At 54.1% G+C, this 57425-nt stretch carries 54 protein-coding genes, 1 tRNA gene and 3 pseudogenes (2 of these 58 cut by a window edge); 32 read left to right on the forward strand and 26 right to left on the reverse strand.

The genetic code is table 11. The features are described from left to right. The 7 genes from KO536_RS09795 to KO536_RS24440 form a co-directional block, all read right to left on the reverse strand. A protein-coding gene (locus tag KO536_RS09795) for a DUF1254 domain-containing protein (protein ID WP_219261774.1) crosses the window boundary here: on the reverse strand, positions 1-114 show its 5' portion. It extends 921 nt beyond the left edge of the window; the window shows 114 of its 1035 coding nt (coding positions 1-114); its start codon is at positions 112-114; the stop codon falls past the left edge of the window. Between the two features lie 147 nt (positions 115-261). Further along, positions 262-1245: an AraC family transcriptional regulator gene (locus KO536_RS09800; protein WP_219261775.1), complete on the reverse strand. Its 984-nt coding sequence runs from the start codon at positions 1243-1245 to the stop codon at positions 262-264. Positions 1246-1501: 256 nt separating this feature from the next. After that, positions 1502-2200 (reverse strand): arsenical resistance protein ArsH, encoded by a 699-nt coding sequence (gene arsH / locus KO536_RS09805; protein ID WP_133078648.1) that lies wholly within the window; start codon positions 2198-2200, stop codon positions 1502-1504. 9 nt (positions 2201-2209) lie between these two features. After that, a complete protein-coding gene (locus KO536_RS09810) occupies positions 2210-2680 on the reverse strand; it encodes an arsenate reductase ArsC (RefSeq protein ID WP_219261776.1) in 471 nt (156 codons plus the stop codon). Between the two features lie 28 nt (positions 2681-2708). Continuing rightward, positions 2709-3992 carry an arsenic transporter gene (locus KO536_RS09815; RefSeq protein ID WP_219261777.1) on the reverse strand — a complete coding sequence of 428 codons (1284 nt, stop codon included), beginning with the start codon at positions 3990-3992 and terminating at the stop codon, positions 2709-2711. Between the two features lie 22 nt (positions 3993-4014). Beyond that, on the reverse strand, positions 4015-4362 hold the full coding sequence (locus KO536_RS09820; protein WP_219261778.1) for a metalloregulator ArsR/SmtB family transcription factor: 348 nt from the start codon (positions 4360-4362) through the stop codon (positions 4015-4017). A gap of 310 nt (positions 4363-4672) precedes the next feature. Continuing rightward, a complete protein-coding gene (locus KO536_RS24440) occupies positions 4673-5572 on the reverse strand; it encodes a helix-turn-helix domain-containing protein (RefSeq protein WP_219261779.1) in 900 nt (299 codons plus the stop codon). A 380-nt stretch (positions 5573-5952) separates the two neighbouring features. On the opposite strand from KO536_RS24440, the gene tynA reads away from it, so the two are divergent. The 4 genes from tynA to KO536_RS09845 all read left to right on the forward strand — a co-directional run bounded on the left by tynA (position 5953) and on the right by KO536_RS09845 (position 12358). Further along, positions 5953-8223 (forward strand): primary-amine oxidase, encoded by a 2271-nt coding sequence (tynA, locus tag KO536_RS09830; protein ID WP_219261780.1) that lies wholly within the window; start codon positions 5953-5955, stop codon positions 8221-8223. Between the two features lie 479 nt (positions 8224-8702). Next, positions 8703-9980 carry an oxalate/formate MFS antiporter gene (gene oxlT / locus KO536_RS09835; protein ID WP_219261781.1) on the forward strand — a complete coding sequence of 426 codons (1278 nt, stop codon included), beginning with the start codon at positions 8703-8705 and terminating at the stop codon, positions 9978-9980. Between the two features lie 16 nt (positions 9981-9996). Further along, positions 9997-11586 carry a gamma-glutamyltransferase family protein gene (locus KO536_RS09840; protein ID WP_219261782.1) on the forward strand — a complete coding sequence of 530 codons (1590 nt, stop codon included), beginning with the start codon at positions 9997-9999 and terminating at the stop codon, positions 11584-11586. A gap of 139 nt (positions 11587-11725) precedes the next feature. Beyond that, positions 11726-12358, forward strand: coding sequence for a hypothetical protein (locus tag KO536_RS09845; RefSeq protein ID WP_219261783.1), 633 nt, complete (start codon positions 11726-11728; stop codon positions 12356-12358). Positions 12359-12741: 383 nt separating this feature from the next. Here KO536_RS09845 and KO536_RS09850 read toward each other — a convergent pair whose 3' ends face one another. Next, positions 12742-13131, reverse strand: a complete 390-nt coding sequence (locus tag KO536_RS09850; protein WP_219261784.1) for a MerR family transcriptional regulator — start codon at positions 13129-13131, stop codon at positions 12742-12744. A 74-nt stretch (positions 13132-13205) separates the two neighbouring features. Between KO536_RS09850 and KO536_RS09855 the strand changes: the two genes are divergently transcribed. From KO536_RS09855 to KO536_RS09865, 3 genes are all read left to right on the forward strand, one after another. Continuing rightward, the gene (locus KO536_RS09855; RefSeq protein ID WP_219261785.1) at positions 13206-14276 is read left to right on the forward strand and encodes an SDR family oxidoreductase; all 1071 of its coding nucleotides are present in this window, start codon (positions 13206-13208) and stop codon (positions 14274-14276) included. A 450-nt stretch (positions 14277-14726) separates the two neighbouring features. Continuing rightward, a complete protein-coding gene (locus KO536_RS09860) occupies positions 14727-15773 on the forward strand; it encodes a S9 family peptidase (protein ID WP_219261786.1) in 1047 nt (348 codons plus the stop codon). A 193-nt stretch (positions 15774-15966) separates the two neighbouring features. Beyond that, positions 15967-16455, forward strand: a complete 489-nt coding sequence (locus KO536_RS09865; RefSeq protein ID WP_219261787.1) for a GNAT family N-acetyltransferase — start codon at positions 15967-15969, stop codon at positions 16453-16455. Between the two features lie 220 nt (positions 16456-16675). Here KO536_RS09865 and KO536_RS24265 read toward each other — a convergent pair. Continuing rightward, a pseudogene (locus tag KO536_RS24265) lies at positions 16676-16997 on the reverse strand (zinc-binding dehydrogenase); the annotation flags it as partial. 2 nt (positions 16998-16999) lie between these two features. Between KO536_RS24265 and KO536_RS09880 the strand changes: the two are divergent. Beyond that, a pseudogene (locus KO536_RS09880) lies at positions 17000-17527 on the forward strand (LysR substrate-binding domain-containing protein); the annotation flags it as partial. Between the two features lie 368 nt (positions 17528-17895). After that, positions 17896-18420 (forward strand): hypothetical protein, encoded by a 525-nt coding sequence (locus KO536_RS09885; protein ID WP_219261789.1) that lies wholly within the window; start codon positions 17896-17898, stop codon positions 18418-18420. A 784-nt stretch (positions 18421-19204) separates the two neighbouring features. Here KO536_RS09885 and KO536_RS09890 read toward each other — a convergent pair. The 3 genes from KO536_RS09890 to KO536_RS09900 form a co-directional block, all read right to left on the reverse strand. Continuing rightward, positions 19205-20656 carry an APC family permease gene (locus tag KO536_RS09890; protein WP_219261790.1) on the reverse strand — a complete coding sequence of 484 codons (1452 nt, stop codon included), beginning with the start codon at positions 20654-20656 and terminating at the stop codon, positions 19205-19207. 188 nt (positions 20657-20844) lie between these two features. Next, the gene (locus KO536_RS24520; protein WP_219261791.1) at positions 20845-21135 is read right to left on the reverse strand and encodes a helix-turn-helix transcriptional regulator; all 291 of its coding nucleotides are present in this window, start codon (positions 21133-21135) and stop codon (positions 20845-20847) included. Then, on the reverse strand, positions 21132-21536 hold the full coding sequence (locus KO536_RS09900; RefSeq protein WP_219261792.1) for a hypothetical protein: 405 nt from the start codon (positions 21534-21536) through the stop codon (positions 21132-21134). Before KO536_RS09900 ends, KO536_RS24520 begins: the two co-directional genes overlap by 4 nt. A 250-nt stretch (positions 21537-21786) precedes the next feature. Here KO536_RS09900 and KO536_RS09905 point away from each other — a divergent pair, with 250 nt between their 5' ends. Then, positions 21787-22689, forward strand: coding sequence for a phytanoyl-CoA dioxygenase family protein (locus KO536_RS09905; protein WP_219261793.1), 903 nt, complete (start codon positions 21787-21789; stop codon positions 22687-22689). A 317-nt stretch (positions 22690-23006) separates the two neighbouring features. Next, positions 23007-23885: a serine hydrolase gene (locus tag KO536_RS09910; RefSeq protein WP_219261794.1), complete on the forward strand. Its 879-nt coding sequence runs from the start codon at positions 23007-23009 to the stop codon at positions 23883-23885. A 10-nt stretch (positions 23886-23895) separates the two neighbouring features. Here the strand turns inward: KO536_RS09910 and KO536_RS09915 are convergent, their stop codons facing one another. Continuing rightward, positions 23896-25002: a tRNA-dihydrouridine synthase gene (locus tag KO536_RS09915; protein WP_219261795.1), complete on the reverse strand. Its 1107-nt coding sequence runs from the start codon at positions 25000-25002 to the stop codon at positions 23896-23898. 122 nt (positions 25003-25124) lie between these two features. Here KO536_RS09915 and KO536_RS09920 point away from each other — a divergent pair, with 122 nt between their 5' ends. Further along, positions 25125-26006, forward strand: coding sequence for a LysR family transcriptional regulator (locus KO536_RS09920; RefSeq protein ID WP_219261796.1), 882 nt, complete (start codon positions 25125-25127; stop codon positions 26004-26006). Between the two features lie 225 nt (positions 26007-26231). Continuing rightward, positions 26232-26684, forward strand: coding sequence for a hypothetical protein (locus KO536_RS09925; RefSeq protein WP_219261940.1), 453 nt, complete (start codon positions 26232-26234; stop codon positions 26682-26684). Between the two features lie 220 nt (positions 26685-26904). Here the strand turns inward: KO536_RS09925 and KO536_RS09930 are convergent, their stop codons facing one another. Further along, on the reverse strand, positions 26905-27798 hold the full coding sequence (locus KO536_RS09930; protein WP_219261797.1) for a LysR family transcriptional regulator: 894 nt from the start codon (positions 27796-27798) through the stop codon (positions 26905-26907). A 128-nt stretch (positions 27799-27926) separates the two neighbouring features. Here KO536_RS09930 and KO536_RS09935 point away from each other — a divergent pair, with 128 nt between their 5' ends. Both KO536_RS09935 and KO536_RS09940 read left to right on the forward strand, forming a co-directional pair. Next, on the forward strand, positions 27927-29135 hold the full coding sequence (locus KO536_RS09935) for an MFS transporter (RefSeq protein WP_219261941.1): 1209 nt from the start codon (positions 27927-27929) through the stop codon (positions 29133-29135). Positions 29136-29189: 54 nt separating this feature from the next. Continuing rightward, positions 29190-30215, forward strand: coding sequence for an alpha/beta hydrolase (locus KO536_RS09940; protein ID WP_219261798.1), 1026 nt, complete (start codon positions 29190-29192; stop codon positions 30213-30215). A gap of 266 nt (positions 30216-30481) precedes the next feature. On the opposite strand, the gene KO536_RS09945 is transcribed toward KO536_RS09940, so the two are convergent. Then, on the reverse strand, positions 30482-31012 hold the full coding sequence (locus KO536_RS09945; protein ID WP_219261799.1) for a glyoxalase superfamily protein: 531 nt from the start codon (positions 31010-31012) through the stop codon (positions 30482-30484). Here KO536_RS09945 and KO536_RS24525 point away from each other — a divergent pair. Then, a complete protein-coding gene (locus tag KO536_RS24525) occupies positions 31002-31178 on the forward strand; it encodes a hypothetical protein (protein WP_219261800.1) in 177 nt (58 codons plus the stop codon). The genes KO536_RS09945 and KO536_RS24525 overlap by 11 nt on opposite strands. Before the next feature lie 5 nt (positions 31179-31183). Here the strand turns inward: KO536_RS24525 and KO536_RS09955 are convergent, their stop codons facing one another. Continuing rightward, complete coding sequence (locus tag KO536_RS09955) at positions 31184-32245, reverse strand: SDR family oxidoreductase (protein WP_219261801.1); 1062 nt, start codon at positions 32243-32245, stop codon at positions 31184-31186. A 116-nt stretch (positions 32246-32361) separates the two neighbouring features. Between KO536_RS09955 and KO536_RS09960 the strand changes: the two genes are divergently transcribed. The 5 genes from KO536_RS09960 (at position 32362) to KO536_RS09980 (ending at position 37105) form a co-directional block, all read left to right on the forward strand. After that, entirely contained in the window at positions 32362-33285 is a 924-nt protein-coding gene (locus KO536_RS09960) for a LysR family transcriptional regulator (RefSeq protein WP_219261802.1), read from the forward strand. 173 nt (positions 33286-33458) lie between these two features. Next, positions 33459-34961 (forward strand): diguanylate cyclase, encoded by a 1503-nt coding sequence (locus tag KO536_RS09965; protein WP_219261942.1) that lies wholly within the window; start codon positions 33459-33461, stop codon positions 34959-34961. A 113-nt stretch (positions 34962-35074) separates the two neighbouring features. Then, positions 35075-35503: a LexA family transcriptional regulator gene (locus tag KO536_RS09970; protein ID WP_219261803.1), complete on the forward strand. Its 429-nt coding sequence runs from the start codon at positions 35075-35077 to the stop codon at positions 35501-35503. Between the two features lie 126 nt (positions 35504-35629). After that, positions 35630-36163, forward strand: coding sequence for an AAA family ATPase (locus tag KO536_RS09975; RefSeq protein WP_219261804.1), 534 nt, complete (start codon positions 35630-35632; stop codon positions 36161-36163). A gap of 120 nt (positions 36164-36283) precedes the next feature. After that, positions 36284-37105 (forward strand): MinD/ParA family protein, encoded by an 822-nt coding sequence (locus tag KO536_RS09980; RefSeq protein ID WP_219261805.1) that lies wholly within the window; start codon positions 36284-36286, stop codon positions 37103-37105. Between the two features lie 218 nt (positions 37106-37323). Here KO536_RS09980 and KO536_RS09985 read toward each other — a convergent pair whose 3' ends face one another. Both KO536_RS09985 and KO536_RS09990 read right to left on the reverse strand, forming a co-directional pair. Then, a complete protein-coding gene (locus tag KO536_RS09985) occupies positions 37324-37680 on the reverse strand; it encodes a hypothetical protein (protein WP_219261806.1) in 357 nt (118 codons plus the stop codon). 18 nt (positions 37681-37698) lie between these two features. Next, a complete protein-coding gene (locus KO536_RS09990) occupies positions 37699-38463 on the reverse strand; it encodes a hypothetical protein (protein WP_219261807.1) in 765 nt (254 codons plus the stop codon). 1103 nt (positions 38464-39566) lie between these two features. On the opposite strand from KO536_RS09990, the gene KO536_RS09995 reads away from it, so the two are divergent. Next, the gene (locus KO536_RS09995; protein ID WP_219261808.1) at positions 39567-40367 is read left to right on the forward strand and encodes an NYN domain-containing protein; all 801 of its coding nucleotides are present in this window, start codon (positions 39567-39569) and stop codon (positions 40365-40367) included. Positions 40368-40615: 248 nt separating this feature from the next. Here the strand turns inward: KO536_RS09995 and KO536_RS10000 are convergent, their stop codons facing one another. Then, positions 40616-41062, reverse strand: coding sequence for a hypothetical protein (locus KO536_RS10000; RefSeq protein ID WP_219261809.1), 447 nt, complete (start codon positions 41060-41062; stop codon positions 40616-40618). Here KO536_RS10000 and KO536_RS10005 point away from each other — a divergent pair. Both KO536_RS10005 and KO536_RS10010 read left to right on the forward strand, forming a co-directional pair. Continuing rightward, positions 40997-41506: pseudogene (locus KO536_RS10005) on the forward strand (glycoside hydrolase family 19 protein); the annotation flags it as partial. The gene KO536_RS10000 and the pseudogene KO536_RS10005 overlap by 66 nt on opposite strands. Next, on the forward strand, positions 41503-41997 hold the full coding sequence (locus tag KO536_RS10010; protein ID WP_219261810.1) for a lysis protein: 495 nt from the start codon (positions 41503-41505) through the stop codon (positions 41995-41997). The pseudogene KO536_RS10005 and the gene KO536_RS10010, both read left to right, overlap by 4 nt. A gap of 1374 nt (positions 41998-43371) precedes the next feature. Here KO536_RS10010 and KO536_RS10015 read toward each other — a convergent pair. Then, entirely contained in the window at positions 43372-44139 is a 768-nt protein-coding gene (locus KO536_RS10015; RefSeq protein WP_219261811.1) for an SDR family oxidoreductase, read from the reverse strand. A gap of 248 nt (positions 44140-44387) precedes the next feature. Here KO536_RS10015 and KO536_RS10020 point away from each other — a divergent pair, with 248 nt between their 5' ends. From KO536_RS10020 to KO536_RS10030, 3 genes are read left to right on the forward strand one after another with little or no spacing between them, the layout of a single operon-like run. Further along, complete coding sequence (locus tag KO536_RS10020; RefSeq protein ID WP_219261812.1) at positions 44388-44930, forward strand: TetR/AcrR family transcriptional regulator; 543 nt, start codon at positions 44388-44390, stop codon at positions 44928-44930. A 23-nt stretch (positions 44931-44953) separates the two neighbouring features. After that, positions 44954-45418 (forward strand): hypothetical protein, encoded by a 465-nt coding sequence (locus KO536_RS10025; RefSeq protein ID WP_219261813.1) that lies wholly within the window; start codon positions 44954-44956, stop codon positions 45416-45418. Between the two features lie 18 nt (positions 45419-45436). Further along, a complete protein-coding gene (locus tag KO536_RS10030; protein ID WP_219261814.1) occupies positions 45437-45967 on the forward strand; it encodes a carboxymuconolactone decarboxylase family protein in 531 nt (176 codons plus the stop codon). A gap of 298 nt (positions 45968-46265) precedes the next feature. On the opposite strand, the gene KO536_RS10035 is transcribed toward KO536_RS10030, so the two are convergent. Continuing rightward, positions 46266-46811 (reverse strand): cysteine hydrolase family protein, encoded by a 546-nt coding sequence (locus KO536_RS10035; RefSeq protein ID WP_219261815.1) that lies wholly within the window; start codon positions 46809-46811, stop codon positions 46266-46268. A gap of 98 nt (positions 46812-46909) precedes the next feature. Beyond that, positions 46910-47800, reverse strand: a complete 891-nt coding sequence (locus KO536_RS10040) for an MBL fold metallo-hydrolase (RefSeq protein WP_219261816.1) — start codon at positions 47798-47800, stop codon at positions 46910-46912. A 231-nt stretch (positions 47801-48031) separates the two neighbouring features. On the opposite strand from KO536_RS10040, the gene KO536_RS10045 reads away from it, so the two are divergent. Next, the gene (locus KO536_RS10045; RefSeq protein WP_219261817.1) at positions 48032-49021 is read left to right on the forward strand and encodes a GlxA family transcriptional regulator; all 990 of its coding nucleotides are present in this window, start codon (positions 48032-48034) and stop codon (positions 49019-49021) included. A gap of 305 nt (positions 49022-49326) precedes the next feature. Here the strand turns inward: KO536_RS10045 and KO536_RS10050 are convergent, their stop codons facing one another. Next, positions 49327-50337 (reverse strand): NAD(P)-dependent alcohol dehydrogenase, encoded by a 1011-nt coding sequence (locus tag KO536_RS10050; protein WP_219261818.1) that lies wholly within the window; start codon positions 50335-50337, stop codon positions 49327-49329. Between the two features lie 160 nt (positions 50338-50497). Between KO536_RS10050 and KO536_RS10055 the strand changes: the two genes are divergently transcribed. Then, positions 50498-51412: a LysR family transcriptional regulator gene (locus KO536_RS10055; RefSeq protein ID WP_219261819.1), complete on the forward strand. Its 915-nt coding sequence runs from the start codon at positions 50498-50500 to the stop codon at positions 51410-51412. Between the two features lie 422 nt (positions 51413-51834). Further along, entirely contained in the window at positions 51835-55218 is a 3384-nt protein-coding gene (locus tag KO536_RS24270) for an autotransporter outer membrane beta-barrel domain-containing protein (protein ID WP_257622875.1), read from the forward strand. 176 nt (positions 55219-55394) lie between these two features. Here the strand turns inward: KO536_RS24270 and KO536_RS10065 are convergent, their stop codons facing one another. Further along, entirely contained in the window at positions 55395-55751 is a 357-nt protein-coding gene (locus tag KO536_RS10065) for an MmcQ/YjbR family DNA-binding protein (RefSeq protein ID WP_219261820.1), read from the reverse strand. Between the two features lie 204 nt (positions 55752-55955). Here KO536_RS10065 and KO536_RS10070 point away from each other — a divergent pair, with 204 nt between their 5' ends. Next, on the forward strand, positions 55956-56165 hold the full coding sequence (locus KO536_RS10070; RefSeq protein ID WP_219261821.1) for a hypothetical protein: 210 nt from the start codon (positions 55956-55958) through the stop codon (positions 56163-56165). A gap of 57 nt (positions 56166-56222) precedes the next feature. On the opposite strand, the gene KO536_RS10075 is transcribed toward KO536_RS10070, so the two are convergent. Then, positions 56223-56432: a hypothetical protein gene (locus KO536_RS10075; protein WP_219261822.1), complete on the reverse strand. Its 210-nt coding sequence runs from the start codon at positions 56430-56432 to the stop codon at positions 56223-56225. Between the two features lie 174 nt (positions 56433-56606). Continuing rightward, a tRNA-Leu gene (locus KO536_RS10080) sits at positions 56607-56693 on the reverse strand. Positions 56694-56962: 269 nt separating this feature from the next. Here KO536_RS10080 and KO536_RS10085 point away from each other — a divergent pair. Further along, positions 56963-57425 carry the 5' portion of a DMT family transporter gene (locus KO536_RS10085; RefSeq protein ID WP_219261823.1) on the forward strand. 584 nt of this gene lie beyond the right edge of the window, so only the first 463 of its 1047 coding nucleotides appear in the window; it begins with the start codon at positions 56963-56965; its stop codon lies off the right edge, out of view.

The raw sequence follows: 57425 nt of genomic DNA on the forward strand, positions 1-57425 counted from the left end.
GGTAAAATTATCTACACCCACCGGTATCGACGCATCCGAGTGCGACTGTGCGTTGGCACTTCCGAACGCTGCCAGCGCTATTGCGAAGATGCAGGCCGTGGACGAATGGGACATTTAAACCTCTTGCTTTTATAAGTGGGCGTTAATTTTTCGACTGTATAAGAACGCCTTGACCCAAACTTGCCATTTGGTGCCAAAAACAAAGTGAGCAGGCACGCGAACGCGCCTTTGGAAAGGGGAGGAATATTTAGGGGAGGGGGGTTAGAGGTCTTGTTTCAACAGGGCGCGATAACGCGACGGCGGGCTCCCGGTCCAGCGCTTGAAGGCCCGCGTAAAGTGCGCTGGATCGCTGTAGCCGACCATATAGGCAACTTCAGTCGCGCTGTATCTGCCGGTGGCAATCAACTTAAGGGCTTCACTGCGACGTGTCTCGTCACGCAGAGCATCGAAGTCGATGCCGCAATGTTCAAGTCGACGCTGCAAGGTTCGAACAGACAACCCGATCTTTCTTGAAATAGTCGTCAGCTTGGAGAGTTCCTGATCCGCTATCTGCCGGGCGAGCACGTCAGCTGCGTCAGCGGTCGACTTCAAGGCCTGGGTGATTTTCCAGGCGACATCTTTTACAGGTTGCAGGGGGATTTCGAGCAACTCACGATCGAATTCGATCATGTTGTACTCGGCGTTCATGACGAGGTTCGGGCCCAGGTATTCTTCCAGCGCCTCGTCGCCGCGCTCTCTCGGGTTTTTCAGATGCACGCGTATGGCACCAGCCGCACCGGACATGAGCGGCACTTTTCGAAGTACCGCCAGTGTGCCGAAAATGACCTGCTTGGGATCAGCCCCGTGGTGCCCGGTAAAGTGCTGGATCAGTTTCGTCGTGCGGCCTTCGGTGATAATTCTGACTTCGCTTCCCTGATGTAACAAATCCGTATGGACTGCCGCTGCTGCACAAGCCTGAGCGAGGTTGGTCGAGCCCAATATCAACTCGCCCCACATGCCGGTTGAGCGCACATCTGTGAGGTGCCCGATCATCCCCCCGCCGAAGGGATCCTGCGCGATAGCGGCCATTTTGTTGGCAATATGAAAACAGTCCGCTCGCGGTACCCAGGCTTCAGGGTTTTGAAAAACATGGGGGGAAATACCAAAACGCCGAAAGAACTCCAGCGGCGAAACCCCGCGCATGCTCAGGTAGGGGGCTATTTGCCTAAGTGTGCTGAGTCTGATGGCCGGCCTGGCATTCGTCATTGGTATCCGCACCTGTTTTTAAAGGCAATGCACTTGAGAACCGTTTTGGGACGCATGTAAAAGCGGGCAAACATTTTGCCAAAGTCGCGCTGTTGACAGTACAGGAGCCACGACTTTCGATCATCGATTTTCGACATTCACACCGCACCGTAGCGCGTGCAGACGGGTTTCAAGCAGCAAGCATCGCCAAAGAGAAAAAGGCGGCTGTGCGAACTGAATCGCTCCGTTTTTTTAACTCAAAAGACATGCCACCTTCTCAAATTGAACGCTGGTTAACACGCGCCATCAGTTGCTCAGCCGATTCTTTGCGTTCCGAGTAGCGATCTACTAAAAAATCTTGCCGATCGCGCAGCAGAACAGTGAACTTCACAAGCTCTTCCATCACATCGACGACGCGGTCGTAGTACGCAGAGGCTTTCATCCGTCCGGCCTCATCGAATTCCATATACGCCTTCGGAACTGAAGACTGATTGGGGAGGGTGAACATGCGCATCCAGCGACCCAGCACGCGCAGTTGATTGACCACGTTGAACGACTGCGAGCCGCCGCACACCTGCATCACCGCCAGTGTCTTGCCCTGGGTGGGTCTTACGGCGCCAAGCTCCAGCGGGATCCAGTCGATCTGCGCCTTGAACACCGCCGACATCGCGCCGTGACGTTCCGGCGAACACCAGACCTGGCCTTCGGACCATAACACCAGATCGCGCAGCTCCTGCACTTTGGGATGGTCGACTGGCACATCGTCAGGCAGGGGCAGACCGGACGGGTTGAAGATGCGCGTTTCGGCACCGAAGTGTTCGAGCAGGCGTTCGGCCTCTTCGACCAATAGGCGACTGAAAGAGCGCTCTCGGGTCGAGCCGTAGAGAAGCAGGATGCGCGGTTTGTGCCCCTCGATCAGCAATGGCCCGGAATGATCGAACAGGGTGGAGTCGAGGTTGGGCAGATGTTCGGACATATATCCTCCTTAAAGCACGCCGATGCGGTCGAGCTCGGTTTTCAGTTCGTCGCGGCTGAGACGGGTAAACGGTAGATCAAGAAAGGCCCGGCATCGTCGTTCGATGTGCGCCAGGGTGGCGCGAAAGGCAGCGTCAATTGCCGCTTCGTCAGCCGTCACTTCGGAGGGATCCTCTAACCCCCAGTGGGACTTTAGCGCCGGGCCGAAATACACCGGACAGGTTTCACCAGCGGCTTTGTCGCAAACGGTAATGACGATGTCCGGCGGATTGCCTTCGAAGGCGTCATTGCCTTTGCTGTACAGGCCGTCAATCGAGATACCGGCCTGTTGCAAGGTAGTCAGGCTGCGCGGTAGTACCTGGCCTTTGGGGAAGCTGCCAGCACTCACCGCTTCGAATCCCGGCGGTGCCAGGTGATTGAACATGCCTTCTGAAAGGATGCTGCGGCAGCTGTTGGCGGTACACATAAACAGGACTCGCATGGGGTTTTCCTTGCGCATTGGGCGGACATCAAAGACTGAGGCGCAGGACTAGCGCCGACAGGGTAATCAGCAACACCGGGAGGGTAAGCACGACGCCGACCTTGAAGTAGTAACCCCAGGTGATGCGCAGGCCTTTGCGCTCCAGCACATGCAGCCAGAGCAACGTGGCCAGACTGCCGATGGGGGTGATTTTCGGGCCCAGGTCGCAGCCGATGACATTGGCGTAGATCATCGCTTGGCGAATCAGCCCTTGCGCATCGCTGGCCTGAATCGACAGCGCGCCGATCAGCACGCTGGGCATGTTGTTCATCACCGACGACATCAGCGCAGACAGCAGCCCCGTGCCGAGGGTGGCGCTCCATATTCCCTGTTCAGCGAGGCGGTTGAGCAGTTCGGAGAGAAAGTCCGTCAGTCCGGCATTCTTCAGGCCATATACCACTAGATACATGCCCAGTGAAAACACTACGATCTGCCACGGAGCATCCCTCAGCACGCGACGTGTCGAGATTTTGTGGCCCTTGGCGGCGACGCCTGACAGGATTGCCGCACAGACCGCAGCCACAGCGCTCACCGGGATGCCCAGCGGTTCCAGGGCGAACAGCCCTACCAGCAGGATCAACAGCGTCCAGCCACCGACGATGAACGTCGCGCGATCGCGGATCGCTGCTTTGGGCTCCTGTAACGCATCCGTCGCATAGTGGTGCGGCAGGTCTTTGCGAAAGTAGACAAAGAGCACCAGCAAGGTCGCGGCGACACTGGCCAGGCTTACCGGCACCATCACCGACGCGTATTCGGCAAAGCCCAGTTTGAAATAGTCAGCGGAGACTATGTTCACCAGATTGGACACTATCAGTGGCAGGCTCGCGGTGTCGGCAATGAAGCCTGCAGCCATAACGAACGCCAGGGTTGCGGCAGCTGAAAAGCGTAGTGCGATCAGCATCGACATGACGATGGGAGTGAGGATCAGCGCCGCGCCGTCGTTGGCAAAAACCGCCGACACTGCCGCCCCGAGCAGTACACAAAACGCGAATAAGCGGTAACCACTGCCTTTCGCCCAGCGCGCAACATGCAGCGCAGCCCATTCGAAGAAGCCGGCTTCATCCAGCAGCAGACTGATGATAATCACCGCGATAAACGTGGCGGTCGCGTTCCAGACGATGGCCCACACCGCAGGAATGTCATGTAGCGAGACGACACCAACCGCCAGCGCTGTCATTGCGCCGAGGGTAGCGCTCCAGCCGACGCCGAGGCCTTTGGGTTGCCAGATGACCAGCACGAGTGTGAAGACGAAAACAGCGATAGCGACAAACATTCAAGACTCACTTGATCCGGGGTCAGCAGCAGGTCGCTTCGCGAACCGGACGGCCATCCATGTTTTGTAGACGGGCGGCGTTATCCTTGAGCCAATCGGCGTTGGCCCTGGACGTCACTTGCAAGATGTCGTGAACCCAGGCCGGAAAATCCGGATTGAGGCGGTAATAGACCCATTGGCCCTGACGACGATCAAGCAGCAAACCATTGCTGCGCAATTGCGCCAGGTGGCGGCTGATTTTTGGCTGGCTTTCATCAAGGGCGCACATCAATTCACACACGCACAACTCACCTTGATCGGCAATCAGCAGGGTCGCGCGCACGCGGGTTTCATCGGCCAGGCTCTTGAAGAGTTTGGTGGGAGTGATCATGAGAGGCTCGCTACATACGGAATGCCGAATATACGCATATCCATATATAACTAGCAAGAAAAAAACTTCTTACGGCCAACAGCGGACGTTCGCTCCCGGCTGCTGACGACCCATACGTTCGTGTTGTACCCGAGCAGAACGCATCTTGCTCCGCAGGTACATGCTTTGTCGGCTGGGTAAGTCAGCGGTTTGCGCTTATTTATCCTGCGTGGCTTGAATAAAAGAGTACCGGGGATCGGGCGCGCAGTTCGCAACTACAGCCTTTGGCCAAGACACTGCAGCTGTGATGTGCGAGCCACTATGGCAGGCGTTACCTTCGCTCAAGACAGCGCAAAGCCGACGGTAACTCGTTAAACAGTTTCTGATATTCCAGGGTGAAATAACTCGAGTGGCCAAACCCCCAACGTTCGGCGATATCGGCAATGCTTGCATATGGGTCCTCTTTCAATGCGCGGCGCGCACCGTTCAAGCGAACCGACCGCAGATACTGCACAGGTGTAACCGCGGCCACCGACTGAAAACTATATTGAAGTGTGCGTCGTGACACCTTCAAACGTCGACAAAACTCAAGCACGTTCGTTGGCGTTGCGGGTTCTTCAATCAACCACTGATGACAGCGTTCAACGATGTAATTGTGGGTACCAGGCCGCGGCGTTTCCTGAGGTGCATCAGTCACTCGCTCCAACCACTCTACGGCCATGAGAGTCAGCGACTGCCATGTCGAGCTGGTCGGCGAGCCCTCCATCAAAGCCTTGAACATCACTATGCCAGGGGCCATGCGGTGTGTTCGCAGGCACACGCGTTTCGGCCGATCCAGTTGCATCAATGCATCGAGCACCGCTTCGTCCAGCAGCCCGCGTAACGTTGCATAGGGAATCGACATGCACAGCACATCCATGCCCGCGGGTGTGAAGACGCGATATTCGTCGTTCGGCAGCAAAACTGTTGCGCATTTTTCCGCCATCGTCCCTTGATAATCCACAGCAGGCCAAGCCAGCGGAAACAATATGTTGACCGCATTGCGCGGTAGACAGATGTGCTGGATAACCTGCTGATTGAGACGCTCACGAAACAGCTGAACTTCACCCGCCTGGACCACATCCAGCCAACCTTGGAGGCGGCCGCAGCTGAGCTGGTCATAGCGCTGACGCCAGCCTGGCAATGCGTTGGCATGCTCGAAAATATCGGTTGTATGAAGGGATTGACGCACGCGGAACCTCTACGGGCAGGACTCTGTAACGGGTAAATGTTACAAATTGTTAGCAAGCGTTATGCCAATAAAATCCCCCCCCCAATACGTGCTGAAGGACCAAGTAGTGCCATTTAAAGCACCAACTTGCAGCATGCCTGCGTCAAGTTAGTGCGCCGCTCTGGCGCAACTATCACTGCCAGCCCCTGGCGTGATGAATTGCCAATTTGTGTTAAAGGACGCCAACAACTTCACCTTACAGTGATTGTGCCTGCTGGCTCCCGACTACTTCGCTCTCATGCATAGAACGCTGTTTGGCTCGCCCGCAAAATTGAACAAGAAAACCGTTGGCGAAAGAAACATGCCTCATTACTTTACTGGGCACTTTAAGGACTTCACTGATGAGTCATACACTCAAACGCCGTCAATTTAATTTAGCTCCGCTGGCCTTGGCTTTAGCCCTTGCCGGCCTTGCCTCGACCGCCCATGCACATGGCGGCGCAGCGCAGATGGTGCCCCTGAAGTCGACCCTGGAAAATTTTGGGGCCACTGTAAAATGGGACGACTACGCCAACCTCTTCGTTATTTCCAAGGATGGGGCATATATCAAGGTAAAGCCGAACAGCAAAGTGGCGATGCTTAACGGCAAAAGACTGGAGCTTAGCGTTCCGGTGGTTTTCAAAAAAAATACTGCACTGATGTCGAATAACTTCATCAATGAAGTATTCCAGTCGGGCCTGGATAAAACGTTTAGCGTCGAAACCCGGCCTCATCCACTTAATGCTTTGAGTGCAGACGAAATCAAGTTGGCGGTCGAGGTGATCAAAGCTTCGGAGCACTCTAAAAAAGACTTCCGGTTCACGGCAATATCGCTCCGGGGGCCGAAAAAGAGCGAAGTCTGGGACTTTATCTATACCGGAAAGCCCGTAAGCCAATCTCGCGAGGCCGATGTGACCGTGCTCGATGGCAGGCACGTCGTCGAAGCTGTGGTAGACCTGGGCAGCAAAAAACTCCTGAGTTGGGAACCGACCAGGAATGTTCACGGGATGGTCTTGCTGGACGACTTCGCGACTGTGCAGTCTGTCATAGAAGGCAGCACTGAATATGCTCAGGCGCTGGCCAAACGTGGCATCAAAGACGTCAAGAAGGTCGTCACTACGCCGCTCACTGTGGGCTACTTTGATGGCAAAGACGGCCTTGTTCAGGACCAGCGTCTGCTTAAGGTGGTCAGCTATCTGGATGTTGGCGATGGCAACTACTGGGCTCATCCGATCGAAAACCTGGTGGCCGTCGTCGACCTGGAAACCAAGAGCGTGATCAAGATCGAAGATGGAGTGATAGTGCCGGTGCCAATGAAACCTACGCCTTACGACGGGCGAGGGCGTAAAGCGGCGACCGTCAAGCCACTGGAGATCATCGAACCCGAGGGCAAGAACTACACGATCACCGGCAACAGCATTCACTGGCAAAACTGGGATCTGCATTTGGCACTCGATTCGCGGGTAGGCCCGGTGATTTCCACAGTCACCTATAACGATCAGGGCAAGAAGCGCAAAGTCATGTACGAAGGGAATCTGGGCGGCATGATCGTGCCCTATGGAGATCCAGACGTGGGCTGGTACTTCAAAGCCTATCTCGATTCCGGAGACTACGGCATGGGGACTCTCACTTCCCAGATCCAGCCTGGCAAGGATGCGCCTCAGAACGCGGTGTTTGTTGACGCGACCATCGCCGACTATGCCGGATCGCCCGTCAATATCCCCCGCGCGATGGCGATATTCGAACGCTATGCGGGACCTGAATACAAGCATCAGGAAATGGGCCAACCCAACCTCAGCACCGAGCGCCGGGAACTGGTCATTCGATGGATCAGCACCGTCGGCAATTATGACTACATTTTTGACTGGGTCTTCCAGGAAAACGGTGTGATCGGTATCGACGCAGGTGCAACTGGCATCGAGGCAGTCAAAGGTGTGAAGTCCAGCACCATTCATGACGCCACTGCCAAAGAGGACACTCGCTACGGTACCTTGATCGACCACAACATTGTCGGCACCACTCACCAACACATCTACAATTTCCGCCTGGACATGGACGTAGATGGCGAAAACAACTCGCTGGTCGAACTTAATCCCGTAGTTGCCAAAAATGACCGCGGCGGGCCGCGCTCCAGCACCATGCAGATTGACCAAAAGGTGGTCAGCACTGAGCAGCAAGCTGCACAAAAATTCGATCCCGCGACTATTCGCCTGATCAGCAACACGAGTAAGGAAAACAAGATGGGATACCCGGTGTCCTACCAATTGATCCCTTATGCAGGTGGGACTCACCCTGTGGCCAAGGGCGCCAATTTCGGTAGCGACGAATGGCTGTACCATCGACTGAGTTTCATGGACAAGCAGATATGGGTGACCCGTTACGATCCTCTGGAGCGCTATCCAGAAGGTAAATACCCGAATCGCTCTGCAACGGATACCGGTCTGGGCCTATTCACAGCCAACAACCAATCGATCGAAAGCAGTGACAATGTGGTGTGGCTTACCACTGGTACCACTCACGTGGCTCGCGCAGAGGAGTGGCCGATCATGCCAACCGAATGGGTGCACGTACTGCTCAAGCCTTGGAACTTCTTCGACGAGACACCCACACTGAACCTCAACTCACCGAAATAAGCTCAGCCTCTGTAGCCGTTTTCAGCTACAGAGGTTTCCCCCTGGTTGTGGTCGTCACAGGTAATCCTTACCCAGCCAGATTGTTGCGGCGCGTGCTGAGGCCTCACGTACGTTTTCACTCTTGCCAGATATTCAATTAAATGGCGCCAACATGGTGCAACTCATAACTCTTTGCACCACTGTCTCGCATGAAAAACTCGACCGAAAATCGCAAAGATCAAGTATGTCCGTTAGGCGATACATTATGACCTTCCAGGGATAGATGTCCTGTATTCATAACTATAATATTAAAACCCTTCATGGTTTATTATTAAGTGCCTGTTTGATTTTTATTTTCTGCGGCGATAGCGGAATAATTAATTGTGTCTGCTAATTATTAATCGTCAGGCGAATGGCTTTTATATCTCGGCACTTAAAGCTTTTGGCATGCGGTTTGCTCTCAATCATTGTGATATTAACTTAGTTGCGAGTGCGGTCCAATGAATAGAGAACAATACTTAGCAGAAAGCACCAGGGTTGAGTTATTCAGTGCCCGTGGCTATCAGTTGGTCATTGGTGTTATTTGTATGATGGCTATTTCCAGCCCGCAATATGTCTGGACACTTTTCACCGCCCCCCTCACTGAAAAACTGGGTGTTTCGCTGGCGCAGGTTCAAATAACCTTTTCATTATTGATTATCCTGCAGACCTTCTTTTCGCCAGTACAGGGTTATCTGGTCGATCGTTTTGGTATTCGTACACTCGTGGGTCTCGGTTGTGCGCTGTCGGGCCTCAGTTGGATTCTGGCCAGCCAGGCCTCGTCGCTGAGCATGCTTTACCTGAGCTACGGAGTGGTCGGGGGCCTGGGTACCGGAATCGTTTATGTCGGCATCATCGGCCTGATGGTGCGCTGGTTCCCTGATCGCCGCGGCCTTGCCGCCGGGGCTGTGGCTGCCGGGTATGGCATGGGCGCCATGATCACCACCTTTCCTATCAGCAACAGTCTGAAAAGTGCAGGCATGGAAACCACAATGCTGACCTTCGGTCTGGCGTTAGGGCTTGTGGGGCTGGTGGCATCGCGCTTTCTGCGCCAACCCCCGACATCGCAGAGTGATGATCCACTGCCGAAAACGAAACAAATCGTAGTCGATGTGCCACCGCGCGAAGTGCTCAAGACACCTGTGTTCTGGCTGATGTTTGCCATGTTTACCATGATGTCGACGTCAGGCCTGATGGTCACTTCGCAAATGGCCAGTTTCGCCGAGGACTTTGGAATGACGTCCGTGATGGTGATGGGTATGGCTGCCTTGCCACTAGCCCTGACCATCGACCGGATATGCAATGGCCTGACACGGCCGCTGTTTGGCTGGATCTCCGACCGCTACGGCCGCGAGAACACCATGGCCTTCGCGTTCTTCTTCGAAGGTATCGCCATGACCCTTTGGCTGCTGACCAGCGATAACCCAGTGCTGTTTGTCCTGCTCTCTGGCGTTGTGTTCCTGGGCTGGGGCGAAATTTTCTCGCTGTTTCCTTCGACCCTGACTGACACCTTCGGTACACGTCACGCCACCACCAACTATGGCTTCCTGTACATGGCGCAAGGAATCGGTTCGATTTTTGGTGGCCCGGTTGCTGCGCTTCTGCACCAAAGTACCGACAGCTGGTACCCGGTTTTTGCTGTTGCCATCAGCTTCGACATCATTACCGCCGGGCTCGCCTTTTTCGTCCTTAAACGCATGCGCGCCAATTGGATCGCCAAGCACGCTATGAAGTCTTGAATAAAGGATAAATCGTATGTTGAACACTACCCTTGCTGCTCGCGGAATTGCCGTAGCCCCTCATAGTCTGGCGGCACAATCAGCCCTGGCCGTTTTGCGCGAAGGCGGCAACGCCATCGAGGCCATGGTCGCAGCGGCTGCCACGATCGCCGTGGTTTACCCTCATATGAATAGCCTGGGGGGCGACGGTTTCTGGTTGATTGTGCCAGCTCAAGGCGCGCCACTCGCAATCGACGCCAGCGGCCCGGCGGGTAGCCTGGCGACGCTCTCTCGATACGACGGCATGAGCAAGATCCCGACACGTGGTGCCGACGCCGCAGTCACCGTCGCGGGCACCGTTGGCGGTTGGCAGGAAGCGCTGGTCGTAGCGTCTGAGCTGGGTGGAAAAATCCCGTTGCCACGCCTGCTGGAGGATGCCATCCACTACGCGTACGCCGGGATCCCCACCACCCCGTCGCAGCATCTGGCTACTTCCAGCAAACAAGCCGAACTGCAAGGCATCCCGGGATTTGCCGAAACCTTTTTGCACAACGGTGCTGCACCTGAGGCAGGTAGCCTGTTCAGGCAGCCGCGCCTGGCAGCCACCTTGCTCACACTCGCCGAAACAGGTCTGGACAGCTTCTACCGGGGTACATTGGCCGACTCTATAGCCAAAGACTTGAGCGCGCTGGGCGCACCGGTCACCCGTGAGGATTTGGCCAACTACCGAGCCAGGCGCGTACGCCCTCTGGAGTTGGAGCACAGTGCTGGCACCGTCTACAACCTGATACCGCCCAGCCAGGGACTGGTATCGCAACTGATCCTGGGCATTGCCGACCATGCCGGTCTTGGTCATTACTCTGCGGACGGGGCTGATCATGTCCATACCTTGGTCGAAGCGACCAAATTGGCCTTTGCTGTACGCGACGCCCATATTACCGATCCTGAGCATATGACGATCGACCCGCAAAGCTGTCTCGATCCAGCCTACCTGCAAGCACTTGCGGCACAAATCAACCCTCAGAAAGCCGCGCCTTGGGGCGAAGGCAAAGGCCCCGGCGACACCGTCTGGATGGGTGTGATCGATAACGACGGGCTAGCCGTATCGTTCATCCAGAGTATTTATCACGAATTCGGCAGCGGCATCGTGCTGCCAGAATCTGGGCTGAACTGGCAGAACAGGGGGGCTTCATTCAGCCTGGATCCGCAGCACCTTTTGACCCTGAAACCCGGAAAGAAGCCTTTCCATACCCTCAATCCTGCTGCAGCACGCCTGAAGGATGGAAGCACCATGGTTTACGGCACCATGGGCGGTGATGGACAACCGCAGACGCAAGCTGCTGTGTTCAGTCGCTACGCCGTATTTGGTCAGCCGTTACAGCAAGCCGTGACGGCACCGCGCTGGTTGCTAGGGCGTACCTGGGGTGAAAGTTCCGACACATTGAAAATGGAGTCGCGTTTTAACGATGAAGTTTTGAATGAGCTCAAGCGTCGAGGGCACGAAGTAGAGGTATTGAATCCTTTTTCCGAGACCATGGGCCACGCGGGAGCAGCGGTTCGGCTCGTTAATGGATCATTTGAAGGTGCATTTGACCCGAGGGGCAATGGAGCTGCTGCCGGTTATTGACAACTGAATGTGGGTTAGCGAAAGCCAGCGACTGAAGCATGGCGCGACGAGGTTGATTTTTCTATTAGATAAATTTACAAATCTATCGCGCACTGATTAAAATAAATAAAAATTTAAAAATCATGCCTTGGGTGAGCTCGTGAAAAGTATTTTGATTGCATCTGTCTTGTTAAGCTCCGTGCTTTCTTTAAAGGTTTTGGCGAGTGTGTTAGAAGTCGAGCATAAACTAATTGAGCAGCGCTGGTATACGTTCGAAGACGTGATAAAAAAGAGAAGCACATATAACAGGGTAGATATTTCGCGAGGGTACATCGAATACTATTTCGAGGGTGATAAATATACCCCCCAGTATCCAGAAGAGAAATTGTCACCGCGCCAAAAATTCTATTCCAATCATGGCAGCGTTGGAACCTATGCGATTGCTGATTATGAGACCGAGCTAGACAGGGCGTGCATAGATGTTGTCTCTGGTTCTTTAGGGGCATTTATAGGTGACTATGAAACCTCCAAAAGATCTGATAGACAACAATATAAGCGAGTCGTAGTCGGCATAAGGTCTTTGACGTACAAAGGCCCTGAGTATAACTTCAAGAGCCCTTCATCTTGGTCGCCTGTAGCGTTACCCAAGGACAATAGAAGTCTTCTTTGTGATATTTATGAAGTCAATAGCAAAGAGAGTGATATGAAATACATTGTTTATGCTGCTTCAGAGGCTACCGCTATGTTTGACGAAATTCATGCGATCCCACTGCCTGACAAGAAGGTCGAGTAATTAAAACTCTTCGCACTCATGCTGCGGCCCCCATTGCTCTGGCATTAGCTGGATCAACCTTGAGGCGGTGAACTGAATAATGGGTTTTGAACAATTGGCTCAGCTAAGTGACCGACTTCGGGCTGGAAAGGAGCAAGAGCTGTCTGGCACGATGGGCGGCAATTGGACGAGAGCTGGCCTCCGTGACGGGCTGCTATTGCCCACCGCCGGACGGATACAGATGATCGAGTTGGTGCCGCATAGATGGGCGCCGGTTTAACCATGCAAGGTCTGTTGGGCGGATGTTTGCTTTCCATGACCTGGCCAGAAGGCTTTAGAAAATGCTTAAGGGGGCTTGAAACTTAAAGCAGGCTGCAGCTTCCGAAGCTCTAGATGCTGACCGTTCAGTTGGAAGAGTTGTTCAACTGCTGAAGCTCAAGTTGTTTGGCAGCACTGGCTTCGAGGTTTGCACGCTCTTCATCCAGATACCGATAAATACTTTGAAGGTTGGCGATTTTCTGTTTGACTTCTGCCATCTTTTTTTCAATTAGCTTGGCGCCGTCAGCACAATCGATCAGCTTATTCCGCTGCGCATCCAGAATCTCGCCTATTTCCCCCAGGGAAAACCCCATGCTTTGCGCGCGCTTGATAAAGTCCAGATCCTGCAGAGTTTGCGCTGTGTAATCGCGATAGTTGTTAGTTCGCCGCTGCGGTGAGATCAGGCCGATTTGCTCGTAGTAACGTAGTGTATGGCGGCTGGCACCGCTGCGGGCCTCGAGTTCGCCGATTTTCATGAAAACACCGCTTGACCATAGAGTTTGGTCGATAGTTTACGCTTGGTTCCTCAACTTGAACAAGGAACAGGGAAATGAGCGTGGAGTGCTTTGTCACGGGGGGTACCGGTTTCATCGGTCAACATTTAGTGGCGTACCTGAGTGCAAAAGGTCACACCATTAGGGTGTTGATGCGCCGCCCGGAGCGACTAGTTGAACTGCGGGAGAAAATCGACAAATTGGGCGGGTGTGCGACCCGGGTATTTGCCGTAGCTGGCGATCTGGAACGAGACGAACTAGGGCTGAGCCTTGCTGATCGAGAAGTGCTAAGGCACGCCAGCGTCGTATTCCACCTGGGCGCACACTTCGCTTGGGGGCTTTCAGTCGAGCAATCTCGTGCGGTGAACGTAGAAGGGGCAAAGCGCGTTGCGCTGCTGGCGGCTGAGCAAAAGAGCCGGTTAGTGATGATCGGCGGCTACATGCTGAAAAACCATGAACATCTGCAACGAATCGGAATTGATCCTCGTTATCCGGAGCGGACGAATTGGCCTGCCGTCTACCTGCATGTCGGTGGTTACGAGGCGAGCAAGCTGGAAGCGCATTTTGCGACCTTGGAAATCATGTCCGCCCTGGGTGGGGAGATTACCGTTGTCCACCCCTCGACGGTCTGTGGGCACAGCCGCACGGGGCATATCGTTGACGGTCAGCCGCTAGTGGAGCTGATACGCAACCTTGTGCAGGGAAAGCTGACTGCAGTGCCTGGTACGGCCAAGCATTGGCTGCCACTGGTCACCGTGGATTACCTGGTTGAACTGGTGGCGGTTTGTGCTTTTGATCCTGCCATGGTTGGTCAGGAACTACTGGCGCTTGATGACCAAACGCCCAATTTGCGAGAACTCTTGGCACAGTTGGCACAGCCTTTGGGCATAAAGTCTCCCAAACATCATATTTCACTCCGATTGCTGAAGTTACTACTGAGAATTCCTCCCGTCGCGCGGATGTTGAATACAAAGCCCGAAGCCTTGGATTTCATTCAGACCACTCGTTTTGATACGGCGGCGGTCGAGCAATTTGCCAACAGGTATGGAATAGCCAAGCCAGATATACGTCAGTCTTTGCAGCACACTGCAACGTTCGTCAACTCATATTGCATAGCCAAGGGCTAAGCCCTCTGACTTATCCTTTGGGGGACGACATAGTTCTCAGCCCCAATTAAATGGACCTTTCTAAGGTAAGTAATGCGGACTCATCAACTTGGAAGTGCAACCATCGTGCTTGAAGTCGGCCCTTGTCGAGTCATGTGGATACTATGCTGTGAGAGCAGGGTGCATCGTCGCCTCTAGCTTGAGGGGATGTTTAACTAACGCTCAAATGCCTCAATAAACACTTGGGTTGGTGGGATCATTCGTAATGACGGGCGCCGCACATGGCTGGGGCCTGGCAAGGACGGAGCGCCGAGCAGTTTCGAGGCCGAATAAATTGGGGTTAGCCTGACCGGTAAGAGCGCTCCCGTCCTTGCGTAAAACATTGCAGTCACGAACCATAAGCTCTGCTTCGTCTGGCGCTGACGATTTGGGCCAGCTGGCCTGAGCTCATGAAACGAAAAGGTAGTGACGATGCATAAAGTAATCTGGACGAAGCGTAATCGCGGATGGTTGATTTCCGTCGTTTGCCTCATCCTGGCAATCGCTTTTGTAGTTCTCTCGCGTCTTGACACTTATGGGCTGGATCGCAGAGTAAGTGAGCCTTTTAGATTCGAAGCCAATGGACTGCTCCTGGCGGGAACGCTCTGGCTTCCTGACCAAACTGCAACTGCGGCAGTCGTTCTGGTTCACGGGGATGGCCCGCAAGATCGCACATCGCAGCAGGGTTACGATCCACTCATCAACGCTCTTCTTGATGCAGGCATTGCGGTTGTATCGTGGGATAAACCGGGCATTGGGGATTCGCAGGGGAACTGGCTCAATCAGTCGATGGCTGACCGCTCTGTTAACGTGCGCAGCGCGATTTCTACCCTGCGCAACAAGTTACAAGGGATCCCTGTTGGTGCTCTTGGGTTTTCGCAAGCCGGTTGGGTACTACCCCGCCTTACGACGAATAGTGCGGACTTTCTTGTACTGGTTGGAGGCGCCGTATCCTGGCAACGGCAAGGAGACTATTACACCAGGACGCGGTTGCAGCGCTCAGGGATGCCTGAGCCTGACATTGAACGAGTGATGGCGGAGATGGCCGCAGATGACGAACGTTTGTTTGCCTCTTCACAAGTGCCGCCAGCAGCCCTTCCGGGCGGTATGAGCCCGGAGCGGTGGGCTTTTGTGCGCCGAAGTCTTCATGAAGATGCAACCCATGATTTGAAAGAACTCGAGATTCCAGTGCTTGCGTTGTGGGGGGCGGACGATCTGAATGTAAATCCTGAAGTCAATGCAGATATTTACCGAAAGACTGTAGGGGGCAACCATCCCGCAAACCGGATTGAAGTCATACCGGATGCAAGTCATGGACTCCTGAGGGCGGTTCCCTACAACACGCAACTAACCAGCGAATGGCCCTGGCTAACCACGCTGAGATTCCTGATGGAAGGCCGTCATGCCTACGCCCCTGGTGCCCTTGAAACGATAACCGAGTGGGTTCATGCAAGAGCGGGCGTAACTGAGGCACGCTAAAAAGCGGATACGCTACTCATTTAGTGGGGGCCTGAAATGAGTAGCCTCGGTTTTCGTAGGTGTTCGGTGACCGCTATTGGCCGAATACTCCCTTGCTTGAACGACAGCCATCGGCCATTTGCGGACAAAACATTGCTTTCCATCCCCTGAGCTAGTCGCTAAATTACTGACTCATGGAGCTTAGAGACGAGCAATGAAACTGAACCACAGGCCAGTGAAGGCTAGCGACGTAAGAAAGATCTGCGGCTTTCCTCAGAACGCTCAAGAGTTGTTTTTCATGTTTCCGAAGGCGCACTTCCCGTTAACGGAAACGCAGTTGAATATCGCAATCTCCCAACGCTTCGACTCTACCGTTGTGGAGATCAATGGGACTGTCGTTGGGTTTGCCAATTTCTATCGAGCTGAACGCAATGGCGTTTGCTGTATCGGCAATGTCATCGTCTCGCCGAGCGCTCGGGGCGAAGGAGTGGCTACGTTTATCGTAGAGACGATGACCGTCTTGGCATTCGAGCGTTATGGAGCCAACGAGGTGCAGATTTCCTGTTTTAACGAAAACACGGCAGGGCTGCTGCTCTACCCCAAGCTTGGGTTTGTCCCTTACTCCATTGAGGAGCGACCTTCTTTGGGAAACGGCCGATCGGCCCTCATACACATGACGCGCAGCAGAAGCTCGACAGATTGAATACACAGTCGATTACTACCTTGGATGACAGGCTGAAATCGACCCGAGGCAATCCTTCGTAGAGGGCAACTATCTACATTCTTGGGTATGACGATATCGCGTCGAACGGCATCAGATCCTTGCCGTCCGAGATGAGATAGGCGAGCGCCGCGGTCGGTCCACCCGAGTGAAGTGCTGAGGTGGCATACCTGATCACCTCCATGTCGCCTGATTTAAAGGGTTAGGAAACTTTGATAACCACTTTGCCAAATGCGCCTCGGGCCAGGTGCTCGAAAGCCTTGTGGGCGTCTTCGAATGAATAGGTCTGATTGATCACTGGGCGGATCGCGTGTTCGTTCAGGAATTCGTTCATGCGATCAAACGACGATCGAGGCGCCACTGCGATGCCGCGGATAGTTGTCTGGCGGAAAAATCAACGGCATCAGGCTCAGCGTTGTGGTCTGACCGGTCAGAAAGCCGATTTGCGCGATCTTGCCGGCGGCCTTGGTTGCCAGGATGGACTGATTCAAGCCTTCCCCACCGGCGACATCCAGTAGCAGGTCATAGAACCGTCGATTTGGTCGCAGAAGGTGTGGACTGTGCGCTGAGAATCGGCGGGTTACCAAGTTCGAGCCTGGTAGCCCGTCGCATCGGTATGGCTACCATGATCATCTGCGCGGCGCCCCAATACCTGAAAGAACACGGCGAGCCCAAAACCTTAGAGGATCTAAGAGCACACCGCGGTGTGACCTTTCTCTCTGGCCAAAACCAGCGCCCGCTGGCTTAGCAATTTATGGATGGGGCTCGCGAGCAATCCCACATCAGCCGCCAGGGCATCACAGTCAACGAGTCCAACGCCTATGTCGAGTGTGGCGTCGCTGGCTTCGGCATACTTCAGGCCCCTGGTATTACTCTGGACCGTTTTTTAACCGACGGAACATTGGTTGAGGTGCTGCGAGCCTATCGTCCGCATCCAAGGCCCGTGTCGATCCTGTACCCCAGCCGCTCGCATCTGGCGCCGCAGGTCGAGGTTTTTGTTGATTGGGTTCGCGAACAATTCCCCAAACTTTATGGGCGCTGGCTAGAGAGTTAGCGCAAAGCGGAAGTGACCCGCTTCGGTCATTCAGAACTGGCTAATTGGCAAAAGTCAGACAATTGAACGCGTCTATGAAATCAGGGGGATTCACTGTGAACCCAAGCACTTAATAAGATACAAAGCTACAAAACCTGTAAAAAAAATCAGGTAAGGCTCCGTCTTCGCGAGCTATGCTTTCATTGCCTGATAAAACTAAGTAGTAATTGTATAAAATCGAGCTCTGCCTATTGATCCACTTAGTCAATGCAAGGATCTTTAAGGTGATAAAAAAAGCGTAGGTTTTTTTGAAATAATACTCTACTTAAGAAGCTAAGAAGCTAAGAAGCTAAGAAGCTAAGAAGCTAAGAAGCTAAGGAGCACTGTATATGTCATTTCAGAACACGGACATGCCGACAAAACTTGAGACCCAACTGTCTGAGGATTGCGTCGACTTCTACGGCATAGCTTCAGCAACCGAAGCCGCAATCGACGACCGCTTGAGGACTTTAAGCATTGAGCCGTCGCTTGAGGACTTTTTGGGCGTAATGGATGGCCTTTGGACCCTACCCACAAATACAGGATGGTATTTGAGTGTATACAACTTTAGTGGAAGCCTTATAAGCCTTAGCCAAGGGTCTTGGATTGCAACTGGGCGTGCAACTGCAAAGTCTTCTGCTAGCCGGGAGTTTGAGATGCCCTGGAGCATCGAGTATTACGCACCGAATGACACCATCGAATGGACCACTTGGGGGCAAACGCAGATTTTTAAACAGGTCTCCACAGCAGACTCACCGATAACCTGGCAGAATAATACTGACTCAAAGAAGTTTGTAGTGCTTGTTAGGAGAACCGTTCCATTTGGAACCGTTAATCTCGCAAAGTCTTCATTTCTACAACATAACGGCACATAGCCAACAGTCCCCAGGCGCTGGTATTCCAGAGATTCATGTAACCATGAGTAGTGGCAGCCCTGGGACCTCTTAGAAACACCTCCCATTCATGTGGCAGAGCTAGGGCCGAGGCCGGGGCGCCTCATTGGAAATCTCGCTAAGCACTTCTCGAATTCTTTGATGATACTGAGATCACCAAAACGAGTACCGAACCGCGCCGGCGGTCTGCTTTAGGCCGATTGCAACCAGTACACACAGGCAGCAATCGGCCAAAAGCAGCCCTTCGCGATAGGTAGTAATCGGCCGACTCTGATGAAAAAGTAGCTCCCTTGTCTAGCTTCCGAAAAAAAGCTTCATTGGTCGGCGAGGGATCACACACCTTGATGGGAGAGTTATCGATTGGGCAGGATCTGCTAGTTTTACTAGTTCAATCTTGGAAATCATATTCCAGCCAATTATTGCTAGGCATTCGCTCAAAGCGGTGGTTGTGCGAAGAGGCCTATTGAAAATTGGCGTATCGCTGGTTCTGCCGGTTATGCCTTGAAATGAAGTCCCCAATCACGCGACCTTTCTAAGAATAGACACGGTCGTTATCTGGCTGGGGAGCGTTGTCGCGCTACCTCGATGACAGGGACCGTGCCCATTGATAATAATTGGGCGGAGAGCTGGATCCGAATTTGCGCTTTTCTCACCCGCTGCATCACCCCAAGCGCCTGCGTACAGTGGTCCAATTTCGACGCGGTTCGTTCTTTAAAGACTAATTACGACTCGATAGCCGGATAATGCCCGGCTATTTTAGAGTTCCCTAAACAGCTATATCACGAGCAACATGACCCTTTCGGTTGTTAAATAGCGCCGAAAGATAGCCATAAGCAAACATCCCCAGGATCATTAGTTGGAGCCATATCCCTGAACCTGGCTCGCCACTGGTTAGCACATGAAAATTAACGGTTGTTATAAGTGTAAAACCAGCGATTCCGATAAGAGCAAGCAGTGGGCAGACGGTGGTTTTGAAACTAAAAGCCTTGCGCTTGATAAAAAAGTAAAGAACTGCGCCGCTAGTCAAACTCATAAGAAGAAGCATTGCATATGTACCAACTCCGCCAACTTGTGCGTACAGGACAGAGGGGTCGGCTTTGATGAAAATCGTGGTGGCAATTGCCCATCCAATAGTGCATGTTAAACTAGCTATGTAAGGTGACATGTGCTTGGGGTGGGCTTGGCTGAATTTTCGGTGGATCGCACCGTTTTGACTTAATGTATAGATGTATCGGGCTAGCGCATTGTGCAGCGAAAGCAAACAGGCTATCGCAGAAAGTATTAGAACACCGCGCGTGATGTCGACGCTGGTTTTTCCCATGTAGGTGGACATTGCGTTCAGAAATAGACTTGATGCATCTTTAGACGCGGCAGTCATGACCTCTTCTGTCCCGTAGGCCGCAATCGTCATCCAAGCGCTAAAAGCGTAGAAAATGCCGATGAATAGTACTGCGGCATAGGTAACGAAGGGGATCGTTTTTTTGGCGTTATGCACTTCATCTCGGTAAACAGCTGTCGATTCGAAGCCAATAAAAATGATAATTGAAAACAGAAAAGCTGTAGTAAAACTCCCATCAAATAGGTGTGTGGGGGAAAGCGGTGCTAAAGAGATATTAGTTGCTCCTTGTGAGATAGGAACAATCAGATTAAACGCAAGCACCACTGCAATCTCCACGAGCATGACGATAGTTAGCACCTTTGCGGATAGGTCAATCCGGAGGTAGGATAATATACCGCTCGTTACAAAGGCGATTGCGCTTCCTATATACCAAGGCGTACCTGCAATGCCAAATATATCAGAGAGAAAACTCGAAAAAACGGGGCCAATTAGTGCGATGGTGCAAAACCCTAGCGTGAAGTAAGCAAATATGGCAACGAACGCCGTACCCTGCCCAATATTAACCCCCCATGCATGGGCCACATAAGCATAAAAAGCTCCAGGCTTATAAACATGTTCAGACATCGCTACAAAACCGATACTAAACATCAGCATTAAGGCTGTAGCAGCAAGAATGAGGGCGGGAGCGCCGACTCCGCCACCTTGGATTACAAATGGAATCAAACTGCTTACCGATGTTACCGGTGCGGCAAACGCCAAGACCGAACAAAGCAGCTCCCAACTCGACATCTTTCCTTTTAGCCGCTTAGTTTCAGGTGCGTGTTGCTCATGCTCTGTCACTGCATTTATGGATAGCATGGTCCCATCTGAAGTTGTCATCATCATCACCATCGATTGTGCACGAAAACTGGCAGCGTGGGCATGTGGATTAAACCGCTTTAGAGGAATAGTTGTATAAGCGAACCATCATGCCATCAGATGACTATCTGCGCTTTTACTCCGCGCCACATCAACCTTTGGGATGAGATGGCTTGCAAGATGAGTCGTCCCGCTAGCGCTGCAAGGCTTCATTGCGCACCGCTTAACAGTGCAACTGCCTTAGCTCTACTTGTAACTTGAAGTTTTTGGAATATATGCAGTATATGTGTCTTTGCCGTCGGCAACTCCATGTCAAGCTGGGAAGCTATAGTTTTATTCGGCTCGCCCGCAAGCATCAACTCTGCTACCGCTCTCTCTTTAGGTGTGAGCTTGTATCGTAACTCCAGATCACTATTTAAGTTTAAGAGGCGAACTGCTGGCAGAATGGAAAATGTATACTGTAGATAATTGCAAGTCTCTCTGATGTAGGGGGAGTTCAATTTCCGCCCATTTTCTTGTTGAAGTAATGCGGCGGAAGCAACAACGGTTCCACCGGCCCGAAAATCAAATCCATTTCCTCATGGATATTATATTTATGAAGAAATGGTTGATATTCTTCAAGAAGATATTGGTCGTGGGCCTTTTTGGCATCGGAAAGAGTTTCAAAACTGCTGGAGCTCCGAATTAATAATTCAGCACGTAAAGGATCTGCGTTGTGATAGCGATCATAATACTCGGTGATCATGCGTTCATCAGCACCAGCTTGTACATGGGGGGGCTTGGTTTTGTGAGTCTCATACCAGGTAAAGACGACGGCGGTGCAACCACTCGTGTTTTTCAGGAAAGAGACAGTGTTCTGAGCAAAATCACGACACCTTGTACCTAGCTCTACGTTCTGCATTCTAATTTCTCAATATGTTGCACTGTTTTAGGGCGCGACGCTAGCGCTTGCTTTATTGTGGAGCTTAAATGCTCTTTTATTAATTAAAGCTTCTAGCTTACATAGGGCGAAGCACAACCCGTGCCACCCCGCGAGTATCAATATTGCGCCCTCATACTTTAGGTTGATGCGTCACGTCATCTATTCGCATAGACTTATGTAACTCATGTAATGATTCAAATGTGCGCCAACTTAGAATATCGGAGAAGTTATGACTCTTATCCACCTCCCTGCAAACTGTTCCATTGACGAGGTTGTAAGCTGTTTAGATTCGGATGGGTATTGCATCATCGATAATGCCGTAAGCGATGATGTCGTAGATGCTGTTAATGATCAAATCCAGCCGTATTTAGACCGCACGCCAGAGGGGGAGAATAATGCTTTAGGCAAGCTCACGCGTCGCTGTGGTGCCGTTCCAGGAAGATCGACAGCATCTCACGCGATGGTCATGCACCCCATCGTACTCGGCGCAACTAGGAAGTTTTTGTGCAGAAACTCTTCCAACATCCAACTCAATCTTACACAGGTTATTTGCATAGATCCTGGACAGAAAGCGCAGTTTTTGCACCGAGATGAGGGCGCGTGGGACTGGTATGATCATTTCCCAGTGAATTTCCATATTGAAGTAAGTACAATTTGGGCAATGGACGATTTCACCGAAGAGAATGGCGCCACTCGGGTTATACCTGGTAGCCATAAGCATAGCTTGCTTCCACTTAGCTTTACACAAGCTGACTCGCTTGCTGCCGAGATGAAGAAAGGCTCTGTATTGATTTATACCGGCAAAACTATTCACGGGGGCGGAGAAAACAAATCCAAGGGAAGTCGCCGGGCGTTGAATATTGATTATTGCGTCGGCTGGGTTCGTCAAGAGGAGAATCAATACCTTTCAATTCCAATAGAGGTTGCTAAGACCTTTCCCGATGAGCTTCAGCGGTTAATTGGCTACGAAATGGGGGCTGCAAGTATGGGCTACGTCAGGGAGTTTGAAGATCCACGTGTGGCGCTTTATCCAGAAGAACCATTTGATCAGAAATTTTTTATTGAGCTTCTGGAGAAAAGCTCACGGTTTTCGAATATTGCGAAAAGCGTATATAATTACGTTAAAAAATAATCAGTCGTTAGTAGTCGTTACGCTATCCAACCGCACCGGCTGAACTCGGTTGCCAAGGCACTTGGTCAAGCCGCTTTTATTAGCGGCTTACTGTTATCCAGTAATTATTTAGACCTGCGCTCCCATGGCCTATCGTCGGCTGATTCCATTTCTAGCCAGCATCCGTTCAGGCGCTGTTAACTGCGGATGCGCCAGCGGCGCTTAATCCCGTCCCTCAGAACATGACATAAATCTCAACCTGACTTTCCGCCCTCCGCGTGAGGTTGAATGGGATATCTTGTTGAGGCGTCAATCCGCTCAACCATTCAGGGAAGTCAATGCTGAGCTCACTCGTATCAAATGGTCAGCAACCTGCGTCCTGCCGATCAGAACTGGCGGTGCCGTGGTGGAGCTTTACCAAGACCCTCCTGGCCGCTACCGCTCTGTCTTTGGTGCGTGATGGACGGCTCGGACTGGACGCCCCGGTTCGTGATCAACCGTTCACATTACGCCAACTGCTTCGACATGAGGCAGGGCTCGCCGACTATGGTGAGCTTGCGGATTATCACGCCGCTGTCGCTAACGATGAGGCTCCATGGTCAGTAGACGAAATGATGCGGCGCCTTGAGGGTGCCCGGCTTCGATATAGCCCCGGAACCGGATGGCGTTACTCCAATGTGGGTTACCTGCTTGTAGGCAGACTTATTGAGCAGGTGACCGATCTGTCGCTTGAAGAGGCAGTGGCTCGATACGCACTGATGCCTACGGGACTTTCCAATGTTTATTTCGCTAAAACGCGAGCAGATTTACGAGACTCCTGCCTTGGAAATCAATCAAATTACGACCCTGGCTGGGTCTATCACGGCTTGCTGATCGGCCCCATTTCGCAAGCAGCGCTATTCCTCGACCGACTTCTCGCGGGGCATCTCCTCCCTGCGGGCTTGCTCCAGGAAATGCAGGAAGCAAAAACTTTGGGCAGCCCGATTCCAGGACGCCCATGGATTACACCGGGGTATGGTCTGGGTTTGATGCTGGGTCCGATTGAAGGGGGCTTTACCCTCTGCGGACACACAGGTTGCGGGCCTGGTGGCGTCATTGCCGTTTACCGTATCTGCGACGGCGACGCATCGGCGTGCTGTGCTGTTTTTGACGAAGGTAGCAGTGAAGGATCCGTCGAAACCCTCGTTGTCGATAAGCTGTTACAGGCTTTGGGGTAGTGGGGTGGTGTCACGCCAACGTCAATTCACTGTCCTTGATATTCGCAATCGGCCCAAGGATCGAGGGGTCGAATTCGTCCAGGGCAGTATGGGTTGCCAGGCGGTGGGGAAGATCGGGGTTGGCCAGGGCGGCCTTGCCCAGCGCGATCATATCGGCGCCGTCTCGTAACACCTGCTCGGCGCGTTGCGGAACATCCAGGCCACCATTGGCGATGATCGTCACCTGTGGCGCATACCGGCGAGCCAACTCAACCAAGCTTGCATTTCCCTCTGCGAACGCCGGTTTCCAGGCCTCAAATTCCGTCACATGGATGAAGTCTATGCCAGCGTCCTTGAGCGAGCCAAAAATGACCTCGGCGGCTGCTTCGCCTTCAGGCCATTTATGTTCGTAGTCATTCACTTTGCTCTGTGAAATACGTACCCCGATGGGGGCAAGCGTGCCGATGGCCGCTCTGACTGCCTTGATGACTTCCAGTGTCAGAGCAATCCGGCCAGCGACGTTACCGCCCCAGCGGTCGTCTCTCTGATTGGTGTAGCCGGTCAGGAATTGATCCAGTAGATAGCCGTTCGCCCCATGGATTTCAACACCGTCGAAGCCCGCGGCACGGGTTGCCAGCACCGCCGCTTGTGCGAATCCCGCGATGGCATCGGCGATATCCTCATCACTCATCGCTTGGGGTAGCGGATACTGTCCCTCACCGTAATAGAACTTCATCTGCTTTCCTTTCGGTCGAACGGGCGAGGGTGCAGCGGTGGCCGTTTTAAAGCGGTTGCCCTGATTCAGCGCTCCAGCGTGCATGAGTTGTGCGAATACCGCGCCATGCCGGGCATGAACACGATCGGTCACACCACGCCAGGCCTGAGCCTGTTCAACATCGCTGATCCCCGGTTGGAAGGGGTAACCCTGAGCATACTTCTGATCGGTGTACAGCCCTTCGGTAATGACCAGACCAAAGCGGCCTTTTGCGAATCGCTCGTAGTAACGCGCCATCTCAGCGGTCGCCAGGCCCGCCTCGGTAGCACTGACACGGGTCATGGGTGCTACGGCAAGGCGATTCCTCAATCTGAGGCGGCCAATATCATACTGAGTTAAAATCCGCTGATCGTAGTCATTCATTCAGTCAGTCCTCATTCATCCAAGATGCTTTTAAATAGCGATGTAGAGGACGATAAACCTGGCTTGAAACGCTGAGAAGCCAGCAAAAACGATAAGCCGCTTTATCAAAAATGGATGTAATGATGCAAATTCCAGATGTGGAAGTGTTCAGCGCCATTGCCGAAAGCGGCAGTCTTTCGGCAGCCGCTCGACGACTCGGCCTGGCGCCCATGACAGTGTCTCGCAGGCTGGCATCGCTTGAAGGTGAACTAGGCGTTCGACTGTTTCATCGAACAACGCGCTCCGTCTCACTGACGGCCGAAGGCGAAAAATTTCTCCCCTTTGCAACGACGCTGTTGGAAGCCAGTGAGGGGGCGAGGGTCAGTTTGAAATCCAATGCCGGAGCTGCCAGCGGTGTCTTGAAGGTAACTGCTCCCACCGTGTTCGGGCAGGCAGTGATCATGCCGCTGATTCCCGCTCTCCTGGCAGAACACCCGGCGCTGCGGGTTGATCTGACACTATCAGACAGCATTGTGGACATTGTCGGTCTCGGGATCGATGTCGCGGTGCGCATCTCGACCCTGCGAGACTCGACTTTAATCGCGCGTCCCCTCGCACCGAACCCTAGAGTGCTGTGCGCCAGTCCGTTGTACCTGGAGCGCCACGGCATACCCGCTACGATGGACGCACTGTTGAGCCACCGCCGCATAGCGTTGCATGGGATGCCTTTCTGGCCGTTCATGCGTGACGGTGAAGCGGTTTCCATGCGGGCGGAGGGCGTTTTTTCGGCCAACAGTGTCGAGGCGGTGCGCACGGCGAGCAGGCAAGGCTTGGGGATTGCGATGCTCACGTACTGGGACATCCGTGATGATCTGGCTGCTGGAAGCCTTTGCGTGGTTGAATTGGAGGATGTTGACCCGGAACAACTGTTCATCACCGCACTATTGCCCACTCGTCAGCACGTGCCCCATAGAGTAGGAGTGTTCCTTCAGCGCCTGGAGGCAGTGCTCAATCCCCGCGACTAATGTTCCGCGAATGCGTCGCCCGCAGCCTGATACCCACTCGCAGAGAGCGATAACAATCAGCGTTGATGGAGGCAGTAGAGGTGCACGTTCAGCCAGCGCACTGCGAATAAATCCGCTCCTGCAACAGCGCGAGTGACCGCCGACAAAGCAGAACAGCTATCTTGGACTAGTTTTATCTGGATCACTGAAGCCTCCGACCCCAATTCAACCAGGCCAAAGTTCGTAATGCTCAAAAAAATCGATTTGACGATCACCCACGATTACCTCAATCCATTTTCCTCGCCGGACGCCCCCAAACTAAGCCCGGAGCTGGTGGACTACCTGTTGGAGAGTGCCTGGTACTACCCCAAGCTGTGCCTGCAGATAAACTGCCCCGAAAATGAGCGAGAACGCCTGCAGCAAGCCATCAGCAATACCTTTGCAGAAAAGAGCGAGCAAGTCAGAGGGGATATTCTCATCCTGCGGCTGGAAGCGCTGACACTCCTGGGCATGGCACTGGTGGTGGGGCTGATAGGCAATGCGCTAGGCATTGAAAGCACCATTCCGGTGGCAGTATTTACCGTTACGGTGTGGATGCTGCTCTGGCGCAGCGCAGAGATATTTTTTCTGGATATCCGCAGCGCTTATCGGGAGTTGCGTAAGTACCGGCGCATAGCCAGCGCAACAAAGCAGTATTGATTGAAAGTGTTGAGTCGCCGCTGATTTAACAAGTGCCCTCGAAGACCCGCTCTTGGCAGACAGAAACGATACCATCAAGCAGTCCACGAAAATGGGAGTGACTTTTTATGGTCGCTTACGGCCTCTAGCAAAGGGCTGCTATCGACCGACTCTGTTGAAAAATCAGGGTCGCCCAAACAGCCTGGTCATTGACTGGTTACAACGTCTTTTTTGCACACCGCTACCCAACTTTGCGCAACGCATTGGCAACCAGCGTAAATGCGGGTGAGGGTTGTCGACGACTGGGGTAATACAGATAGTATCCGGGAAACGGTGGGCACCAATCTTCCAGCACCCGCATCAGCCTGCCTTCCCGAAGGTGCGGTTCAAACTCTTCTTCAGGGAGGTAAGCAATCCCCAGCCCGGCCAGTGTCGCATCCACGATATGGCTCGAGGTGTTGAAAATCAGTTGGCCGTCCACTCGAACGTTCACCTGGTTATCCAGCTGCTCAAAGTCCCACACATAAAGCCCGCCTGAGGTCTGCATGCGTTGATTGATACAGCTATGGCTCATCAAGTCGCGCGGGTTTTCGGGAACTCCACGGGCGGCAAAGTACGCTGGCAAGGCCACCACGGCCATCCGCAATGGCGGACCTATCGGCACTGCAATCATGTCTTTGTCGATGGTGTCACCCAGGCGCACGCCTGCATCAAAACGATCCGCCACGATGTTCCTGAATCCGTAATTGACGTCGAACTCAACGTTGATGTCCGGGTATTCGTGCAGCAGCGCAGTGAGTTTGGGCAGCAACGTTGTGCGCAGCACATGATCGCCGCAGGTAATGCGCACGGTACCCGCAGGCTTGTCGCGCATTTGCGTCAGAATATCCAGTTCTGCCTCGATTTCATCGAAGCGATTACCGATCGCTTGCAATAGCCGCTCGCCCGCGACGGTCGGCGAGACGCTGCGGGTGGTGCGCGTCAGCAACCTGATTTGCAGGCGTGCTTCCAGGCCGCTGATGGCCTGACTCAACGCAGACTGGGTAACACCCAGCACCCCGGCGGCGCGGGTGAAGCTGCCTTCGCGCGCCACTGTCACGAAAGACAGCAGATCGTTGAGGTTTCTTTTAACCATGGGGCGAAGCGCCTTTTGCAGCAATTGATTAGCTGCACTTATAGCCCTGTTAAGTATTAATTAGCTAGTCCCGTGAGTGTTCGTTCGTCACCATTGCCGACATGAATACGAATGACGGTGAGGCACTGATGAACACGGTTTCAACCAGCAGCGAGGCGCCGGCTTACTGGGGCGGTGTCTTTGCAATGACGCTGTGTGTGTTTGCCCTGATTGCTTCTGAGTTCATGCCTGTCAGCCTGCTGACGCCGATCGCCAGTGACCTTCAGGTTCCGCAGGGGATGGCCGGGCAGGGCATTGCGATTTCAGGGGCATTTGCCGTACTGACCAGCCTGTCGATCTCGTGGGTTGCCAGAACCCTCGATCGCAAGACTCTGCTGTTGGCACTGGCCGGGCTGATGGCTGTCTCGGGTGTGATCGTCGGGCTGGCCCCTGACTATCTGACCTACATGGTCGGCCGTGCGCTCATCGGTGTGGTCATCGGCGGCTTCTGGTCGATGTCTGCGGCGACGGCCATGCGCCTGGTACCCGCCCCGCAGGTGCCGAAAGCACTGGCCATCTTCAACGGCGGCAACGCGCTGGCTACCGTCATTGCCGCACCGCTGGGCAGCTACCTGGGCTCGATGATTGGCTGGCGCGGCGCTTTTTTCTGTGTGGTGCCCGTCGCGGCGGTTGCTTTCATCTGGATGTACATCAGCCTGCCGCCCATGAGGGTGGAATCACGCATTCCAGGCTCCGGGAACGTGTTCAAACTGTTCAAGAGTCGAACCGTGGCGCTGGGTATGGCCGGATGCGGAGCCTTTTTCATGGGGCAGTTTGCGCTGTTCACCTATCTGCGGCCTTTCCTTGAAACGGTCACGCGGGTCGATGTATCCACGTTGTCGCTGATCTTGCTGGTGATCGGGGCCGCAGGCTTCATCGGCACGCTGATCATCGGCCGGTTTCTAAAGCGCAGCCTTCTGCGGACATTGATAGCAATTCCAGTCTTGATGGCGTTGATCGCCCTGGCACTGATCCCTTTTGGCCGCTCGACCATTGTGGTTGCTGTGCTGTTGGGTTTATGGGGGCTGTTGGCGACTGCGGCCCCGGTGGGCTGGTGGAGCTGGATTGCTCAAGCCTTGCCAGGTAATGCCGAGGCTGGCGGCGGCCTGATGGTAGCCGTGATTCAACTGGCCATTGCGCTGGGCTCTACCGTTGGCGGGTTGCTGTTCGACAGTCGCGGCTATCAGACCACTTTTGTCGCCAGCGCAGCCGTGCTGCTGCTGGGCGCAGCGGTGACCCTGCAGGCGTCACGCTCGACATCTTCTGCGTCGCACCTGGCACAGGTGCCAAGTCGGTAAACCGTGCAAATCACGTTCTTTCAACACTGATGACTGCGCATAGAGGGAGATCCAATGAAAAAGCTCATTGTTTTAATCACGTTACTGGTCAGTTCACTCTCAGCGACAGGAGCCGATATGTCCAACGGCGCGGATAACTTCTATACCAGCGATAAAGTGACCGTGCAAAAGGTCAGTTTTAAAAATCAGTATCAAATGAATGTGTCGGGCAATCTGTTTATCCCCAAAAACCGCGACGATACAACCAGGAGCCCAGCGATTGTTGTTGGCCATCCGATGGGGGCGGTCAAGGAGCAAAGCGCTAACCTGTATGCCACGAAAATGGCCGAAAAAGGCTTCGTGACGTTGTCCCTGGATCTTTCATTCTGGGGTGAAAGCAAAGGGCTACCGCGTAATGCAGTCTCGCCGGATATTTATGCCGAGGACTTCAGCGCGGCAGTGGATTTTCTTGGCACACGCCCTTTTATCGACAAGGAGCGTATTGGTGCACTCGGCATCTGTGGCAGCGCCAGCTTCGTCATCAGCGCGGCCAAGATCGACCCGCGCATGAAAGCCATCGCAACGGTCAGCATGTATGACATGGGCGCCGCCAATCGCAATGGCTTGAAGCATGGGCAGACGCTTGAGCAGCGCAAAGAGACTATCGCTCAAGCCGCTCAGCAGCGTTACGTAGAGTTCACGGGCGGTGAAACCCTTTATACCAGCGGCACGGTGCACCAACTGGATGAAAATACTCACCCGATCCAGCGTGAGTTCTATGATTTCTATCGCACACCCCGCGGCGAATACACACCCGCCAGCTCGACCAAAGAGCTGACCACGCACCCGACGCTTACCAGCAATATCAAATTCATGAACTTCTATCCGTTCAACGACATCGAGACGATTTCACCTCGTCCGATGCTGTTTATTGCTGGAGCGGATGCGCACTCGAGAGAGTTCAGCGAAGAAGCTTACAAGCTCGCGGGTCAGCCCAAGGAGCTGGTCATTATTCCTGGAGCGGGTCATGTTGACCTTTATGACCGCGTCGACCTCATTCCTTTCGACACCCTGGCGAGCTTTTTTCAACGTCATCTGTAGCCGCTGAGGAGCGCAGCGAAGCAGTCGTAAAGTCAGCTTGCGCGGTTAATCAGGGATACCGCGTGTGTCGGTTTTACGACCGCTTCGCGCTCGATCGCAGCCTTCGTTCCTCGTCAGCGACTACACGCGGGATAGGTGACGAGTCTGTAGTCGCTGACGAGTCGTGCGAGGCTGCGATCGGCTGCGAAGCAGTCGTAAAGTCAGCTTGCGCGGTTGATCAGGGATACCGCGTGTACCGGTTTGGCGACCGCTTTGCGCTCGTTCGATCAGTCTTCGCAAAACCTGATCCGGTTACCGAACGGGTCATGGACTTCCAGTACCTTGCCCCAGCCCTGCTGGACAATTTCGGGACGGCCGTACCCGTATTGCCTGGACAGTAATTCATCGCGAAGCAGCTCGATATTATGCATGGGCACAAATACCGTGGTCCCGGGGCTCGCATCACCGTGATGTTCAGAAAGGTGGATGCGCAAGCCGTTGCGAATGATCCCCAGATAGAGAGGCAGGCCAGCCTCGAAGCGGTGCTCGAACTCGACGTGAAAGCCCAGGAAACCAAGGTAAAACTCACGTGCCTTGGCTTCGTCGAGCATGCGCAACAGGGGGATGGGGCTTTCGAACGTTATCGCTGGCGAGGCAGTTTGCGGGTGCAGCAGCGCTGACGCTGTGTTCCAGTTCTGATAGCCCAGTTGCTGGGCTATCAACTCCAGCGCGGTCGAGTGGGTGATCTCTTGCCCGCGGGTTTTCAGCACTGCACGCAGTCGTTTGGCCATCTGCTTGGCGTGTTCAATGGAAATCATCGTTCCTCCTGGAGTCGAGTCAGTCAGGTGCTCGCGTTGCCAAACCTCGACTGCAAGAAAATCGACAGGGTTCGGGTTTTTCAAAAATACTTTCACCAGTCCCTTGGGGTGCGAGCGGCAGGCAGTATCAGCCGGCGCCCAGCATACCCAGTTTGATGAGCCCTAAACAGATCAAGCCCCGTGGCTTTCAAACCAGCCGTGGTCACGGTACCACGCCACGGTGTCCATGATTGTCAGGTCCGGTGACCGGAAACTCAGGCCCAGTTCTTGTTCACTCTTGTGGTGATTGAAATGGGTGCGATGTTCTTCTCGTATCAACAGGCGCAGGGTGGCCATGCTCAACTGAACGGGTTTGCCGGTCAGGCGCCCATAGATCTCCTGCACCGCCGCCAGGGCATACAGAACAGGCGTCGGCACTTGACGCGCAGGTGTCTTGACCCCCGCGATGCGTCCCAGAGCCGGTACCAGCTGACGCATCGTCATGTGCCGACCCGCCGCCAGATAGCGCTCACCTCGTCGTCCATACCTGGCGGCAGCAATCAGGGCGGCTGCCACATCACGGGCATCGACAACGGAGAAACTGCCGGGGATCAGCCCGGGCATCTTGCCGTTGACCACATCATTGACCAGTTGCCCCGAGGACGTGGGGCCCATGTCGGCAGGCCCCCACATCCAGCCGGGCAACACCATGCAGGCATGCATCTGTGGATGGGTTTCCAGGAACGACAACACCACCCGGTCGCTGAGGATTTTGCTGCGGTAATAGTCATCGGCATCCGCCTCGGCCCGCAGGCATGTCTCATCGATGGAGGTGCCCGGTGCGCCATTAAGCACGGCAATGGAAGAGGTGTGGATGAATCGCCGGATTCCGGCACGGTAGGCCTCTTGAAGCAGATCCCGCGTACCGGTGACATTGATCTTTTCGAGCGCCTTCCAGTGGCTGCCGCCCTTGTAGTTGTCGCGAAAAAAAGCCGCCGTGTGAAACACCGTATCGCAGCCTTGCAGTGATGCGGCGAATGCGTCGACCCGGGCCATGTCGCCGATGACCAGTTGCACATTGGCCAGGCCTTTGAACTGCTGTTCACCTTTGGCCATCGAGCGCACCAGTGCTTTGACGGTATAGCCGCGAGCGAGCAGCTCTCGCACCAGGTTGTTGCCCAGCAAGCCGGTTGCGCCGGTCACGAATACGTTGCGCGGGGCGTGTTGTGCAGAGTCCTTTGGCGCGCTAGTCATACATTCCAGTCCAGTGGTTTCGAAGGGCTGTAGATATACCGTCCAGAGCGCTTCTGAAAAACAGCGACTGCTGCATAATGGCTTTGCACAGATGCACACCAGGGAGGACATGACGCATGGCGTTGCAAGCAAATTGGGACGATCTTCGACTGCTGCTGGCGGTTTCTCGGCATGGCAGCTTTCTGCGGGCGGGCCAGTTGCTGGGGATTGCGGCGTCTACGGTGTCCCGGCGCCTGACCCAGTTGGAGGCTGCCCTGGGCGAGCCCCTTGTCGAACGGGGCGTTGAAGGATGCCGGCTGACCTCGCGGGGCCAATCCCTGGTGGACGTTGCCATCGCGGCTGAAGCGGGGTTGAGGCGTCAAGTTGTTGCTGACATCCCGGGATCAGGCGCAGAGCTGTCCGGCAATGTGCTGGTCAGTGCAGGGGAGGGGTTCTCTTCCGGGGTGCTGGAGGCGGTGGGTCGCTTTACCTCCCTGCACCCGCGTTGCTCGGTGGAGTTGCAAGTAACCGCCGACTTTCACAAGATCGCCCGCGGCGTGGCCGACATTGCGATACGCACGATCCATCTCGGTGAGCCTTCGTTGATTTATCGACCCATTGGCCGGTTCGCCTACGGTGTGTTCGCGGCTCCCGAATACCTCAAGCGATGTCCAGGGGTCACGGTGGCCACCGCAGTCAATGTAGCGCTGCTTCCTCCGCTCGACATGCTGGCGCAAATGCGTGCAGCAAAAGCAGCCGGTCTTGACCGGGCCCACATCAGCGTGAACTCGTTTACCGTGCAACTCGAGTCGGTGAGGCGAGGCCTGGGGGTTGGTGTACTGCCCCGTATTCTGGCGAAGGATCTGATTGAGTTGTTCGAGGGTATTGAGCTTCCAGATCTGGACGTCTATCTGGTGACCCGGCCTCAGGCACTGAAGCAGGCCCACATAAAGTGTTTTTTTGCCATTCTGGAGCAGGTGCTGCTCGAAGCCCTGTGCACAGAAGCGGTCGAACGTAGCCATGATTCTGGTCGCTTGCCGCCGGTGCAGCCTTTTGAGTGATCGTTGCTCTGTTCAAGAGCTCAAGGGCATCTGCCCGCTGACGGGATAATCTGTTGCTGCAGCAACATGTAACTGCTTGTATCCTTGCCCCAGGTGAAGGCACACGGCTGCCGTTATTGCCTTTCTCCCACAGTGGCTGGAACGGAAAAATGGATTTTCCATCAGGTAATGACGTGAAGCGTGATACCCATCTGGTTGTTCTTTTGCTGTTTGTTATCGGCTGCTCCCTGGCCTCGCTGACTGTCTGGAAAGTGCTGGCCTCACGTGAGCGGGCGCTGGCGGATGTGAACGTCCACGGGTTGAACCTTACCCAGGCGCTCGCGACTTACTCCGAAGGCATTGTCCGGCAAAGTTCGCTGCTGTTGCTCGGGCTCGTCGAGCGCCTGGAGACTGAAGGCAGCGGCCCCATCCAGATCCAGCGGCTGGGTGCGCTGGTCGACCGCCAGCAGCCCCTGATGCCACAGCTCAGCGGGATCACGATCTACGACAACCAGGGGCGCTGGTTGATGTCCTCCAACCGGATCCCGGCCGGGGCCAACAGCAGTGATCGTACCTATTTCATTCATCACCGCGACGATCCATCCCGCGAGACCTTTATCGGCCCGCCAATCCAGAGCCGTGCCAATCATGAGTGGGTGGTGACCGTCAGCCGGCGCTTCGATGATGCTCGCGGAGCGTTTGCCGGGGTGGTGGCGGTAACTCTGGGGGTTGAGAACTTCCTGCGGCTGTTTGGCAAGATCGATGTGGGGCAGGAGGGTGCAATCGGGTTGTCCTATACCGATGGTACGTTGCTGGTTCGCTATCCTTTTCGCGAGCAGGACATGGGCCGCAACTTTTCGAAGTCGCCGATCTATGCCAAATACCTGGTAGATCGATCCGTCGGTACCGCCTCGTTCACCTCCAGCCTGGATGGTGTGGAGCGGCTCTACGCCTTCCGAAAAAGCAGCCAGTTGCCGCTGATCACGACCGTAGCCCTTGGAAAACGCGAAGCCCTTGCCGCGTGGCGCATGGAGGCATTGCTGTCAGCCGTGGTGGTGACTGCTCTGCTGGGGCTTACCGGCCTGATCGGCTGGTTTTTGATCCTGGATATCCGCCGTCGAACCCAGATAGAAGATCAGTTGCGAGGGGCTCAGCAGCAATTGCTTTCGTCGAACCGCCAGCTTGAGTTGCTGGCGATGAAGGACGCCCTGACCGGCCTGGCCAACCGGCGCTGCTTTGATGTGACATTAGACATAGAGGCGCGACGGGCAAAGCGGGAAGGGACGTCTTTGGCCCTGCTGATGATCGATCTCGATCATTTCAAGCTGTACAACGATTCCCTTGGGCATGTGGCCGGAGACGCCTGTCTGCAGGCGGTTGGCAAAATTATCGAGGAGTGCGTGCGTCGACCGTCGGATGTGGTCGCCCGTTATGGCGGAGAAGAGATGAGTGTCATCATGCCCAACACCGACATTGAGGGGGCGGCGGTGGTGGCGCAACTTATCCTCGATCGCCTGAAGCAAGCCAGCATCCCCCACACCGCCAGCCCGTTGGGACGAGTCAGTGTGAGCATCGGGATGAGTTGTGCCGCAGGTGCACAGCTGGATCACGTGCAGGGTTTGATCGAAGCGGCAGACCAGGCGCTGTACAGCGCCAAGACACTGGGTCGAAACCAGTTCGTGAAGCACTGCGGATGAAGCCCGGGGGGCTGGTGTGTGTTCCTCTCGTCGAAATCCCTGACAGAAATATTGACCAGAATCGTCCTACGGCGTTAACTGTACATTTATACAGTCAAATAAGAGCGCGGGTCATGAGCTTCACATTTTTGGGACCTCTTGCGCAGGGCGGGATTGGTTTGCCGCTGTGTTCGTTCAAGATTCCGGCGGGATTCCCATCACCCGCTGCAGACCACATCGAGAAAGTCATCTCCCTTGATCAGGTACTCAATGTGCGTGCGCCCCATGTCTATCTGGCGTCGATTGATGGCGACAGCATGCAGGGGGTCGGGATTTTCTCAGGGGATCTGGCGGTCATCGATCGTTCCATTGAGCCTGCCCACGGCCATATTGTGGTGGCGCTGCTGAACAATGATCCCATCTGCAAGCGCCTGTGCTTGCGCGGCAAGGAAGTGATCCTCCAGTCTGAAAACCCTGGATACCCGGACCGGTACGTCATGGAAGGTGACGACCTGTCGATCTGGGGGGTGATCACCCACAGCGTGCGCAGTCATGGTCATTAACGTTGCTCATTAGCGGTGAGAGGGCCAATGAGCTTCAGGAAATGAGCATCAAGTCACTGTCTTTCAACTTTTAACGGGCCATACCAATCGGTAGAATTTTCTGTTTTTTTTCAACAGGAAGTCGGCATGCAACGGATTGTGATACTGGGTAATGGCGGCAGCGGAAAATCGACCCTCGGCCGAGCCATCGGCAAGCGCCTGAACCTGCCCGTGGTGCACCTGGACCCTTTGTTCTGGGAGCCCGGCTGGATCGAACCGGACGCTGAACAGTTCCGCCAGCGGGTCACCCAGGCAATCGCCCCGGATGCCTGGGTGTGTGAAGGCAATTATGCCCGGCGTACCTTCGACCTTCGCCTGCCCCGTGCCGACGTGATCATTTGGCTGGATACGCCGCGTCTCACGTGTTTCACCCGGGTGATCATGCGCAGCCTCACAAACCGCTCCCGCTCTGACCTTGCAGCAGGTTGCAGGGAGAAGTTCGACTGGGTGTTCCTGAAGTTCGTATGGAATTTCGACCAAGGCACACGCCCGGGTATCGAGACGGTGCGCAAAAAAGTGGGGCCGCAGGTGCCTGTCATCCGCTTGAGGACGACCCGCCAGATTGCCGATTTTCTCGATGCCTTGCCCGTAACTGCCTTGGCGCGCAAGTCGCCTACCTGAAAGTCCTCGTTCTCTATCCAGGATATGCAGTCATTTACTAATGCTATGTGAGTATTGTCTGCGCTAACTATTAATGGGGTAATCAATGATTTAAGGCATGACATCTGCGGGATAACTGACATGGGACTTGCGCACTCTGTACAAGTTGTCGCTGTGACGAGTGGTAAGGGGGGCGTCGGAAAGACGACTGTGGCAGTGAACCTTTCTTTGGCGTTGGCGAGTCGCGGAAGGCGAGTCGTCTTGCTCGATGGTGATCTTGGATTGGCGGGTGTTGATGTTGCAGTGGGCGTTATCCCCCGATACACGATTGCTGACTTGATGGAAGGTCGTTGTGCGTTATCGGATGTACTGGTGCAGGGGCCGGGAGGTGTGCGTATCGTCCCGGCTTCTGCCGGTGTCGAGAGCATGGTAAACCTGTCATCCACTCAGCACGCAGGCCTGATCCAGGCCTTCAACGACATCGCCGACAGTCTGGATGTGCTGGTGATTGATACTGCGACAGGGATCGGTAAATCGGTGATCAGTTTCGCTCGGGCCTCTCAAGAGGTCTTGCTGGTGGTCTGTGACGAGCCAGCGTCTATCGCCGATGCCTACGCACTGATCAGGCTGCTAAATCGTGACTACGGGATAAACCGCTTTAGAGTTTTGGCAAACATGGTGCCTGAGTACCAGGGTGGACGCAGCGTGTTCGCCAAGTTGGCGAAGATTACCGATCAATTCCTGGATGTCTCTTTGCAGTACGTGGGAGCGATTCCGTATGACGAATGCGTGCGTAAATCCGTGCAGACTCAACGCGCCGTTTATCAAAGTTTTCCGCGCTCTCAGATCGCCAAGGCATTTCAGAACGTTGCCCTGAGGGTCGACGCCTGGCCATTGCCGGGCAGCCCCAGAGGGGGGCTGGAGTTTTTCATTGAGCAGCTCATTTCTAACTCGAGAGGGTGAGAACACGCTGTAAGCAGGAGGCTGGAGAAGAGAGTGAATTTTTCACGCACCTGAAAAATCAAGGGCCTGCACGAAGAATCTCATACAAGCCCTTGATTTGTCTGGTGCCTGGACCCGGAGTCGAACACTAAGCCTAACTCAATGATTTCGCTCAGTTGATGGAGCGCTTATATATAATATAGGCCTTCGCCCAACGACCAGATAATCACGTCAACATCTTAATACTCATTAGTCAAAGTAACTCCGTTGAAGTCATCGCAATGAGTACCTTTATCATCAGCGAGTGCAACCTTTTGCCCCGTTAACTTTGACAGCGCCAAAAGGTTAAGCATCGCATACCCTGACGAATCGTTCAGGTTGCGAGCATTATTGGCGATCCACCACCGTCCCCCCGTGGTGGATAATTGAACTTCTATGATATTGCCGGCATCCTTATCATCTTTGCCCACCGAGAGTTGAGTGACGGTTCCTTTTGCACACGTATAGGCGCGTGACTGCCTGCTTGACTGATCCCATTCAGCAGAAAAAACAGGAGCGCTTGTACACAGAATTAACAAGCCAGAGACTAAACGCATAGCTATATTCCTCAGCAGTCATAGTTCATCATGATTGAGTTCATTCAAACGGTTACTCACAATAGATTCCAGCGTGAGTGTCATCGGAGAAGACACTTGGAGCTCATCGAGCTTCAAATCCGATCGTGGTAAAGCCAGGCAGGCTCCAACAATAGGTATCATGCCCACCCATGTCGACCGGCCTGTTTGTCCTGCGACGCCATTTACAAATGGTGTTGCTGCGGTATTTGTATTGCCTGTCATGTAAGCGGGGTTTGCACGGGCAGTTGAAACCTGCAACTGCCCGTCAACAACAACATAGGACTCGACATCCCTGATATTTCGAGGAGGTATAGCGCCCGGTGTTATATATTCATTCGCTGTAACGGAAGGTTGATAGTTCAAGGGGGAAACCGGCGTTTGCGGGTTATTGCCGTGCAACGCCCGAAGAGAAGCTTCGGCATTGTAAAAATTGCCGTCAGCTCTGATCCGATAAAGAAATATGTGCTGCCCGGGCCTAGCGAAGGCTCTGGCTGCTGCAACAGTGCGGATATACTGAAAGTCGGCGGCTGTTGACACGAACCCGGAGTTTCTTTGCGACCCTGGCCTGTTCACGCAGGACTCGCCTGAGACATGCGCATGAACATTCACGTTATTCCCCCAGGCCTGAAAACCCGATGAAAATATTTCTTGCTCACCCCGTGTGTCCATTCGCCACACAGTGCTTGGCGGAATAGCAAATGAAAGAGATATATCCAGAAGCATAACGACGCTACTTAAAAACAACAGGCAAATCTTCTTCATGGCTTATTTGTCCTGGCAGCTTAATGTCTACAGCAAAACAATTCGCTGTGGTCTTGATCGGACTTAATATCGCCCTGCAAGAGAAAAAACTGCAAGTATAAAATAATACCTCGATCGTATAAAGCGTCTCAAGATATTGCTCGCCACTCGATCCGTTTGCCTTTGTAATCAAGTTATTGTGCGCACCATATAAAAGCTAAATACAAATTGTAGTAACTTGACGCGACAATCGCACTGGTGTCCAAAGATATAGGGGTTGGCTGCTGGCGATAAAGAATGTATTGATTGCAGATTTCTATTGCTGTGGCTCCATAATTTTGGAACTCAAAATCTTTAATAAGCCACTTACTTCTTTCGGTTTAGGCTAAAGCAATTCGTCGTCACTTCTATATCTTTACTTACGGCAGCCATCGGGAAAATGCAGGCCTTCATCCCAGCACTGAGTGTGCCACTGACTGACAGAAGTGATCGCGGCACTGGTATTTACCCCCATACCTTCGGTTATCGGAAGTCTGATTAATAGCGAGGCTATCTATAAGGCTATTGAATGGGGCTTGTTCACGGTCATTGAGCAAGGCGTTGATTCGCTCCACAGGCTGCATGGCATTGACCTTCGTCGCGTCGAGTGAACATTCCATTACGCAATGACGCCAGGGCCATTGATGCGGTGGCGTTTGCCAATGTACTGTTGCTGAATGCGGGAGACAGGCCGGTGCCGCTGCATGTGTTGAGCCCGTTCATGAACGTGGGGGAGCGTGGGCGACGTATCACTGAAGGGCTAACAATGATGCCGGAGGGGCTCTTGGCTGGGAATGCAGTAGTGTCTACCTAGTCGGGATGCAGCAGAAATGGTGGCTTCGGGTGGCTGTGAGGTCGGCGCCAACGTGACCAGGTACACCACGCTGTTGGTGGTCGGAGATCAGGACATCAGCAAGTTGGCGGGTAAGGACAAGAGTTCGAAACACTTGAAAGCAGAAGAGTTGATCGCCATAGGCCAGAAAACTCGAGTTTTAGGTAAGAGTGATTTCCAGTAGCTATTGGTTCCGTGACCCACGCATCATCCAGATACGTTCACGACATATAAAAAAGCAAGGAGCTGATGTATGCCACAAATTGCCAATAACGGGGATGCGCGCGTAGCGGTGCTGGTCGATTGCGACAATGTGTCACCAGAGGTGCTGGAGCACGCATTGAAAGTTGTGGCGCAGTTTGGACGAATTGTCTTGCGCCGTGGATATGGAAATCACGGCACGCTCGCAAACAAGTGGCAGGAGGCGTTGGTCAGGCTTGCCTTTACACCTTGTCTTCAGTACCAGTATGCCTCTGGGAAAAACACGTCAGATATCGCACTTGCACTGGATGCACTGGAAGCATTGTTCGATCATCGAGCGGACATGTTCTGCCTGGTTACCAGCGACTCGGATTTCGCCTATCTGTGTCGAAAGCTTCGGGAGCGGGGTGCAGCCGTTTGCATCGTGGGTGAAGCCAAAACCCCGGACGCCCTGCGCAATGCCAGTGATCAGTTCTTCGAATGGCGCAAAGTACATGATCCTGCACTGGCTGATGCTCTGATCCCCAAGGATATTCCAGATCTGCCCAATCCCAAGAAAGAACCGGATCAGGCTGCCAAACCCAAACTCCGTCGTCCTCGTTTTATAGTGGAAGCGGTGTCATTGCTGGCTGGAAGTACCAATGAAGGCAGGGTCACGGTCAGTGGTTTAGGCTCCTATTTGAAGCGGACAGACCCCGCGTTCTCTCCCACTGAGTATGGGCACTCAGGGTTGTTGGACATGCTCAAGACATACGATTTGCTGGAAACACATAAAGAATCTGGCGGTCATTGGACGGTCGGCCTGGCAACGAGGCCTCTCACTGCAGATGAAGCGGGGGGGAGTGGAAAATGAATATTCATTTGAGGCGCTGTTTAGACTTGCGAAACGTACTTGGCTTGATCCGGAGTAAAGATCACTAACAGGTTGGTTTTCGTGCACATCAGCACTTGTTCGGTTTCAGGGTCGACATTCAGCTCTTCTCCCCGTAGACCCTGCCACTGCGCCAGATATTCAAACGATCCAAATTTCTCAAGTCTTGACCCGGCGAGGGGATGTGGTGGCGAAAAAAACAGCCCGAATATCGAATGCGACTCAATGATCTAACCCAGATCGCTCATCTCGTAGGGAGCAATTTCTTTAAACCGTGAGGAACGATCCAGGCTAACTCGTGCACCAATCGCGTTTAGCATTGATGCAGGATCAATGGACTCAAGATTATCGAAGTCCAAAGACGACCACTCTTCCCGAGTGACCAATGCTGAAATTATATAGGGTTCTTCGTCTCGGCCGGTTGCTGGGTCGTGACGTTGAACATAACCCGACACCAGGCAGTTCTCGATTGCTGGCAGTAAAGCAAAGACCTCGCCAACCACCCGAAACAATGAACCATGGCACAGCCTGACAAAATCGCGACGAACTTGAGCGTCTGATCGATTTTTGAAGGTTAGCTTGCCATTGCCTTTTGCTTCGGCCGTGCGACGTGGAATATCGCTCTCGTCAAACGCATCGCGGCTTTTATTGCCCAGATCGGCCACGAATCCGGCCATCTGACGCGCCTGGTGGAAAACCTCAACTACAGCGCCGATGCGTTGCGCAAAACGTGGCCAAGTCGTTTCAACGCTGAGTTGGCCGCGGATGTCGCCCGCAAACCCGAGCAGATCGCCAACATCGCTTACGGCAACCGTATGGGCAACACCGCCCCCTGCGACGGTTGGAGGTATCGCGGGCGCGGACTGATACAGATCACCGGCAAGAACAACTACCGCGCCTGCGGCGAAGCGCTGAGCCTAGACTTGATCGCGCAACCTGAAATGCTGGAGGAGCCACAGCATGCCTGCATGTCCGCTGCGTGGTACTGGGCAACCAATGGGCTGAACACCCTGGCCGATGCTGGCAAGTTCGAAATGATCACCACGCGTATCAACGGAGGCCAGAACGGGGCAGCAGATCGTCAGGCTCTGTATGCGAAGGGGTTAAAGGTGTTGGCGTGAGTTTGTGGCGCTGGATTGGTCTTGTCGTTCTGGTGGGGTGTTCCGTTTTTTCCACATGGAAAGTGGACACCTGGCGCTACGGCAAGCAACTGGCCAACCTGAGCGCAGCCCATCAAGCCGACCTGACTTCCATAGCCAACGCTGCAGCCGCTCAAGCGCGCCAGGCGCTGGAGAAGCAGCAGGCCATCCAAAAGGCTTTGGCCGAGCTCGACACCAAAGCAACCAAGGAGAAGATGAATGCTCTCGCTGAGAATGAAAAGTTGCGCGCTGATGTTGCTGCTGGTGATCGGCGGCTGCGCATCGCAGGGCGTTGTAGTGCCTATAGCAGCAATCTGTCCAATCCCACCAGCTCCGCCCGCCTGGATGATGGCGGAGCCGTCGAACTCGCTGGAGCTGCTGGACGAACTGTTTTCGAGATCAGGGCAGGAATAATCAAAGACCGGGCAGCCTTGAAGGGATTGCAGGAGCATATGTTGATGGTGTGCCAGTGACCTACATTCGTGGCCGAAAAAATTAGCATGGCCTCTTTCATGCACCTGTAGGAGGTTGACGTGAACGTTGTCAACCAATCCTGCTGATTCCAGATCTGGGGAAAAGAAAGCCCGCACATTGGCGGACTTCGTTACTGCGTCCAATGTCATGTTGCGTAAGCTTCAAGCGCTGGTCAGAAATATTATGAGTGACTAGAGTTCCTCATATTTTTGCAATAGAACGTGCCGGGCTCCCCCATTTTTTGATCCGCAACTCGCGCAAGATGGGGTCGTGGTTGCGCCAGATTCCATTCCTCGGTAACAACTATCCTGAGTTCTTCCATCATTGAAAACAACCGTCCAGCATACATTGGCAGCACGGGAACCGTTGTTTGTGATTTGGACGTATCCGGAGCCACCGTTATCGTACGAACAGGCGCTCATGGAAACTGGATATGCGTTGTGCGTCCACGATGCACACTGGTCCGCTTGCGCTACTCCAGCGAACCCCAGCAACAGAAGCATTGCCCCAGCGATTTTTTTCATGTCTAGCCTCACCAGTCCATGTTTTGTTTGGTGGCATAATGCCAGTGATTAATGCTGTAAGACTACTTCCCGCGCTATCCCTCCCGCTGAACGGTCAAGGCAGCGTTCTGGCCGATAGAGTTTCTTCGGGCAAACGCTAGGGGGCGTCGTCTCACTCTGGCGCCATCAGCGCTGCCAGCGAGAGCTTGATGAATTCCTCATTGCGCGCGCCGCTAATCTAATTGGAAAGCTCAATAGTGGAGGCCTCGAGGGCGAGCTGATTTTCGTTTAGTTTGCAGAGCAAGGAGGGGGGGCAGGTCAGAATTTGGCATCGCGAGTCCTTCGTGGAGTTTTCAGCGTAACAGGGGGGGACTTGGGATTATGTGCGTTCGGCAGGACACCAAGGGTGAGGGAAATAGGCTGCGTGACTTTCGCGTGACTCGTTCTCGCAGCTATGTGTATCTATGGTTATTCAATTGCAGCGAGCGCCAGAGATAGCGGCCATGTTTAAAGGGTTTGCAATACCATTGCGGGCATGTGGTGTTAGTGTCAGAGCCCGCGGTTCCTAGGGTCCAATATCCGCATTCGCCCCATAACAGCCCTTGGGAAAGACTGCTTTCGGCCAAAAGCGGTCGCTCACTATCTAAGCAACTAAGGGCGATTCATGCTCCTGAAAAACCTGAGATATGCAGTTTGGCTCACTAATAGCTGCGATTCCTCTCGCGTAAAGCTTGGAACAAACAATGGATCCTTGAGGCCCCCGGTTACTCAGCCGGCGCTGCGGAGCAAGCCAAAACCCTCACGGACTGCAGCGCCTTTAGCCACAAAGCACGGCGCCGATGATGAGCTCCGGGGGGCATGCGTAGTTTGCTAGAAGCGTGAAGCCCGGACCATGGCATCAATCCCGCCATCGACGTACACCACGCTGCCATGGATAAACGATGCTTGTGGTGACTGCAAGAACGCCACCACGGAGGCGATCTCATCAGGGCGCCCGGGGCGGCCGAGGGGTGCGACGAAATCGCGGGTAGCCTGGCCAAAACGTGCATCTTCCAGCGAGGCCTGGTGCAGCGGTGTGCTAACCGCGCCCGGTGCCACCACGTTCAAGCGCATACCCTGCTTACCCCAGCTCACAGCCAGGCTGCGGGCGCGGTGGCTGATGGCGTATTTGGAGGCAGAATAAACAACGTGAGGATGGTCGACAGTGTTCGCCAACTCCAGAACCTGGGCCTCTTCGCCGGCTAGCATCATTTCGACCATCGCCTGGCCTTCAGGGCCGGAATATGTCGCCGCCACAGAGCCGATCACCAGCGCCGCCGGTTGTTGGCCCTTGGCCAAAGCACCTTGCAGACCGTCAAGCAGTTGATTAACGCCAAAGTAGTTGACCGCCAGGATCAACCCGCAGGTAGGCGCCGTAACACCGACCCCGGCGCAGCAGATCAGCCCATCGAGGACACCGCCGCTCTGTTCGAGCACTTGTGCTATGGCCATGTCACGCCCTTGGGCAGTGGACAAGTCAGCGATCACCTCAGCATTGCAGCGATCGATACCGATGACCTGATGTCCAGCGGCACGCATTGCTGCACTCACAGCGGCTCCAATTCCCGAGGCGCTCCCGGTAATAGCGGTGATAGGCATAGTGGTTCTCCATGATAAGTCTGCCCAATACCAACAGGTCAATCTCACAAGGACATCGTCTGTGCGGACTAAAAGAACGGGTATATCGGTGCACGCAGCGTTTGTCTGGAAACAACACAGAGGCTTGAAACTTATCGCCTACGGGCACTTGACATTAGGGGTAAGGCGTCGATAAGTTAATTACAGACCAATCATTCTGTATCGGTAAGCTTATGGCCAGACCCGTGATGTACGAAGAGGAGGCAGTGTTGACCGCTGCGCTCAATCAGTTTTGGGCGGAGGGCTTCAAGGGCACCAGTGTGGATGCACTCGTTGACTGCACCGGCCTCAACAAACACAGCCTCTATCAGGCTTTCGGCGGCAAGACCGGCCTTTTCCTGCAGGTATTGGAGCGATATCTGTCCTGTTACGCCAAGGGCTACCTGGCCATCTTTGCTCAACAGCACGGCTTTGCTGCACTGAGTGGCTATTTTCATGCGGTGACAAGCCAAATCGAGCCACGCGGCTGCTTGGTCCTGAACACGGCGATGGAGTTGGGTGACTCCGATCCTGACTGCCTGCGCCTGCTAACGAATTACTACAGCAACCTTACCGACTGTCTCGCCACAGCGATCGAAGAAGGCCAGCACGAAGGCAACATCCGCGCCGAGCTCGATCCGGGAGACACGGCCGTTTGGCTGGTACGTGCACTACAAGGCCTGGCTGTCGGCAGCCGGCTGGGATCCGAACAAAAAACCAACGCGAACTCCATCCTGGCGTTGCTCGCCACCCCCGGCGCTGTTGCGCCATAACCCGAAGTGCAAAGGGCTATCCATTGAGCGATATCGTGATTACCACTGTAACACTGGCATCGGCGCTCCAGGCCGGTGGTGCGCTAACCGATGACTACCAAGCCGTGTGGGAAAAGCTCTGGCAGCAATCGCATATTCCGGCGGGGGTGTTGGAATTGTGCCGGTTGCGCTTGGCGCAGATGCATAGCGCAACGGCTGAGCTCGAACTGCTAAGAGATATCGATCTCGACCCCGCTAAGGCCCAAGACCTGATTGCCGGCAAAAATCTCAACAATGGCCGGTTCAGTGAAGGCGAGCTGGCGGCACTGGAGCTCACCGAACTCTACGCCATGGACCCGGCGGCGATCACCGATGAAGTGGCTGCCAGTGTCAAACAGCACTTCGGTGAGCCAGGCCTGGTATGCCTGGTCGAGGCGCTCGGCTTCATCGAGGGGCGCATTCGTCTTGCCCTAATGTTCAGCACCCTGCGCGCTACTGCCAGCCACTAAGCCACGGAGCACAATACGATGACCATGACACAGGCACGAGTAGGAACACCGGGCACCAACACTGGCCATATCATTCGCGACAGCAGTCTCGGTTTGGCGAGCCAGACTTTGGATGTATTGATTCAGTTGACTGACAGCATCTGGCGCAAGAACAGCGTGCGCTTGGCGCTTCTGGAAATGATCAGACTGCGCAATGCACGCACCGTTAATTGTGTTTTCTGCAAGAGTGTCCGCTACGACGTAGCGAAACAGGATGGCCTGACCGAGGAGAAGGTCGCCCGTATTGCGGATGGTTTTGACACCAGCGATTTATCCGAAGCCGAAAAGCTGTCGCTGGCCTTCGCCGACGTCTATCTGCGTAACCCCGAGCGCTTCGAACCTCAACTGATCAGCAGATTGCGCAAGCAATTTTCCGAAGAACAGCTCTGCCACATGGCGATCTCCCTCGCCACCTTCAATGCCGCCTCGAAATGTGCAGTGAGTTTAGCCGGCATGCCGGAAGCACTGCCGGTCATGGAAATGCAATTACCGCCCGCGAGCGCCCTGTAGCTGCTAACGACGAGGACCACCGACTGTACCGTCAAGCGGTGGCAGCCGGCGGAACAGGCTGCATGAGGTACTCAATCAAGTATCACTGTCTGCCAAACCGAATAGTGAATCGCCCCGGCTTTCCTAGATACCTTTGAGCGGCTGCTTTTGGCCGATAGCTGCCTTTTCCGAAGGGCAGTTCCCGGCCAAAAGCGGCCCTTCGTAAATAGATGCTTAGGAGCCATAACATATGTAGAGGAAGGGTATTGGACCTGCTGACTTTCAAGCTTATCTGACGCGAAACTGCATTAGTACGAACTCACGCCGAGAGATAATCATCAACAGATTTAACCGTGCCGTACCCAAATTCAAACGCTGCCATCATCGCCGCATGCACTTGAGCGGCTGGTACGTTAACGCCATTGAATGTGAGATCCAGGGTGGCGCAAGCGTCATGCAGCACCGTAACCGGATAACCCATGTCCGCCGCTGCACGTACGATGGCGTCGATACACATGTGGCTCATTGCACCTAGCACCACGATGTCCTGTACATCGAAAGCATCCAGCTGCTTCTTGAGATTAGTGTCTCTGAAGGCGTTAATATGCTTTTTAACGATTATGGGTTCTGCATCTTCAGGGGCTACCGCTGGCTGAATTTGAGCGCCGCTAGATCCCTTTACGAAGATGGGGGCATCAGCATTATCTGATTCGTGCCGTATGTGAAAAACGGGAATACCTGTATTTCGCGCATGGTCGATGACCCGTCGAGCATTCGCCACAGCCGCCTCGATGCCGCTTAAAGGCAATTTACCAGTGGGCAGGTATTCGTTTTGCAGATCAACTACTACAAGACCTTGTTTCATGAGCGATCTCCGATCAAATCAAAGTAATTTTGCCTCGAGGGCTGAGGTTGCAGGCCGGTAAGAAACCTACCCGCTATCACGGCCCCACACGGTTTAAATCAGTATTCCAGCGAAGCTCCGTCTTCCGGTATATCAACGCGACTCTCGATACCTTGTTTCTCGACGTAATTGCGCAACTCTTCACGGCTCAAGGACATATGGTTAACCGCGTCCATGTGCACCGCGACAATTTTTGCGTCTTTGGCGGTCTGTGCTGCACGCAGGACGTCCTCCTCACCCATAATGATCGCACCCTCGAACCCCGTCATTTTTGCTTTTCCTGCGTTCAGGACGATGACTTCAGGGTGATATTTCTCGATGGTCTGGTCGACCTCTTTGCGCCAGATGGTGTCGCCGGCGAGGTATAGAGTCTTATAGTTTGGCGCTTGAAATACCATACCCATGGCTTCGCCCAGCGGCTTTGCGAGGGCAGGTACGGCATACATTTCGTCGGTGCCATGCTGACCACCGGTTTTGGTTATTTTTACGCCGCCGAATTCAGCTTCGTCAGTCAGTACGCGTACATTCTTGAAACCTTGGGAGCGAATCAGCTGCGCATCGTCTTCGTGCTGAGTGAACAGAGGGATGTCTTTAGGCAGCGCTTTTTGTGCCGCATCATCCCAGTGATCAAGGTGTGTATGCGTGACGATTACTGCGTCGACACCCGAGATAACCTTGTCAGGGGATTCGGGTAGATCGACCAGCGGATTGCGAAGGTTGCTTCGGTAGGTATTTTCAAACCCCGGATAAGCCCCTTTTTTAGCCAGCATTGGATCGATCAAGAACGTAGTGTCACCGTAAGTGATTTTTACCGTGGCATTGCGAACCTGCTGCAGACCCACTTTTTGGGATGCTTCAGGTGCCTGGGGGGGATTGGTATCCGCGAACGCCGCTGTAGCGACTGCACCGCAAGCAATGCTAAGGGCGAGAGGAAGCGCTATAAATTTCATGGAATTAATCCTGTTGGTACATCGAGGAGAGCATTCTGGGCCAGTGCTTTAGAGCCCAACAGTGGCCTGAATGACATGATTCGATATAATCGGGCCAGGCAATCTGTATCTTAGAAAAAGGACAAGGATATTTGGGGCTTCTATTAGAGTGAAAACATCCGCGTGAGCGGCCCACCCATTTCAGTGTGTGACAGGCAGTGGGCCAATACATGATCAATTTGAGGCTGCCTGATGCAAGCCATACGTGTTGCAGTTCTAGCATTCAACGGCGTGAGCCTTTTTCACCTTTCTGTTCCTAGCGTTGTATTGGGAACTGCTCAAACCGCGCCGGGTGAACCTGAATACGAGGTCAATTTCTGTGCAGAGGTGCCGGGCATGCTGAGCAGTGACCAGGGCATTGGGCTGTCTGTAACCCACGGCCTGGAGCTGATGGAGGCAAGTGACGTAATTATCATCCCCGCCTGGGGTGATCCGTCGGTCGCCGCATCTGCACAGCTTGTGAAGGTACTGCAGTTCGCGCACTCCAAAGACAAGTTGATCGTCGGGTTATGCCTAGGGGCATTTGTGCTCGGCGATGCCGGCCTGCTTGACGGGAAAGAGGCGACGACTCACTGGGTAGCACGCGACGAATTTGCGCGGCGCTTTCCAAAGGTCAGTTTTCGGCCTGAAGTGCTCTATATCAGTGACGGCAACATCATGACCTCCGCTGGAACCGTGGCAGCAATTGATTGTTGCCTGCATCTGGTACGCCAGCGTCTAGGGGCTGATGTAGCCAATCGAACCGCCAAACTGCTAGTGACACCACCTCACAGGCAGGGGGGGCAGGCTCAATACGTAGAACATCCGGTACCGCAGCTCTCCAGCGAAACTCATTTGTCTGATGTATTGGCGTGGGCTCGCATGAATTTGGCCAGCCATCTGTCGCTCGATGTCTTGGCAGGCATGGCAAAAATGAGCAGGCGCACCTTTACCCGTCGGTTCAAGGAGGCCACTGGCACTACCGTATCCAAATGGTTAAATGCGGAGCGTGTGGTCAGAGCGCAGGAACTGCTCGAGACGACCGAGTTATCGATTGAATACATCGCGGGTGATGTAGGATTTGGGACGTCCCTTTCCTTAAGACAACATTTCTCTGCTCATCTAGGTACATCGCCATCTGACTATCGGAAAATGTTTTGCCTTGGAATGAATCCAAAGAATGAGTCGCCCCAGGTTTCGTAGAAACCTTTGAGCGACTGCTCATGGCCAATTGTGGTCTGGTACGAATGACTGCAATTGGCCGATAAGAGCCTGTCATAAAGGGCTGTTTCCGGCGCAAAAGCGGACGTTGGCGAGTGGCCGCTTTCGACCTATAGCAACCCTTCGTAGAGGGCAACTATCTACATTCCTGGGTATAACGATATCGTGTCGAACGGCATCAGATCCTTGCCGTCCGAGATGAGATAGACGAGCGCCGCGGTCGGTCCACCCGGGTGAAGTGCTTAGGCGACATGCAGGGTCACCTCCATATCGCTTGATTTAAAGGGTTAGGAAACTTTGATAACCACTTTGCCAAATGCGCCTCGGGCCAGGTGCTCGAACGCCTTGTGGGCGTCTTCGAATGAATAGGTCTGATCGATCACGGGGCGGATCGCGTGTTCGTTCAGGAATTCGTTCATGCGATCAAACGACGATCGAGGCGCCACTGCGATGCCGCGGATAGTTGTCTGACGGAAAATCAACGGCATCAGGCTCAGCGTTGTGGTCTGACCGGTCAGAAAGCCGATTTGCGCGATCTTGCCGGCGGCCTTGGTTGCCAGGATGGACTGATTCAAGCCTTCCCCACCGGCGACATCCAGTAGCAGGTCCACGCCTTTGCCGTCGGTGAGCCTTAGTACTTCCTCTTCCCAGCGCGGGAAGGTCCGATAGTTCACGCCGGCGGCTGCGCCAAGTTTTTTCACCGCATCAAGATTGGCGTCGCTGCTGGAGGTAACGATCACCTTGGCGCCAAGCGCGGTTGCCAGTTGCACGGCGAAAATCGATACACCCCCGGTGCCCTGTACCAAAACGGTCTGGCCCGGCTGCACTTGGCCGTAGTCAACCAGCGAATACCAAGCTGTCAGCGCCGCAATCGGCAGTGTCGAAGCCTCCTCGTCGGACATGTTGTCTGGCGCACGAACAGCGCTTTCTTCGTGAATAATCATGTACTCAGCCAGGCCACCTGGCAGCGGCATGCCGAAGCAGTAGGCAGGTTCGTCCGGCCTTGGCTCACCATCAATCCAGCGCGAGTAGAGGTGCGAGTTGACGCGGTCGCCCACTTTGAATCGGCTTACGCCTTCGCCCAAGGCGACGACAGTGCCCGATGCATCGCTGACCGGGATCAGTGGCTTGGGTACCAGGTGAGGTTCGTAGATGCCATCGACGATGGCTTTATCGCGAAAATTCAGGGAAACCGCTCCGATCTTTACCAACAACTCGCCGGCCTTGGGTGTGGGCTTAGCTGTTTCGCCAAGTGCCAGATTTTCGAGACCAAAATCGTTCAAAAGCCATGCTTTCATCTGTCTATCTCCAGTTAGGTGAACTTACTGGCGACATTCTTCCCAAGTCAGACCGTTCAATAAATACCCAGGCCGGCAAAGGGTTGTTGTTTTTTCAGGCAACAATAAGGCTGGCAGCTTGCTATGATCAGGCAACAAAAAAGCTGAGTGAGAAGATGTAATGGAACTGCTCCAGTCCATGCAAGTGTTTGCCCGATTAGCCGAACTTGGCAGTTTCACCCGCGCGGCGGATGCCATGCAGATCGGCCGCCCGCAAGTAACTCGCGCGATACAGGAGTTGGAAACTTCGCTTGGGGTACGGCTGTTTCAGCGCACAACCCGCACTGTGAGGCTCACTTCGGAAGGAGAGCAATTCTACGAGCGTGTTAAAGCGATTCTTGACGAAGTTGCGGGTGCCACGGCGATGTTCTCCTCCCCAGGTTCAACCCTGCGTGGTCGATTGCGGGTCGATATACCCACCGCGTTTTCGCAGCCGGGGCTGATCGAAAGCTTGCGAGCGTTTTCCACCCTTTATCCTGCTATCGAGATGGCCTTGGGGGTCACCGATAGAACCGTCGATTTGGTCGCAGAAGGTGTGGACTGTGCGCTGAGAATCGGCGAGTTACCAAGTTCGAGCCTGGTAGCCCGTCGCATCGGGATGGCTACCATGATCACCTGCGCGGCGCCCCAATACCTGAAAGAACACGGCGAGCCCAAAACCTTAGAGGATCTAAGAGCACACCGCGGTGTGACCTTTCTCTCTGGCCAAAACCAGCGCCCGCTGGCTTGGCAATTTATGGACGGGGCTCGCGAGCAATCCCACATCAGCCGCCAGGGCATCACAGTCAACGAGTCCAACGCCTATGTCGAGTGTGGCGTCGCTGGCTTCGGCATACTTCAGGCCCCTGGTATTACTCTGGACCGTTTTTTAACCGACGGAACATTGGTTGAGGTGCTGCGAGCCTATCGTCCGCATCCAAGGCCCGTGTCGATCCTGTACCCCAGCCGCTCGCATCTGGCGCCGCAGGTCGAGGTTTTTGTTGATTGGGTTCGCGAACAATTCCCCAAACTTTATGGGCGCTGGCTAAAGAGTTAGAAAGAGCGCTAGAAAGACATTTTGGTAGTGCTGAGAAGCCACAGAGAGTTTTGACTCAGCACTATATGTTTCGTGTAGCGCGCTAGCGTAAAGCGAATGTGTTGGTGTGGAATGACCGCATTTGGCCAATAGCAGCCAGTCACGAGGGGCAGCCATCGACCAAAAGCGGCCGCCCGTAAATGTATAGGAATCAACGGGTAATTCAGTGCTAGCCAAACTGAGATGAGTGACTAAGCTCGTATAGGGTTACCTCTATTTCTGGAGTCTATTAGAAAAGGGGGGGTTACCACCAAATACCCCCCCCCAAAACCTTATTCACCTTGCTCAGTGCCTGGCTATAGGCATCGGGCTAGAGCCTCTGGGATAGTTCACACATGGATTGGCCCTTAACACCACTTGCACTGGCCATATACGCAAGCCTTATGTTCAGCACTAACGTTTGGGCAGAGGGCGGCGCATCTGGTGCCAATGGCGACATAACGACTATCCCTAACGAATTAAGTAGTGGAGCCCCCGGTACCACGGGAACTGCAGCCAATGGCGGTGATGGCGCAGATTTTCTAAGCCAGAACACACTGGACCTTACCCAAGACCTCGGCTCATTAAGCAATGGCTTAGGTGGACAAGATGCTACCAATGCTCAAGGCGGCGGCGGAAATGGGGGCGCTGGCGGTGGTTCTGCATTTGGCGCTTTCAGCCAAGGCGGTGCAGGGGGGACGTCAACAACAGAATCTAATGGCGGTAATGGCGGGGATATTACCGGCAAAACCATCAGTCAAACCAACGCGGTCAATATCACACTGATCGGCACAGCCGCCGGTAACGGTGGCAGCGGTGGTAGCGGCAGTAGTGGTCGTAACGGCGGCGGCGGCGGTGGTGGTGGTGCAGGCGGCGGATCGATCTTTGGTGGCCTTAGCCAAGGCGGCGCTGGCGGATTCTCAGACGACGACTCCAACCCTAGCGCCGTCTCCTTCTCCGTAGGAGGTTCTGGCGGCGAAATCTCTGATATCACCATGACACTCAGTAACACCACACTTATCGGTGCACTCGGAGGTAATGGAGGTAATGGCGGTAACAGTGATGGAGCCGGTGGCAGCGGTGGAGCCGGTGGCGGATCAATCTTTGCTGGCCTTAGCCAGGGCGGCGCTGGCGGACTCTCCTTCTCCACCACCACCTCCCACTCCTCCTCCGCAGGAGGTTCTGGCGGTGCAATCTCCGACATCACCATGACACTCAGCAATGTCACACTTAACGGTTCACCTGGAGGGGACGGAGGTAATGCTAATTTCACTTTTGGAGCCAGTGGCAGCGGCGGTGCTGGCGGCGGATCGATCTTTGCTGGCCTTAGCCAAGGGGGCGCTGGAGGATTCTCCGATTCCAACTCCGACTCCGACTCCGACTCCGTAGGTGGTTCCGGCGGCGCAATCACTGACATCACCATGACACTCAGCGATCTCACACTAAACGGTGCCCTTGGAGGTAATGCTGGTAATAGTAATGGAGCCAGCAGCAGCAGTGGCGGCGCAGGCGGTGGATCGATCTTCGGTGGCCTTAGCCAAGGCGGCGCTGGCGGATCCTCCTTCTCCTTCTCCAGTACCTCCTCCGCAGGTGGCTCTGGCGGCGCAATTTCTGACATTACCATGACACTCAGCAACATCACACTTAACGGTGCACTTGGAGGTAGTGGAGGGAATGGAAGTAGTGGAGCCGGTGGCAGCGGCGGTGCTGGCGGTGGATCGATCTTTGGTGGCCTTAGCCAAGGCGGCGCTGGCGGATTCTCCAACTCCAACTCCAACTCCAATCCTGACGCCTTCTCTTCAGGAGGTTCTGGCGGCGCAATCTCTGGCATAACCATGACACTCAGCAACATCACACTTAACGGTGCACTTGGAGGTAATGGAGGAGTTGGAGGAATTGGAGCCGGTGGCAGCGGCGGAGCCGGCGGCGGATCGATCTTCGGTGGCCTTAGCCAAGGCGGCGCTGGCGGATTCTCCGTCTCCAGCTCCGACGCCTCCGCTGATGGTGGCAACGGTGGAGCAGTAAGCGGTAACACTCTCCTACTGAGCGATGTCCGTTTAATTGGCGCCCAGGGCGGTACAGGCCAAACGGGCAGCAATGGTATCAATGGCGGCTCCATCTTTGGTGGCTACAGCGCTGGCGGTATGGCGGGCGATGCATTCGCCATTAGCCCTGGTTCAAATGCCTCCGCCAATGGCGGTGCTGGTGGTGACAGCAGTAACAACACTATTAAGTTAGGCGGAGTATCTTCGCTGGCGGGGGATATCTATGGTGGCTATAGCCAAGGCGGCCGCGCCAGTGGCACCAGCGTGGGTGTCACCGGCGCTGGTGGCAGCGCTGAAAATAACCGCATCACCCTCACCGGCACGGAGCTCAGCATTGCTGGAGCGGTATATGGCGGCTATAGCGCTGATGGCGACGGTACCCTGCAACCCAGTAGAGCCTTTACCGGCAATACCCTTAACCTAAATGGCTACCGAGGTTCGGTAAGGGGCATCTACAACTTCGAACAGTACAATTGGTTATTGCCTAAAGATGTAGTTAACCAGGATACCCTGATTAGAATTACTGGTTCTGACAAGGTTGATCTAAACAATACCAAGCATACAGTCGCTATGGTGAGCGATGGTAACCGCCTTAATGAAGGTGACAAAGTGATACTGATCGATAGGGCGCAGGGAACTTCGAGCCCTACAAACGTCCAGGTCGAGCAAGGCCACTTTATTATTTATGATGCTCAGCTCGGCATCGAAAATGATGCTTTTGTGTTAAACATCGACAGCAAGACCGACACTACTCCACTGACCCCCTCGCCTGCAGGCAAGCTTAACCCTAAATCGAAATCTTTCCTGCAAGGCCGAGCGGCAGCGCTTGCCTTCACCAATCAGGGCACCGATATGATCCGCGAGAGCCTCAGCTCCTGCGTCACTGATATGTTTTTCATAACAGATGGAGGCACCAACCGTTACGATACCGGCTCCCACATTCGTATACGCGACTTTAAAATGGCTCTTGGCCTGCGCAAATGTTTCGAACTCCAAAACACTAGCCAAGTAGTGTTCGGTGCCTTTATTGATCACGGTCAAGGTAACTACGACAGCTATAACAGCTTCGCGGGTTATGGCGATGTGCGCGGCAGTGGTGACTTGCGCTACACCGGTGCTGGCCTTTTGTTCCATATGGATGTGGCGGGCACTGCCATCAACAAAAGTGCTAAACCCGTTGCAGGCATCAAAGAAGGCTTGTACCTCGATGCTGTAATGCGCGCAGGTAGGATCAAAACAGATTTTTCCAGCAATGATCTGATCGATGCCGAAGGTGTACGCGGCCACTATAACTCCAAGTCACAGTATGTCAGCGCCATGGCCGGCATCGGCTATGCCATCAACCTTGATGATAAGCAATCTGTTGATGTTTACAGCCGTTACAGTTGGAGCCACATCAACGCTGACAAGGTTATGGTGGGCAATGACAAACTCAGCTTTGGCCGCGACAACAGCTCGCGCTTGCGCGCTGGTACCCGCTACACCTACGCAGTCACAAAGCAAATCGCACCTTATGCAGGCATCGCCTACGAGCATGAGTTCGAAGGTAAGGTCTCCGGCAAGGTCTACGACATGTCGATTAAAGGAGCCGACCTGGGTGGCAGTACTGGGATCTTTGAAGTAGGTGTCTCAACAACTCCGATCGCTTCAGTCAGCGCGATAAAACTCGATGTTGGCGTCCAGGGCTTCTTTGGCGAGCGTAAAGGTGCGACTGGCTCGATTAACCTTTCTTACGAGTATTAATCACCGACCTGACGCCCTATTTTGGTAAATTGCAGTTGGCAATATATGCTGATTTTCCGGCCATAAGCAGATGTTCGTGCAAGATTGCGTAGGTCAAGACAGCCAAACACCACTCGATGCAGGAGTGCAGATATAATCTGTGGAACCAAATGACTATGACTCGTCAGCTCGAGCTGCTATTTGGTTAATTCGTAACTATCTTGAATGAGTTCGTGTATGTGTTCGGTTGCGACCGAGCCGTCCAAAACCACACTGATCCAGTGCTCTTTGTTCATGTGGTAACCCGGAAGAACACCCTCCATTTGACGAAATGAACCCACTTTGCTCGGATTGCATTTCACATCCAAAATATCAAGCTCTCCCTCGGCTGCAAGGCCTAGCTTTTCCTTGGGTACGTTCATCACTATTCCAAACCATTTCTCAGACCCCGCGTGCCTTAGGACGGCATATTTGGGGAATTTAGCCCAAGGGTAATCTGGCTGGATATCGAACTCTTTCGCAACATAGTTCAATACGGCTTTTCTAGATGACATGGGGCTGTCCTTGCTCATTGATTATTGGGTGGCTGAGGAGCCGTCTTGCATTCGGCAGTATGTGAATTGCCCCGGCCTTCCTAGACGCCTTTGAGCGGCTGCTTTTGGCCGATAGCTGACTTTGGTCTGCGACAGCTCTGGGTCGAGACTGAATGTCAGTGAGCAGCAGCTAGACTGATGTGAACACTGATAGGGTGGGTACTGATGAAGAGGACAATTCTGGGGATGACCCATGCTGGTGAGCCGTTGATCTTTGAGGCCTTAGAAGCCCTACGTCTTTATCGTGAGGCTAAAACTTCAGGACGCCCACAAGAAGAAATTGATCGCTTGCAAATATTGGCTGAGTCGCTAGTCCAGGCAGTAACCGATTTTCAGCTTTTGGCGGTTGGTCATGACTCCATCAAGCTTCACTAGAGCTATTTTCTAGTGATTTATTCTAGGTAATTGCTTCACTGCATCAGTTACGCTTTTTCATTCAGGTGTCATGAGCGTTTTTAGTGAAACGTTGATGAACTCTTCATTTTGTGCAATTACGTCTAGCGCCCCACGAACATTTCCTCCTACCTCAGAAGAACCTTGCATCTCAATCCATAGTGTCAGCTCCATGATGGCCGCTTCAAGGGCAAGCTGATTTTCATTGAGCTTATGAAGCAGTGGGGGAATCAGATCTGAGTTCGGCATATGTGATCCTCTATGAAGGATCAGTCTAGCAGGCGAGAGGGAAATGGATTTTCGTACGTAGGCAGGACGCCAGGGGATGGGGTGAAAATCGAGAATTGCGGAGCGGTCTGAATTTTTGCGGTGCAAAAAACAAAGGGCCTGCACGAAGAATCTCATGCAAGCCCTTGATTTGTTTGGTGCCCGAACCCGGAATCGAACCGGGACGCCCTTACGAGCGGGGGATTTTAAGTCCCATGCGTCTACCAGTTTCGCCATTCGGGCGGTAGCGCTGTGAAGCGGGTCAGGAAGGAAGGTGCTTTAGAAGTCAAAGTACTCAAGAGCCTGCGTGACAGGTGGACGAATATATAGAGCCTGCGCCGATGAGGCAAGTTCGATAGCGTTCATTCAGGTACATTTTTTTGCCTTACGGCTGAGTAAAACCTTCGGAAAATCATAGATATACCGAACGCCCCAAGGTTTGTGTCGCTAAGACGGTCGTTTCTTGGGGGCTGGTCTAGGCTGCATGCACGACGATTAAAGAAGTGGATGTGATGAATACGAGTGTGGTTTACGCATTGGCTGCAGCGGCGCTGTTTGGGGCCAGTACGCCTTTGGCCAAGGTACTGGGGGCCGAGGTTCCACCGGTGATGCTGGCGGGTTTGCTGTATCTGGGCAGCGGGGTGGGGCTGCTGCTGGTGCGCTGTATTCGCGATCGAGGCTGGAAGGCGTCTGGCTTGAGTGCAGGCGAGTGGCCCTGGCTGGGCGGGGCGATTGTGTTTGGCGGGATTTTGGGGCCTGTGGCCTTGATGTTCGGTCTGACCCTGACCAGTGGCGCCACCGCGTCGCTGATGTTGAATCTTGAACCCGTGCTGACGGCACTGTTGGCGTGGGTGGTGTTCAAGGAAAACGCCGATCGGCGGATTGTGCTGGGCATGCTGGCGATTATCGCCGGGGGTGTTGTGTTGTCCTGGCCTTCAGGCATGGCGTCAAGTGTGTCGCTCTCCTTGCTCGGGC

It is taken from the genome of Pseudomonas sp. NKUCC02_KPG (assembly GCF_019345465.1).
In the GTDB taxonomy this organism is placed as follows: Bacteria; Pseudomonadota; Gammaproteobacteria; order Pseudomonadales; family Pseudomonadaceae; genus Aquipseudomonas.

Coding starts and splice junctions, on each gene's coding strand:
- KO536_RS10070 (WP_219261821.1), top strand. CDS start 55,956: ATGAAGAGGACAATTCTGGGGATGACCCATGCTGGTGAGCCGTTGATC.
- KO536_RS09810 (WP_219261776.1), bottom strand. CDS start 2,680: ATGCGAGTCCTGTTTATGTGTACCGCCAACAGCTGCCGCAGCATCCTT.
- KO536_RS09885 (WP_219261789.1), top strand. CDS start 17,896: ATGTCATTTCAGAACACGGACATGCCGACAAAACTTGAGACCCAACTG.
- KO536_RS09800 (WP_219261775.1), bottom strand. CDS start 1,245: ATGACGAATGCCAGGCCGGCCATCAGACTCAGCACACTTAGGCAAATA.
- KO536_RS09815 (WP_219261777.1), bottom strand. CDS start 3,992: ATGTTTGTCGCTATCGCTGTTTTCGTCTTCACACTCGTGCTGGTCATC.
- KO536_RS10015 (WP_219261811.1), bottom strand. CDS start 44,139: ATGCCTATCACCGCTATTACCGGGAGCGCCTCGGGAATTGGAGCCGCT.
- KO536_RS09975 (WP_219261804.1), top strand. CDS start 35,630: ATGCAACGGATTGTGATACTGGGTAATGGCGGCAGCGGAAAATCGACC.
- KO536_RS10035 (WP_219261815.1), bottom strand. CDS start 46,811: ATGAAACAAGGTCTTGTAGTAGTTGATCTGCAAAACGAATACCTGCCC.
- KO536_RS09900 (WP_219261792.1), bottom strand. CDS start 21,536: ATGCAGAACGTAGAGCTAGGTACAAGGTGTCGTGATTTTGCTCAGAAC.
- KO536_RS09850 (WP_219261784.1), bottom strand. CDS start 13,131: ATGAAAATCGGCGAACTCGAGGCCCGCAGCGGTGCCAGCCGCCATACA.
- arsH (WP_133078648.1), bottom strand. CDS start 2,200: ATGTCCGAACATCTGCCCAACCTCGACTCCACCCTGTTCGATCATTCC.
- KO536_RS09995 (WP_219261808.1), top strand. CDS start 39,567: ATGCCACAAATTGCCAATAACGGGGATGCGCGCGTAGCGGTGCTGGTC.
- KO536_RS09820 (WP_219261778.1), bottom strand. CDS start 4,362: ATGATCACTCCCACCAAACTCTTCAAGAGCCTGGCCGATGAAACCCGC.
- KO536_RS10030 (WP_219261814.1), top strand. CDS start 45,437: ATGACCATGACACAGGCACGAGTAGGAACACCGGGCACCAACACTGGC.
- KO536_RS10050 (WP_219261818.1), bottom strand. CDS start 50,337: ATGAAAGCATGGCTTTTGAACGATTTTGGTCTCGAAAATCTGGCACTT.
- KO536_RS09945 (WP_219261799.1), bottom strand. CDS start 31,012: ATGATTTCCATTGAACACGCCAAGCAGATGGCCAAACGACTGCGTGCA.
- KO536_RS09970 (WP_219261803.1), top strand. CDS start 35,075: ATGAGCTTCACATTTTTGGGACCTCTTGCGCAGGGCGGGATTGGTTTG.
- KO536_RS09990 (WP_219261807.1), bottom strand. CDS start 38,463: ATGAAGAAGATTTGCCTGTTGTTTTTAAGTAGCGTCGTTATGCTTCTG.
- KO536_RS09860 (WP_219261786.1), top strand. CDS start 14,727: ATGCATAAAGTAATCTGGACGAAGCGTAATCGCGGATGGTTGATTTCC.
- oxlT (WP_219261781.1), top strand. CDS start 8,703: ATGAATAGAGAACAATACTTAGCAGAAAGCACCAGGGTTGAGTTATTC.
- KO536_RS10065 (WP_219261820.1), bottom strand. CDS start 55,751: ATGTCATCTAGAAAAGCCGTATTGAACTATGTTGCGAAAGAGTTCGAT.
- KO536_RS10040 (WP_219261816.1), bottom strand. CDS start 47,800: ATGAAATTTATAGCGCTTCCTCTCGCCCTTAGCATTGCTTGCGGTGCA.
- KO536_RS09960 (WP_219261802.1), top strand. CDS start 32,362: ATGGCGTTGCAAGCAAATTGGGACGATCTTCGACTGCTGCTGGCGGTT.
- KO536_RS09955 (WP_219261801.1), bottom strand. CDS start 32,245: ATGACTAGCGCGCCAAAGGACTCTGCACAACACGCCCCGCGCAACGTA.
- KO536_RS09920 (WP_219261796.1), top strand. CDS start 25,125: ATGCAAATTCCAGATGTGGAAGTGTTCAGCGCCATTGCCGAAAGCGGC.
- KO536_RS09925 (WP_219261940.1), top strand. CDS start 26,232: ATGCTCAAAAAAATCGATTTGACGATCACCCACGATTACCTCAATCCA.
- KO536_RS09930 (WP_219261797.1), bottom strand. CDS start 27,798: ATGGTTAAAAGAAACCTCAACGATCTGCTGTCTTTCGTGACAGTGGCG.
- KO536_RS09840 (WP_219261782.1), top strand. CDS start 9,997: ATGTTGAACACTACCCTTGCTGCTCGCGGAATTGCCGTAGCCCCTCAT.
- KO536_RS09985 (WP_219261806.1), bottom strand. CDS start 37,680: ATGCGTTTAGTCTCTGGCTTGTTAATTCTGTGTACAAGCGCTCCTGTT.
- KO536_RS09855 (WP_219261785.1), top strand. CDS start 13,206: ATGAGCGTGGAGTGCTTTGTCACGGGGGGTACCGGTTTCATCGGTCAA.
- KO536_RS09980 (WP_219261805.1), top strand. CDS start 36,284: ATGGGACTTGCGCACTCTGTACAAGTTGTCGCTGTGACGAGTGGTAAG.
- KO536_RS10000 (WP_219261809.1), bottom strand. CDS start 41,062: ATGGCCGGATTCGTGGCCGATCTGGGCAATAAAAGCCGCGATGCGTTT.
- KO536_RS09890 (WP_219261790.1), bottom strand. CDS start 20,656: ATGACAACTTCAGATGGGACCATGCTATCCATAAATGCAGTGACAGAG.
- KO536_RS09865 (WP_219261787.1), top strand. CDS start 15,967: ATGAAACTGAACCACAGGCCAGTGAAGGCTAGCGACGTAAGAAAGATC.
- KO536_RS10075 (WP_219261822.1), bottom strand. CDS start 56,432: ATGCCGAACTCAGATCTGATTCCCCCACTGCTTCATAAGCTCAATGAA.
- KO536_RS09905 (WP_219261793.1), top strand. CDS start 21,787: ATGACTCTTATCCACCTCCCTGCAAACTGTTCCATTGACGAGGTTGTA.
- KO536_RS09910 (WP_219261794.1), top strand. CDS start 23,007: ATGCTGAGCTCACTCGTATCAAATGGTCAGCAACCTGCGTCCTGCCGA.
- KO536_RS09915 (WP_219261795.1), bottom strand. CDS start 25,002: ATGAATGACTACGATCAGCGGATTTTAACTCAGTATGATATTGGCCGC.
- KO536_RS10055 (WP_219261819.1), top strand. CDS start 50,498: ATGGAACTGCTCCAGTCCATGCAAGTGTTTGCCCGATTAGCCGAACTT.
- KO536_RS10045 (WP_219261817.1), top strand. CDS start 48,032: ATGCAAGCCATACGTGTTGCAGTTCTAGCATTCAACGGCGTGAGCCTT.
- tynA (WP_219261780.1), top strand. CDS start 5,953: ATGAGTCATACACTCAAACGCCGTCAATTTAATTTAGCTCCGCTGGCC.
- KO536_RS09940 (WP_219261798.1), top strand. CDS start 29,190: ATGAAAAAGCTCATTGTTTTAATCACGTTACTGGTCAGTTCACTCTCA.
- KO536_RS24270 (WP_257622875.1), top strand. CDS start 51,835: ATGTTCAGCACTAACGTTTGGGCAGAGGGCGGCGCATCTGGTGCCAAT.
- KO536_RS09935 (WP_219261941.1), top strand. CDS start 27,927: ATGAACACGGTTTCAACCAGCAGCGAGGCGCCGGCTTACTGGGGCGGT.
- KO536_RS24525 (WP_219261800.1), top strand. CDS start 31,002: ATGGAAATCATCGTTCCTCCTGGAGTCGAGTCAGTCAGGTGCTCGCGT.